The organism is Mycobacterium sp. 852002-51613_SCH5001154, from assembly GCF_001667425.1.
In the GTDB taxonomy this organism is placed as follows: domain Bacteria; phylum Actinomycetota; class Actinomycetes; order Mycobacteriales; family Mycobacteriaceae; genus Mycobacterium.
Map to the genome: position 1 here is coordinate 57672 of NZ_LZII01000085.1, position 57671 is coordinate 115342.

A 57671-nucleotide genomic window follows, 5' to 3' on the forward strand; every position below is an offset into this window, starting at 1 on the left:
GCTGCGCAGCGCATCGACGGCGTGCACGATCTGCTTGGACTCCTCGGGGATGTCCATGACGCCCACGGGGAACATCAGGCCCGCGTTCTGGCCGTAGTCGACATGCCACGGCTTGCCGCGGTAGGCCGACACCAGAATGTCGACGGGCTCGGGGTCCTCCAGCGGCTCCAGCCACGGCCGGCGCGGCGACCGGTGCGGGACGTCGTGCATCGACTCGCGCAGGACGTCGACGATCTTCTTCCGCTTGAATCCGTCATCGTGGTAGAGGAATTCGTCGGGTTCGGTGTCTGCGGCGGCAGCCGCTTCCAGGGCCGCGGCGTCGGATTCCTCGAGCGGTTGGAACTGCCAGTTGTACAGCCGCGGCTTCGTCAGGGTCATGTCGACGGTGGTCGCGACCTCCTTGCCCTTGGGCACTACGAAGGGAGCCGACAGATAAAAGCAGCGGAACGGTTCGAGATCTCGCGGCCCCACCTTCAGCAGGGCGAAGCCGTTCTCTTTCGACGGCAGGTGGTAGGCGGCGTCCGATCCGATCACCTCGCGGCTGTCGTCGCCGGACTCAGCGCGCAACGCGATCCGGAACGCGATGTTGGACTTGACCTTCTGCAGCGACGACAGGTCCAGCCGCTGCCCGCCCAACATGAAGAAGACGTTGGCGCCACGGCCTTCCTGGCCGATGTGGATGATCAGGTTGATCCACTTCTCGTGATTGGCAAAGAGTTCCAGGTATTCGTCGACGATGACGAGCAGGACCGGCACCGGCGGCAAGTCCCGTCCGGCCAGCCGGATCTCTTCGTAGTCGTTGGCGTCGCGGGCGCCCACCGAGGTGAACAGTTCGTAGCGTTGCTTGATCTCGCCGTCGATGACCCGGCGCATCCGTTCGGCCAGGTGCCGCTCGTCCTTGCCGAGGTTCGACAGGGCGGCCACCACATGCGGGAGGCCCAGGATGTCCTGGGCCGCCGACTCGAACTTCATGTCGACGAAGATGACGTTGAACGTCTCCGGCGAGTGCGTCAGCGCGATGCCGTAGACCAACGACAGGAAGAACTCCGACTTTCCCGACCCGCTGGTGCCGATGACGACCGAGTGAAATCCGAAGCCGCCGAAGTCTTTCGCGCGGATGATGATGTTCTGCAGCTCGCCGGTGGGTTTCGCACCGACGGGGATCTCACACCACCTCTCGTCACCGCGGCCACGCCGCTCGGCCCACAACCGGTCGACGTCCAATTGGCGGGGATCGACGATGCCCAGCGCCCGCAGCAACTCGGTGGCACCGCCGGTCGAATCGGCGATCTCGCTACGCGTGGTCGGCGACCAGCGCGCCATCGCCCGCGCATACCGGTAGGCGCGGTGGATCGACAACTGGTCGGCGTGGGCGAAGAACTTGTCGCGCACCCGAAGCAGGGGTGCCGGGCGGCCGTCTTCGCCGTCCGCGTCGTAGCCGTTCCGGCCGAATTTGACTTCGCCGTTGACGGGTGCGGCGTGCCGCTCGCCCATCTCGAAGACCTGGTCCTGCGCGAAGCCCACGCCGGTGCCGACTCGGGATGCGATGCGCAGCAGGGTGATTCCGGCCTTGCCGACCTGCCCGACCACGCTCTCCCACGCGTCGGGGCTACCGGTGTTGTCGTCGACGATCACCAGGTGTGGTCCCAGATCCACCGTGTCGCCGCCGGTTTCAAGCGCCGATCCCATCGCGCTCGGGCTGGCCGCCGCGGGGGGCGTCCAGGCGCCACGCTTTCCCTTCATATGGAGTTCGGCGCCGAGGGTCTCCTCCAGCTCCTCGGGCGTGGTGAACACCAGGCGCCGCCAGCCGCACGCATCGAACAGCTCGTCATGCAGATTGTGCGGAAGCCACACCATCCACGACCACACCTCGGGACTGCGGGTGACCACCATCAATTTCAGGTCGCGCGGGTTGTGGAACACCGCCAGCGAGCACAACACCGAACGCATCAGCGAGCGCAGCCGGTCCAGGTCGTCGCCGACAAAGCTGAAGCCCGGCGCCGACCTCAGGTTGACCACCTTGGCGATGTCGCGAATCTTGCGCTGCTCCAAGATGAAATCGCGCAGTGCCTGTCCGGTGACGGGTTCGAGCTCCTCATCGGAGGCGATGTCGGGCCACGTCACCGACAACACCGAGTCGGGCGCGTGCTGCACCCCGGTGCCCAACCGCACCTCCAGGAAATCCACGTCGCCGCGGCCGCGTTCCCACATCCGCGGCCCGCCGATGATGGCCCCGAGCCCGCGCGGATCGGAGTGCAACGCGTTCTGCCATTCCCGCTGCGCGCACACCGCGGTCTGGATCTCGTCGCGGTTCGTGTCGAGGTCGCGCAAGTAGCGGCGGCGGCCCTTTTCCATTTCGCCCCAGGTGATCTTGCGCGCGCGTCCGAAGCGGCCGGAAAACGCCAGCATGCTGAACGCGCCGATACCCATTAGAGGGAAGAACCCGGTGGAGAGACTGCGGACGCCCGACACATAGAGCATGACAATGGTGCCGATGAGCGCCACGATCAGCGCCGGCACCCCGATCATCACCCAGATGTTGCGTGGCTCGCGCTCCGGCAAGGCGATCGGCGCATTCGGTGCTACCCGAACGGGTTTCGGCGGCTCGATCTTTTCCCGGTTGATGGGAAACGCTTTCTTGGACATCCCCTAGCCTCCCGCCTTCGCTGATGTCGTCACCACGGCCGCCTTGCCCAGCGCCGGCACCGTGTCACGCGCCACGAGCGCCGCTTCCCGCGACAACGCCGGGCCCGCAGCGAAAGTGCGCAGCAACGGCCACGGCGCCTGCACCGCCGAGGCCGGATCGAGCCCGAGCGCGCGCATCGTGTCGTCGTTGGCGGCGATGCCGAACCGCACGCCGTTGTCCGACACCCAGAACAACGACTCGCGGGAATCCGACGTGATGACCCCGCTGGTCGAGGTGACGAAGTTGGCCGCGCCCGGCAGCACCAGCACCTGGTTGGCGACCACCGATGCAGGGTCGCGGTCGTCGCGCACCAGATGCACGATCCGATCGTCCAGGTACGAGTACACCGGAAGGCCCCGCCCGTTATAGATGACGACGCGGGCCTGCGGATCCGTGGAGCCCTTCTCCCAGCCGACGCAGGTGGTCGGATTCGCCGCCGTGTCAACGAAATTCAGCCGCTTCGTCGGGTAGTAGTCCACGGCCAGCGAGTTCACCTGGGGGATGTTCACCAACACGTCGGGGGTCACCACGCGGGGTGCCGTCGACCCGTACGAGTTCGCGCTGCGGAGCAGATCGGCGACGAAGCTCGTGATCTTTTGCACCCCGTCGGGCAGGAGCACGTAGAACTGCTTGCCACCACCGGCGGTTTGGGCCTGTAACACCGCGCCCACCTGCGAGCCCGAGACCCATGTCGACGGCGCGCCTGCCTGCGGCACGTCCGGGACGCGCAGCGGCTCGGTTGCGGGGAGTCCGTCGTAGAGTGCGCGCGAAATCTCTACCGGCGACGTCACTCCGGGGTCCAGGCCCAGGCTGAGGGTGATTGCCCTACTGGCCGGATCGACCTGCGAGCGTTTGCCGCCCCAGATCACATACGTATTGCCCTCGAACGTCACGAGGACTCCCGCATCGTCGGCCAGCGGGGTCGCGCGGCCGCCGCCGTCGAGCGTGCCCGCGATTGACGTGACGACCGGCTTCTCCCCGCTGCGCGGGCGCCCGGCCGTATCGCACACGGCCCAGGCCGAAATCGCGCCACGATTCACCGGCATCGCCGCCGGCGCGCCCGGGATACCGATGAGCGGCCCGGTCGGATACTTCGCGATCTCGCTGCGCTTCACCCATGTCGGTGGGTTCGCCGTTCCGGTGGCCAGGCGGGCGGACGTCAGGTTCAGGGCGGGATAAAGCCGGCCGTCGATGCGAGCGTAGAGCGCACCGGAGTCGCGGTCGCCGATGATTGCCGATTCACCCACTGCGCCAGTCGGTTTCAGGACGTTCAGCAGCATCATCCAACCGGCGCCGATCGCCACCAACAAGATCGACAACACCAGCGCGGCGGTCTGCTTGCGGTCGTCATGCTTCATCCGCACCGAGAACCGGGTGGTCGCCGCGCGCAGCCGTCGGTTGTAGAACAGGTGACCCGAATTCTGGTCGCGGTTCGACAAACTCAGCGGCATGGTCAATACCCCTTAGGTGATCGGCGCGGATCGGCCTGCTGAATCCGATCGGCCAAATTCGACGCGTCCGCGGCGACGTGATAGCGGCCCATCGCGTAGTTGATGAACGCGCACGCCTGCGCCACCAGATTGTGGATGTCGCGTGACGTGCCCGGCTGGTGGTAGGCCGCGAAGGTGGGCCCGATGAATTGCCAGGCGCCTTTGCTCGGGGTGCCGCGCGCCGCGTTGGAGTCCCAGTCGTTGACGGCGTTGGCGTTGTAGTTGGATTCGCGGCGTGCCACCAGATCCATGCCGCGCTCCCAGCGGGCACGCGCGGCCGGGTCGTGAATGCCCTTGATATCCAGGGCTTTGCGAATCGCCGCCAGGACCGCCGCCCGCCCGCTGCCCTGGTCGCCTCGCATCGCCGCCCGCCTTTGCCGGTAGCGCAACCGCCTTATTCGATGCGCCAGGAGCCGTGCGCGCCGGCGCGAGTTCAGGATGTGCCGGTGCTGGGTGCGCAGCCTCGCCGCCATCCGGGCCATCGCCTCGCGACGCGCCATCGGGGTGTCGGCCGGCGTGGCGTCGGCCTTCGCGTCTTCCAAGACCGCCCGGGTCGCCGTCCTTGCCTGCGTGTGGTCGTCCCGCGCGGTCGCGAGGATCTGTGCCAGCTCACGGTCGGTGTCCGCGGAGCGGCGGGCTTCGTCCAGCGAGCGCCTCGAGCGTGTGGCCGCCGCGCTGGGCAGGCCAGCGGTTATGACCTCGGGCTGTTCGGGGGTGCTGACGCTGGGGGCGGCGATGGTGTGGGCGTCGAACAGCGCATGCCCGCGAGACAATGCCGTCACCGCCTGCATCAGCGGATCAGTCAACGACTGCCCCACCCTGATCCCCTTTTTCCCACACCCTCTGGCCGCGAAAAATCCGTACTCAATAGCATGCACGAATAAGCAGATCCGCTGTCAATATCGAGTGACCCTACTGCCGTGCGTATGGCCGGACCACTCACCTTGAGCTGGAGCGGGGATGGCTTGCGGTGCCCTTATTCCTTTGCCTCGTCCTCGGTCGGCATGATCACGATCCGTCGGTTCGGCCGGTTGGTCACGACCGTGGGTTTGTCCTCGCCGGGTTTGGGCCCGGGCGGGCTCGGCGGCATCGTGAGGCGGCCCTTGACGGGCTGGCCGTTGGGGACGCCCGGCGCCGAGATGCGCTTCTCCGGCGGCTTCTCTTTGCTGCCCTCACCGTGGGCGCCCATCGCGCCAGGCGGCATCATTCCCATACCGCCCATACCGGTCTGGCCCCCCACGGTCGGCGCGCCGCTAACCGGCGGGGCCATGGCGGCCTTGGCCGCCCCGGCGGGAGTCGTCGGCGGGGACGATGTCGGCACGGGTGGCGGACCCAGCGAGCTGGCCGGGGTGGTGCCACCGCCGCCGCCGAGGCCCCCGCCGCCGCCGCCCAAGCCGCCGCCGGCTCCGGCTCCCGCGCCTGGGCCGACGCTGTCGACAAGATGAGCGTCGCTCGCGAGCCCGGCTCCGTGGGCACCTTGAACCGCGCTCATCAGCGGCTGGATGGCGCTCTGGCCGGCCTGCATCGCTTGCTGCGGTAGCTGCGTGAGCGGCTGCATGATGCCGCCGACCGCGCCGCCGAGCGCACCCGTGATGCTTTGCAGCATCTGCTGCATCATCTGCGGGGCTTGCTGACCGATGTTCTGCATCTGCTGCTGTGATTCAGCTTCGTTCGCAGGGAATTTCGCCGCCGCGTCGGCGGCGTGGGCTCGGCGGTCCGCGTCCGCGGCCGCGGCGTCAGCTGCGTCTTTCGGCACCCCGGCGTTGCCGGCGGTTTCAACGATTCCCCGCCACCCGTCGGTCGGGCTGGTTCCACCGGATGACAGGGGAAACGGCATCGGCGTTGGCGCTTCAGGCATGCCGACTAACCCTCCCACTACGGCTGGAGCATTTTTGACGGTGCCATCGCCCCCGGTCATGCCTCTCACCTCCGCCCCGTTTAGAACCGCCTGGTGCCAACTGCCGCACCTGATTGGCTATCGCACCATTTTGGCACATTGCGCTCGGATCGGTATTCACGTCGCGGGCCGCATGCCCCTCACGCCCTATGCGCCAGCCTGATGGCTGATTACCTCGAACCACGCCATGTGGTAATTCGCGAGGTATTCGTGCCCGTCGATCAGAGCCTCAATTGCCGCAAGCAGCATCCAATCCCCGACGGCGGCCGCGGCATAATCCGGGTACGCCGTAAGCACCGAATTCTGAATCTCGACCAAGCAGTTGCGCAGGAGTTCGGTTTCCTTTTCAAGTACGCCGGTCTTCCGTACGGCCGGCGCGGCAATAGCCTGCGCAATTCGCGGCAGGCCATCACGACGACGCACGGCTTCCACCAGGGCCGGTCCGAGTTCGTCTACCCGCGGGGCGGCTGATCGGGCCAGTCGATCACCGCTCAGCGTGGGAGCCTCGGGATCTGATTCAGCCACGTAGGTGTTGTGCTCGTGAGCGGCGGCGACAACGACGGCCCCCAACAAGTCCACCACGGTCGCATCGCGGCGGCGCGCGGCCGGCTCGAGCAGGGTGACGTGGGCGGGCAGCCGGACGTGAGGCGGGATCCACCCGCCGGCGAGGTCGGTCACCAACAGGCTGGTGGTGCCGTCGTCACGCAGTCCGGCCGCCCACGAAAGTCGCGGCTCCTGGCGGGCCACCGCATCGACGATCCGCTGCAGCCGCTGCTGCTCGGCCGCTCGGCTGGATACCGCGCCGGCGGTCGCGCCGGTTGCCGCGGACATTGCTGACGCGCCGACCATGCCCGACGAGCTCGCGCCCGCCTGCCCGGCGGCGGCTCCCGAAGCGGAGCGTTCCACCGGTGAAACCACCGGTCCGCCCGCGGACGGGGATGAGGCCGGGGACGGTGCGACCGGCGCGCCCGAGACGGGTCCCGTCGGGGTTGTCGGCGTTGCAGTGGGGGCCGCGACTGATGGGCGCAGGTCGGAGCCATAAGCGGGCAATGGTCCAGCCGGGACACTGGGGCCGCCAGCTACCGGCGCTGCCGATCCCGACCAAGATCCGCCCGTCATTACTGGAGCTACCGGGGTGGCTCCCCCGGTGGTCGGCGGTGCGGGAGCGGCTGGCGGGGGCGCGTCGACAGGAGTGCCCGCCGGAATGAAAGCCCCGGCGCTGGGTGCGGTCGGGGCCACCGGCGGCGGCGTCCCTGCCGGTGGCCCCGCCTGTGGGTTACCCGCTCCAGATTCCATCGCGTTGATTGCACCCGACGAAATCCCTTGCGCACCTGCCCCGGCCGGCTGCCCCGTCGCCATGCCGGAAGCGAACGATTGCGCCAGGTTTGGCGGCGCTCCTTGCCCAAAGCCCGCTGCTGGAACGGAACCGCCTGCGGATACGCCCGACATCCCAGAAGCCATTGATCCACCGCCACCCGGCAACGAAACACCAGTCGAAGCAGCCGGCGGTCCAATCGACGACGGCCCGCCGGCGAATCCGCCAGATCCAAGTGGTGGTGGTCCGTGGGCGATCGCACCCGGTCCTCCCCCCGGGGTACTCCCCGTACCGCTGAACCCTCCAGCGGCGAGCGGGGCCGGTTGCGGCTCATGGCTGCTTGCGGCGGATACGTTCGATGGACCCATGCCACGACCGCCGGAACTGAGTCGTCCGCCTGTCAAGTCGCCCTGGCTGATCGGCCGCGGTGGTAAGGCATTACCCGTATCGAAGCCATTTTGACGCGCCCACGTTCGGGCGTCACCACCAAAGCCCTCAGCATCGAGAATCTTCTGGGTTGCAGTCATAAGTTTGTCGCCCGCCATCATGCTCGCGTTCGCGGCATCGCCGTTGCAGCGCAACTGAACGGCCTGCACCTCCGCGACTTGCTCTGGCAGCGGCTTGTTTGACGCCAGAATTTGATCTATCTCGCTATTGCCTGTATTCGCTATGTCTGACAGTCGACTTCGTAGATAGTCAATCGCGTCAGCCCCCAAATTGAAGGCTCCCGCCTTCGCCTGGTACTTCTCGGCAAGATCCAAATGAAACTTTTCACCATCTTGGTATCTAGATATGAGGTCGTCCGCCGTGTGGCCCTGGTTATGTGCCGCTATTGTCATCCATTGACCGCGCAGGTCTTGCGAAAACAACTGCTGCTCCGCGCATGCTTGGCTCCAATGCTGAGCGGCACCGCGCAGAGTCGCTGACGGCATCGGCCACCACGGTCCAATCAACGCCGGTGTCCACTTACCAGGCGGAAGGTCAACCGCCACTGCATACCTTGTTCATAGCGGCATCTTTCGCAATTGCATCGTTAAGTGCCGCCTGATAATCAGCTTCAGTCGCAACTCCGGCGCTGCCCTTCGCTGTTAGGGTTCCGTACGCCATCGCAAGAGCATGCGCCGCATCCCGGTGCTTGGTGTCTAGAACAGGATTAGCCGCCGCCATCTCAAGCAGCAGGGCGCCATTGGTTGTTGCGAGGCGTGCTAGCGCTTTATCTGTTCCCGCCGTGTCGACCTGGGCCGCCTGAGCCGCCAGTTTGTAAACGTTACATAGTTGCTGTTGAGCGGTGGCAACTTCCGTAGGGCCAGGTGTCGGTGCTGTCGCGGCTGCCGACGGACTCGTAGCGGTCGGTCGCGCAAGGGCCACTGTTAGGGCTGCGATAGCTATAGCAGCTGTCAACGCCACGGCGATCGCCAGCCAGGGGCGCGGCTGGGACGCCGGTCTGCCCAAATAGTTCGGCGGCCAATTCGCAATGGGCGGCTGGGCGGCCGGACCCTCACCGGGCCCCCAAGTCTGGTTCCCCACGATCACCCTCCTGGAAGTCCACGGACCCTGGTTTGCGGTCCCCCATTATCCGTCTTCCGCCCCGCCCATAGTGGAGCAAAGGAACCGCGGAGTGTGCAATTCACCGCAACGCGCCCGTTCCGTTGCCTTTCAAGGCTTGTATGACACATGCCGGGTGCGACACAAACCCACAGCGTCCCATCAGCCTCGGGCGTTACTGCATTCGTCAATGGCTCGGTGTGCCGACAAGCGTAGTCATCGCCAAGCCGTAACGGGGTTATACAGTGCTCGATGAAGCCAACCTCGTCGCTCAATGAGACAGTCGGACGTCGAACCTCAGAAGGTCAGCCGCCGCAGACTTTTTTCATCGCGCCATCGGCGGCATCGACTTGGGACACCGCCGACTGCCATGCCGGATCGTTGCTGCCGTTCACCACGCTGCCAACAGCAGTCAGATCACGGTACGTACGAGCGAGGGTTAAGGCGGCGGAGCGGTCATCCGGCTTGAGAGCGGGAACTGCCGCTGCCGCTTCGAGCATTATTGCTCCGTTCGCCGTGGCAATGCGGGCAAGCGCTGTCCCCCCGCCGTTAGATTCAATCTGCACCGCCCGCGCGGCGCGCGAATACGCGTCGCACAGTTGTCGCTGAGCGGCAGCGGTGTCAGCAGCGGAGTAGGTAGGCGCCGCCGAAGCCGTTGACGACGGTCCCGAGGCCGTTGGCCTTGTGAGGGCCACAACAAGCGCAGCTATGGCTGCGATAAGGGCGATCGCAGCCAGGGCAATCCCTGGCCATGAGCGTGAGCGTTGTGGAGGCTGAGTCGAATACGGCGGTGGCCACTGAACGGGTTGCCCCCCAGGTAATCCCCTCCCAAAGTTAGGAGTGAGGTCCTCTGCCATATGCCCTCCCAACAGCCCGTCGGCACGCTCGCGACTAAGTTTCGCGCTGCTAGTGCGTCTCCACCTCGATCTTGAACAGTCGCACGGCTTCGCTCACACTCGCCAGAGCCGCGTAAGCGTCAACTGCATCGTTGGCCCCCGAGCTCCTGCATCTTCAAGCGCATGGTCCAACCGGGTCTCGGAAGCTGGTTGACGCATTCCTGTGCATATGGTGCTCGGTTTTGGCTGTGCCGCAGAACGTCTGCAATTGAACGTGCTCGAAGTCTGAGTAGCGCGCCCACCGGCAGATCACCCGCCACCGCAAACGCTCTTCATCGCAGTGTCCTTAGCGTTGACATCGTCGGCCGCCGATCGCCAGGCAGGGTCGTCGCGCTGTACCAAACTTGCTAAGACCTGCGCGTTGCTATACGCCTCAGCCAGGGCAAGTGCGGCAGCTCGGTCGCCGGGCGGGAGCGCCGGAGCAGAGTTCACCGCATGTTCAAGGGTCACTGCACCATTAACCGTGGCAATGCCGGCATAAGCCGGGTTGTCGCCATTGGTATCGATTTGGACGGCACGCGCGGCCACGTTGTAGATGTCGCATAGCTTCCGGTGCGCGGCAGCCGACTCCGCCGCTGTATACGTCGGTGCCGCAGACGTGGTCGGTGAGCCAGGGGCCGAGTCATTGGTAGACCGTGTAGCCGCCACAACTAGGGCAACAGCGCCCAGCAGAACGGCGATCGATGCCAGTGCAATCGCCGGCCATGTCCGTGGACGCTTCGAGGGCGCAGGTGGATAGGGCGGCTGCCACTGACTCGGCGGCGGGGCATTTGGCGGTTCCCCACCAAAGTTTGGAGGCAGATCCCCCATGCAGCCCTCCTCAAAATCGCCTCAGCCCGTAGCACCATTCTGTTGAATCATCCACGGGCATTGATCGACACCACACCGGAAGGACCGCTTCAAAACGATCCCGGTGTTGGAACACTGCTCTTCCGCACCGGGAGCCGATCCAGTCTGGTGATCAGACCCGCGACGATGAGCCGTTGGCCCCCGGCCGCAATGCCTGCATTTCGCTGGCGTTGTTCTCGTCCATGCTGGTGAACCCCTTGGCCGCGTGATGAGCCTTCGAACCCACATCGGTCAGCGTCCGCTGGTGGCCCTGCAGGGTCTGCACGTGCTGCGTATGCGCGGCGGTGATCGCCGAATGGAACGAATCGGCCGCGGCGAAGTCGCCGAACATCCCCGACCCCAGCGGTCCCCGCGCGAGCTGATCCGCTCCCTCTTGCGCGTGCCCGCCCGCACGATGCGAATCGTTGCCTCCGGAGTGCAATAGCGCTGGGTCGACGAACATTGCCACCCCTTTCAATCGATCGCCGCGGATACCCGCGCCGCTATTGACCAGGCTAAATAGCCCAGCGGCAGTGGTCAATTCACCCTTGCCGCTGCCGCCCTCACAGCGTGCTAGCGCCGTCGGCGAGGCCGTCACCGTCCGAATCGCTCAGCCGCACATTCCACTTACCATCGCCATCGGTATCGACGTAGCCGGTGACACCGTCCGCATCGGCGCACAGCACCCGGTCGGCCAGTCCGTCGCCGTCGATATCGAAGAGCTGATCGTCGGCGCGGCCCTGGCCGTCGAAGTCCACTAGCGGTCCGCCGGTGTGCTCGACGCCGTCAAGCCCGAACCACCGAAGCTGGCGTCCGTGGTCCGTGGGTATCCCCCACGTCCCGGACCCGTCGTCGGTGAAGTACGCCTCGGGAGTGCCGTCGTTGTCGAGGTCGAGCGCCGCGTGATCGGCGACGCCATCGCCATCGAGGTCCGCGAGCGCGTCGTCGTGCAATCCATCGCCGTCGAAGTCCAGCCCGAAAGCGTCGAGCCGGCCGTCGCCGTCGAGGTCAAGGTCGAGGTCGCGGTGCCAGATATCCGCCGTGCCGTCGTCGCCACTTAAGCAGTAGTCCACGAAACATGGGACGCGAGATCACCGTTACGGGTTCCCGCGCGATTGCCACCAGCTCAGCAGTTCCGCGGTCGCCTCTTCGGTCGTCAACGGCCCGCGCTCCAGGCGCAGCTCTTTGAGGAAGCGCCATGCCTCGCCGACCTGCGGGCCGGCGGGAATGTCGAGCAGCTTCATGATCTGGTTGCCGTCCAGGTCCGGGCGGACGCGGGCCAGATCCTCTTGGGCGGCCAGCTCGGCGATCCGCGCCTCCAGCCGGTCATAGCTGGCCTGCAGCCGCGCGGCCCGGCGCTTGTTACGCGTCGTGCAGTCGGCGCGCACCAGCTTGTGCAGTCGCGGCAGCAGCGGCCCGGCATCGGTGACGTAGCGGCGCACCGCGGAATCGGTCCACTTCCCCTCGCCGTAGCCGTGGAACCGCAGGTGCAGATACACCAGCTGGGAGACGTCGTCGACCATCTGTTTGGAATACTTCAACGCCCGCAATCGCTTTCGGGCCATCTTGGCGCCGACGACTTCGTGGTGGTGGAAACTCACGCCGCCGTTGGCTTCGTGCCGCCTGGTGGCCGGCTTGCCGATGTCGTGGAGCAGCGCGGCCCAGCGCAGCACCAGATCCGGCCCGTCATCCTCGAGGGCGATCGCCTGCCGCAGCACCGTCAGCGAATGCTGGTAGACGTCCTTGTGCTGATGGTGTTCGTCGATGGCCATCTGCATCCCGCCGACCTCGGGCAGCACCACCCCACCCATGCCGGACTGCACCAGCAGGTCGATGCCGGAGACGGGGTCGTCGCCGAGAAGCAACTTGTCCAGCTCGGCGGCCACCCGCTCGGCGCTGATCCGGGCCAGCTCGGGAGCCATCTCCTCGATCGCCTCGCGCACCCGCGGGGCGACGGCGAAGCCGAGCTGCGAGACGAACCGCGCCGCGCGCAGCATCCGCAGCGGATCGTCGCCGAACGACACCGACGGAGCCGCCGGGGTGTCCAGCACCCGCTCGCGCAGCGCCGCCAAACCGCCGAGGGGATCGAGGAATTCACCCGGCCCGTCGGGCGTGATGCGCACGGCCATCGCGTTTGCCGTGAAATCGCGGCGCACCAAATCGTCTTCGAGGCGTTCGCCATACTGCACCGCAGGTTTCCGCGAGACCTGGTCGTAGGCGTCGGCGCGGAACGTGGTGATTTCCAAGCGATGCTCGCCCTTGCCCACACCCACGGTGCCGAAATCGATGCCGGTGTCCCACAAGTTATCGGCCCACCGCCGCAAGATCTCTTGGATCTGCTCCGGGCGGGCGTCGGTGGTGAAGTCCAAGTCGGGACTGAGCCTGCCCAGCACGGCATCTCGCACCGAGCCGCCGACGAGGTACAACTCGTGCCCCGCCGCGTCGAACGCCGAGCCCAGCTCGCGCAACATGGGCGCCTGTTGATTCAGGGCGACCGCGGCGGCGGCAAGCAGCTCGACATCGGCTTCGGACACGTTCGATCAGCGTAGTCGGCCGGGGCCGAAAAGCCCGTGTGAGGAGGCTCGCACGGGCTCGCGCCATCACCGGCACGCGCCCAAGGTGAATTGACCGGCCGACGTGCGGTAGTAGCGTCACGCGCCACGGGAAGGATCCGAAAGCAGCAAATATGCCGAGTTCTGAGCCAATGAATTTCTTCGACGCCCGCGCTTGGCGCACGGCGACATGGTCGGCACCCTTTGTCGTTCAACTGATACTGGCAATGTTGCTCGTCGCGATGTGGCTGCTGGGTAAGTGGCCGTTCGACACACGTGGTGCGTATGCCGGTGAGCGCGCATGGATGCTGACTTCCACCGCCCTGACGACGTTGGTGTCGCTACTTATCGGCGCCGCGTTCCTGAGGTCGACGTCACCACGTAATCGTGGTCTTGGCATCAGCATCTTGAGCTGTTCGGCCGTCGTGCTCGCTGGCGGAACGGCTTTCGCTTATCTTGTCCTGCGCTGAAAGGCCACCGATGACCGACCGACCTCTAGTCAATCGCTATGGGGCCCTGACTTTCGCAGTAGCGATAGCCCACGTCTTCGCGGTGGATTTCGTCACCTGGCTCTTTGTTTTGCCCATGTGGCCCTTGGTGATTGTCGTTCTGCCGGTGACGCTGGCATACATCGGCGTCAGCGCCCTCATCGCGCGGACATCGGGCAGATGCGGTCAGATCGGCCGCGGAATGATGATCGGCAGCCTGTCGGGGCCACTCTCGCTGGTGATCTTCATTCCCGCTTTTGTTATCGCCGCGGCAATCGGCCCGATCTGACCAGACATACTCGGACCTGAGGCATCGCGCGCCCCGCTAGCGGCGAGTATGTCCTGGGAGCGGATGGCGTGCCAGCTACTATCGCTTGGGTGTCGGACGGCGAACAAGGCAAGCCACGCAGGCGCCGGGGGCGGCGGCGCGGTCGTGGCGCTGCGAGTTCTACCGAGAACCAGACGAACGGCCAAGCCCCCGCCGACTCGACGCCGACGAAATCGCGCCGATCCCGTTCGCCTCGCCGCGGACCGGACCGGCTGCGGACCGTGCACGAAACCTCCGCCGGAGGACTGGTCATCGACGGGCTCGACGGGCCCCGGGACTCTCAGGTCGCGGCACTCATCGGCCGCATCGATCGCCGGGGACGAATGCTTTGGTCGTTGCCCAAGGGGCACATCGAACTCGGTGAGACCGCAGAGCAGACCGCTATAAGGGAAGTCGCCGAAGAGACCGGCATCCGCGGCAGCGTGCTGGCCGCGCTCGGACGCATCGACTACTGGTTCGTCACCGACGGCCGCCGGGTCCACAAGACCGTGCACCACTATTTGATGCGCTTCTCCGGCGGCGAGCTGTCCGACGAGGACCTCGAGGTGGCCGAGGTGGCCTGGGTGCCGATGCACGAGCTGCCGTCGAAGCTGGCCTACGCCGACGAACGTCGACTGGCCCGAGTGGCCCACGAGCTGATCGACAAGCTCCAAAACCACGGCCCCGCCGCCCTGCCGCCGCTCCCACCGACCTCTCCCCGACGCCGCCCGCAGACGCACTCGCGCACCCGGCATGCCGACAAGCCGGCGACCAGCCGGAAGAACGGCCACGGGCCAGGGCCGTGACGGCGCCCCGACTCTGCTTGTTACGCCTCGCGGCGGTGATCGGCATCGTGGCCGGGTTCGCGATGCTCACCGCGCCCGTCATGCCGCGCGCGGGCGCAGGCGAGCCGGGCGTGACACCGTTCGTCCGCGTCCGCATCGACCAGGTCACCCCGGATGTGGTCACCACGTCCAGCCAACCCGTCGTCACCGTCAGCGGCATGGTGACCAACATCGGCGACCGCCCCGTCCGCGACGTCATGGTCCGCCTCGAACACGCCGGGGCGGTCACCGCGTCCACGGGATTGCGGACCACCTTGGACGGCGAGACCGACGGGTATCAGCCGGCCGCCGATTTCCTGACGGTCGCTCCAGAACTGCAACGCGGCCAAGAAGCCGGCTTCACGCTGTCGGCGCCGCTGCGCTCGTTGACTAAACAGTCCCTGGGTGTCGAGAAGCCCGGCATCTACCCGGTCCTGGTCAACGTCAATGGCACACCCGATTACGGCGCCCCCGCCAGGCTCGACAACGCGCGCTTCCTGTTGCCGGTGGTCGGTGTACCCCCTGACCAGGGCAGTGATCTGGGCTCCGCCGTCGCGCCCGACACCTCCAAACCCGTGTGGATCACCATGTTGTGGCCATTGGCCGACCGGCCCCGGCTGGCCCCCGGCGTGCCCGGCGGCACCATTCCCGTGCGCCTGGTCGACGACGACCTGGCCACCTCTCTGGCCAGCGGCGGCCGGCTCGACATCTTGCTGTCCGCGGCCGAAGTAGCCACCAGCCACGACGTCGACCCGGACGGCGCGGTCGGCCGGGCGTTGTGTTTGGCCGTCGACCCCGACCTGCTCGTCACCGTCAACGCGATGACCGCCGGCTATGTGGTGACCGATCCGCCCGAGGGCCCCGGTCAGCTTCCGGGCACTCTGACCCACCCGGGTGCCGGACAGGCCGCAGCGACCGAATGGCTCAACCGGCTGCGTGCCCTGGCCCGCCGCACCTGTGTCGCGCCGTTCCCCTACGCGCAGGCCGACCTGGACGCCCTGCAACGCGTCAACGACCGCGGGCTGAGCGCCGCGGCGACCACTGACGTCAACAGCATCGTCGACCGCATCCTGGACGTGCCGTCCGTGCGCGGCGCCACTCTGCTGCCCGATGGCCCGCTGACCAACCGCGCGGTCAACCTGCTCGGCGCCAACGAAGCCACCGTCGCCGTTGCCGCCGCCGACCTGTCCGCCTCCGATGCGCAGGGATCCTCCGATGCCACCGTCGACACCGCACCGCGGCGGCTGTCCCCGCAAGTGGTGGTCGCGCCGTTCGACCCGGCGGTTGGGGCCGCGCTGGCCGGGGCGGGAAACTCTCCCGCCGCCCCAACCTACCTGGACTCGTCGCTGACGGTCCGGCTCGCGCATGACTCGGCGACCGCACGCCGCCAGGACGCATTGGGCTCCATGTTCTGGCACGCCTTGCGCCACGATGACGCGCCCCGCACCCAGATCCTGGTCCCGCCGGCGACGTGGAATTTGCAGGCCGACGACGCCCACGTGATCTTGACCGCGCTCACCACCACCATCCGGTCCGGTCTCGCGGTACCGCGGCCGCTGCCGGCGGTGGTTGCCGAGGCCAACCAGGCTGGACAAGCCGGTACGGAGCAGTCCGAGCCGGCCGGGGCATACACCTCCGTGCGCGGCCGATTCGGCGACGACGTGACCGCCGCCGTGGCCGGCCAGGTCGGCCGGCTGTGGGGTCTGACGTCGGCGCTGAGCACCGACGAGCGCACCGGGCTGACCGGCATCCAGTACACCGCGCCGCTGCGCGAAGACATGCTGCGCGCGCTCAGCCAGTCCGAACCGCCCGACACCCGCAACGGAATGGCCCAGCAGCGTTTGGCCGTCGTCGGCAAGACGATCAACGACCTGTTCGGCGCGGTCACGATCGTCAACCCTGGCGGTTCCTACACCCTGGCCACCGAGCACAGCCCCCTACCGCTCGCGCTGCACAACGGCCTGGCCGTCCCCATCCGGGTGCGGCTGCAGGTCGACGCCCCACCGGGGATGACAGTCACCGACGTTGGCCAGATCGAATTGCCGCCCGGATACCTGCCGCTGCGGGTGCCGATCGAAGTGAACTTCACCCAGCGGGTCGCCATCGACGTGACGCTGCGAACCCCGGAGGGCTTGCGGCTGGGTGAGCCGGTTCGCCTGTCGGTGCATTCCAACGCCTACGGCAAGGTGCTGTTCGCCATCACCATGACCGCTGCCGCCGTGCTGATGTTGCTGGCCGGCCGGCGCCTGTGGCACCGCTTCCGCGGCCAACCCGACCGCGCCGACCTGGACCGGCCGGACCCGCCCGGAGCCAGATCCGCGCACGCGGACGACCACACCGACGATCGGGTCGAGCAAGAGCATCGAGTATGAAACCCGCCCACCGGCAGGCCGCACCGCAACATCCCCGCCCGGCACAGCCGCCGCGGCGCCCCCGAAGCACGGGCTCGCCACCGACGGGTCCGCTGCCGCCCGTCCCAGCGGGGATCGATCGTCGGCGACCCGAACTTTCCGACGCCGCGCTGGTATCGCGGTCATGGGCGATGGCGTTCGCCACGCTGGTCAGCCGGCTGACCGGCTTCGCCCGGGTCGTGCTCCTGGCGGCCATCTTGGGCGCCGCGCTATCCAGCGCGTTCTCGGTGGCCAATCAGCTGCCGAACCTGGTGGCGGCGCTGGTGCTCGAGGCGACCTTCACCGCCATTTTCGTGCCGGTGCTGGCTCGCGCCGAGCAGAGCGACCCCGACGGCGGAGCCGCGTTCGTGCGGCGCCTGGTCACATTGACAACCGCGCTGCTGGTCCTGGCGACCGTGCTGTCGGTGCTTGCCGCTCCGCTGCTGGTGCGGCTGATGCTCGGCCGCACCCCGCAGGTCAACGAGCCGCTGACCACCGCGTTCGCCTACCTCTTGCTCCCCCAGGTGCTCGCCTACGGCCTGACGTCGGTGTTCATGGCGATCCTCAACACCCGCAACGTGTTCGGGCCGACGGCGTGGGCGCCGGTGGTCAACAACGTCGTCGCGCTCGCGACCTTGGCGGTGTACGCGGCGGTGCCGGGCGAACTGTCGGTCGACCCCGTGCGGATGGGCAACACCAAGCTGTTGGTCCTCGGCATCGGTACCACGCTGGGCGTCTTCGCGCAGACCGCGGTGCTGCTGGCGGCGCTGCGGCGCCAGCGGGTCGACCTGCGCCCCCTATGGGGAGTCGACGAGCGCCTCAAGCGATTCGGCACGATGGCCGCCGCGATGGTGCTCTACGTGCTGATCAGCCAGCTCGGCCTGGTGGTCGGCAACCAGATCGCCAGCACGGCGGCCGCCTCGGGGCCCGCGATTTACAACTACACCTGGCTGGTCCTGATGCTGCCGTTCGGCATGATCGGCGTGACCGTGCTGACCGTGGTGATGCCGCGGCTGAGCCGCAACGCCGCCGCCGACGACACCAAGGCCGTGCTCGCCGACCTGTCGCTGGCCACCCGCCTGACGTTGATCACGCTGATCCCGATCGTCGCGTTCATGACGGTCGGCGGTCCAGCGATCGGCAGCGCGCTGTTCGCCTACGGCCACTTCGGCGGAGTCGACGCCGGATACCTGGGCGCCGCGATCGCCCTGTCGGCGTTCACGCTGATCCCCTACGGGCTGGTGCTGCTGCAGCTGCGCGTCTTCTACGCGCGCGAACAGCCCTGGACGCCGATCGTCATCATTCTTGTCATCACGGCGGTCAAGATCGTCGGATCCGTGCTGGCGCCGCACCTCACCGGCGACCCCAAGCTAGTAGCCGGTTATCTGGGGCTGGCGAACGGGATCGGTTTTCTTGCCGGCGCGGTCATCGGTTACCTCCTGCTGCGGCGCACCCTGCTGCCGGCGGGCGGCCACCTGATCGGCAGAGGTGAGCTGCGCACCATCCTGGTCACGCTCACCGCCTCGATGCTGGCCGGTCTGGTGGCCCATGTGGCCGACCGGTTGGCGGGACTGGACCGGCTGACCGCGCACGGCGGCGGCGCGGGTTCCTTGCTGCGCCTGCTCATCCTGGCCGTCATCATGCTGCCGATCATGGCGACGGTGATGCTCCGCGCGCGTGTCCCGGAGGCGCAGGCCGCACTGGACGCCGTCAGACGCCGCTTCGGGGGCCATGCTGTGCTGTCCCGCAAATCGATGACCCCGGATAGATCGTCCGGCCGGTCCCCGGTCACGTACCCTGAGCAGAGGAATTCGTCCCCGCCTGGGGTAAATGTGGTCCAGGAGCCGATCCGGCGCAGACCTCCGGAGCGGGCAATCCCAGCCCGGCTAGCGAAAGGACCGGAGGTGACCGACCGCCCTGTCGAGAGTGCCGCGTCGGGTGCCGAGCTGCCACGACCGGTTGCCGACGACTTCCAACCCGACATCCCCGCCGACCCCGCCGACCGCCCGTCCGAGCCGGCGGCGCCGCGCCCGTCCGACCAGCGCAACGGCGACGTTGCGCCCGAGTCGCGCGGCGGTCCGGCCCCGTTTGATGCGCCCCGCGACCGCGGCGGGGACCCGGCAGGTGACGACGTCCATTTGGTTCCCGGCGCGCGCATCGCCGGCGGCCGGTATCGCCTGCTGGTCTTCCACGGCGGCGCGCCACCCCTGCAGTTCTGGCAGGCGCTCGACACCGCGCTGGACCGCCAGGTGGCGCTGACCTTCGTCGACCCTGACGGGGCGTTGCCCGACGAGGTGCTGCAGGAAATCCTGTCCCGCACCCTGCGGCTCAGCCGCATCGACAAGCCCGGCATCGCCCGGGTGCTCGATGTGGTCCATACCGGCCACGGCGGCCTGGTCGTCTCGGAGTGGGTGCGGGGCGGTTCGCTGCAGGAGGTGGCCGACACCGCGCCGTCGCCCGTCGGTGCCGTCCGAGCCATGCAATCGTTGGCGGCGGCCGCGGACGCGGCCCACCGCGCCGGTGTCGCGTTATCGATCGACCACCCGAGCCGGGTGCGCGTCAGCATCGAGGGCGACGTCGTGCTGGCGTACCCGGCGACCATGCCCGAGGCCAACCCGCAGGGCGACATCCGCGGCATCGGCGCAGCGCTGTATGCCCTGCTGGTCAATCGGTGGCCACTCGCGGAGTCCACCGTGCGCAGTGGGCTCGCCCCGGCCGAACGCGATTCGACGGGCCAGCCGGTGGAGCCGATGGTTGTCGACCGTGGCATCCCCTTCCAGATTTCGGCCGTCGCGGTCCGCGCGGTTCAGGAAGATGGCGGGATACGCAGCGCGTCAACGCTTTTGAACCTGCTGCAACAAGCGACTGCGGTGGCCGACCGGACCGAGGTGCTGGGTCCGATCGACGATTCGCCGGCGCCCGCCACCGCGCGTGCGGCCGCGGGACAGGACGACGCGGCGCTGGCGCGCCGCCGCCGCAACGTCTTGATCGGCGTGGGCGCGGGCCTTGTCGTCATCGTGGTGGCGCTGTTGGTCCTGGCGTCGGTGGTGAGCAAGATCTTCGGCAACGTCGGCGGCGGCCTCAACAAGGACGAACTCGGGCTGAACGGCCCCTCCTCCTCCACCTCGTCGTCGGCCCCCAGCTCCGCGGCCGCCGGCAGCGTCGTCAAGCCGACCAAAGCGACGGTCTACTCCCCCGACGGCGATGCCGACAACGCGGGCACGGCCGGGCAGGCGATCGACGGTGATCCCTCGACCGCCTGGGCGACCGAGGTCTACACCGACGCGGTTCCGTTCCCCAGCTTCAAGCAGGGTGAAGGCCTGATGCTGCAGCTGCCCAGCGCCACCGTCATCGGGCAGGTCACCATCGACACGCCGAGCAGCGGGACCAAGGTCGAGATTCGGTCGTCGGCCACGGCCTCCCCAGCGTCGCTGAACGACACCACCGTGCTGGCGCCCGCCTTCACGCTCAAGCCGGGTCACAACGTCATCCCGGTCCGGGCGGGTTCGGCGACGTCGAATCTGCTGGTGTGGATCTCGACGCTGGGAACCACCAACGGCAAGAGCCAGGCCGGCTTCTTCGAGATCACGGTCCAGGCCGCTTCCTGACCGCGCTCACAGCGCCCCCGCCGTGGTGAAGTGCCGCCCCGCAGCCGATTGGTTAGTGTCCGGCCGTGGGTTCCCGGGGAGACATCCAGCGCGAACGCAGTGATGCCGAGCTGCTGGCAGCCCACGTCGCCGGCGACCGGCACGCCTTCGGCGAGTTGTTCCTGCGCCACCAGCGACAGCTGCATCGGCTGGCCCGCCTCACCACGCGCACAGCCGAGGACGCCGAGGACGCGTTGCAGGACGCCATGCTCTCGGCGCACCGCGGCGCCGGCGCGTTTCGGCATGACGCCGCGGTCGGCAGTTGGCTGCACCGCATCGTCGTCAACGCCTGCCTGGACCGGCTGCGGCGCACCAAGTCCCACCCGACGATCCCGCTCGAAGACGTCTACCCGGTGCCCGATCGCACGGCCCAGGTCGAGACCGCGATGCTGGTGCAGCGCGCGCTGATGCGGCTTCCCGTCGAGCAGCGGGCCGCGGTGGTCGCCGTCGACATGCAGGGGTACTCGGTGGCCGACACCGCGGCGTTACTGGGCATCGCCGAGGGCACCGTCAAGAGCCGGTGCGCCCGGGCGCGGATGCGCCTCGCCGAGCTTCTCGGCTATCTCAAAGCCGCGCCCGACCTGGGCCCACCCATGGCCGTCAGGCGGCGCATGACGGACACTGGGGCGGATGAGTGAAGCCGATGACGAAGCCGACGAGCCGCCCCTGACGGTCGAGCTTCTCGCCGACCTGCAAGCCGGCCTGCTGGACGACGAAGCCGCGGCCCGCGTGCGGCAACGGGTCCGGGATGACCCGCAGGCCGAGCAGGTTCTGCGCGCCCTCAACCGGGCACGCTGTGACGTCGCCACGCTGGGAGCCGGCCCGGCACCCGACGTCCCGCCCGAGGTCACCACCCGGATCTCGGCGGCGCTGGCCTCGGCTGAGACAGACCAGCCGGTCGCGCACTCGGCCCGGCCCCGGATCCGGCCCGCGCGGGTGGTCGCCGTAGTAGTGGGGGTGGGCGCGCTGCTCGCGGCGGTCGGCGTGGGCACCGCGGCTCTGGTCACCGCTCCGGAGCCTGCCCCCAGCACCCCGGTCACCGCCGAGCACATCACCGTGTCGACCCCGCCGATGGTGGTGCCGCTGTCGCAGGACGAACTACTCGGCCTGCTCAACCAGAGCCCGGATTACGGCCCCCTCGGTGACCCGGCGCGGCGCGCTTCCTGCCTCACCGGCCTCGGCTATCCGGCGTCCACGCAGGTGCTGGGGGCGCGCCGCGTCGAGATCAACGCCCGCCCCGGGGTCGTCCTGGTGGTGGCGGGCGACACTCCCCACAGCCTGGCGGTCTACGCCGTCGCGCTGAACTGCAGCGCCGCCGACACCGGCTTGTTGGCCAACACCGAAATCCCCCGCCCCTAGTGTGGTGACATGGGTGGTCCGACACCCGGGAACAGCCGTGCCTACGCTGGCGTTTGTACGAATCCAGGGACGATCGTTTGAAAGGGTTCTATGACCGCCGACACTGTGCACGACGTCATCATCGTTGGTTCGGGTCCTGCTGGGTACACCGCGGCGTTGTACACGGCGCGGGCGCAGCTGGCGCCGGTGGTGTTCGAAGGGACGTCGTTTGGTGGCGCGTTGATGACCACCACCGAGGTGGAGAATTTCCCGGGTTTTCGTGACGGCATCACAGGTCCCGAGTTGATGGACCAGATGCGTGAACAGGCCCTGCGTTTCGGAGCCGACCTGCGGATGGAAGACGTCGAATCGGTTTCGCTGAACGGCCCGGTCAAGTCGGTGACGACCGCCGAGGGCGAGACCGTCCGCGCCCGGGCGGTCATCTTGGCCATGGGCGCGGCGGCGCGGTATCTGGGGGTGCCCGGTGAGCAGGAGCTGCTGGGCCGCGGGGTGAGTTCGTGCGCGACCTGTGACGGGTTCTTCTTCAGAGACCAAGACATCGCGGTCATCGGTGGCGGGGACTCGGCGATGGAGGAGGCCACGTTCTTGACCCGGTTCGCGCGCAGCGTCACCCTGGTGCACCGCCGCGACGAATTCCGCGCCTCGCGCATCATGCTCGAACGCGCCCGGGCCAACGACAAGATCACCTTCGCGACCAACAAGGCCGTGCTGGGCGTCGAAGGCGATCAGACGGTCACGGGTTTGCGGGTGCGCGACACCCTCACCGGGGAGGAATCCACTCTGCCCGTGACGGGTGTGTTCGTGGCGATCGGTCACGACCCGCGCTCGGAGTTGGTGCGCGATGTTCTCGACACCGACCCCGAGGGCTACGTGCTGGTTCAGGGCCGCACCACGGCCACCTCGATCGAGGGGGTGTTCGCCGCCGGGGACCTGGTGGATCGCACGTACCGCCAGGCGATTACCGCCGCCGGCAGCGGCTGCTCAGCGGCCATCGACGCCGAGCGCTGGCTGGCCGACCATGTCGAATCAAGCTCTGCCGCTCAAAGCGACGCCACCGAATTTCCGGGCAGTACCGAGATGATTGGAGCACCTCAATGACCGCCGAAAAAGCCGGGGCCACAATCGAAGTCTCTGACGCATCGTTCTCCACGGAGGTGTTGTCCAGCAATAAGCCTGTGCTGGTTGATTTTTGGGCGACGTGGTGCGGGCCGTGCAAGATGGTCGCGCCGGTGCTTGAGGAAATCGCGAGCGAGCGCGCCGAGCAGCTCACCATCGCCAAGCTCGATGTGGATGCCAATCCGGAGACCGCGCGCGACTTCCAAGTCGTCTCCATCCCCACCATGATTCTGTTCAAAGACGGCCAGCCGGTGAAGCGGATCGTGGGCGCCAAAGGCAAGGCAGCGCTGCTGCGGGAGCTCTCGGACGCGGTTCCCAACCTCAGCTGATCGCGATTTAAGTTCGCCGCACCACGCCCCGGCGTTCAGCCTGGGGTTTTCCCGAATATGCGAAGCATCTGCGACAATTGCTGTTAGCTGTTGCTCAGATGCGAGCCTGTCAGTGTGTCCCGGAGGGCCTTTGGTATGTCGAGTCCGCGCCGTGAATACGGCGATGCGCTGCGCTGTGGTGACCGCAGCGCAGCTGTGACCGAGATCCGGGCTACGTTGGCAGCGCTAGGGCTGCTGGACGGCGCCGAAGATGATCTCACCACCGGCCGGCATGTGCCCCCCGAGCTGTTCGATATCGAACTCGACCAGGCGGTACGCGCTTTCCAGCAGCACCGCGGCCTGCTGGTGGACGGCATCGTCGGCGAGGCCACCTATAGGGCGCTGAAAGAGGCGTCCTACCGGCTCGGCGCGCGCACGCTGTACCACCAATTCGGTGCCCCGCTCTACGGTGACGACGTCGCCACCCTGCAGGCTCGCCTCCAGGACCTCGGTTTCTACACCGGCCTGGTCGATGGCCACTTCGGGTTGCAGACGCACAACGCGTTGATGTCTTACCAGCGTGAGTACGGGCTCGCCGCCGACGGCATCTGTGGTCCAGAGACATTGCGCTCCTTGTACTTTCTGAGCTCCCGCGTCACGGGCGGCTCACCGCACGCAATTCGCGAGGAGGAGCTGGTCCGCCGATCCGGACCCAAGCTGTCGGGCAAGCGGATCATCATCGATCCGGGCCGCGGCGGCACGGATCACGGCGAGCTCATGCAGGGTCCGTCGGGACCGGTCAGCGAAGCGGATGTGTTGTGGGACTTGGCAAGCCGCCTCGAGGGGCGGATGACCGCCATCGGCATGGAAACCTTCTTGTCACGGCCGGTCAACCGCAGTCCGTCCGACGCCGAACGCGCTGCCACGGCCAACAACGTCGGGGCGGACCTGATGATCAGCCTGCGCTGTGAAAGCCAGCCCAGCCCCGCGGCCAACGGTGTGGCTTCCTTTCATTTCGGAAACTCGCACGGCTCGGTGTCCACGATCGGGCGCAATCTCGCCGACTTCATTCAACGAGAAGTTGTGGCCCGCACCGGGTTACGGGATTGCCGAACCCATGGCCGCACATGGGATCTGCTGCGCCTGACCCGGATGCCCACGGTGCAGGTGGACGTCGGCTACATCACCAATCCACAGGATCGCGCAATGCTGATCTCGACGCAGACCCGCGACGCCATCGCCGAAGGTATCCTCGCCGCGGTCAAGCGGCTCTACCTCCTGGGCAAGAATGACCGGCCCACCGGCACATTCACCTTCGCCGAACTGCTGGCCCACGAACTGTCCGTGGAACGCACCAGCCGGCTCGGCGGCTCCTAGCCGATTTCGGCGCCCTGCAACGCATTTCCTGACGCAGACCCGGCCCCCACCGGCTCTTGCAGTTGTGCGGCTTCCAGCAGGCGCTCCAGTGCCGCCTCGACTTCGGCCTTCCACCCGAGACCCTTGTCCAGCTCGAGGCGCAGCCGCGGAAAGTACGGGTGTGGCGCCACCACGACGAAACCCGCGTCCTGCAGAAACTCCGCATCGATGACGCAGTGGTCCACCGAGCAGTCACCGACGGCCTCCAGCACCGGCCGCACATCAGGCCCCACCGCCAGCGGGTCCTGCAGCTCCGACGCCGCCGGCGTGCGGCCGAAGGCTTCCAGCGCCCGCACTCCGCGTCGAACCAGTTCGTCGATCACCCGGGCAAGCAGCCCGTGCAGCACATCGTCGGCGGCCTGCCCGGGCTCGGTACCCATCGAAGTCAGCAGCACCGCGTCCGCTGAGACCGGCGCGGTGGGAAACCGCTGTGCCCGCGGCACCGCCCGCGGCGGCGCGTAGAACACGTAGCCCAGGCACGGCGGTTCGCTTTGGCTCCGGTCGTCGACGGCGGCCGTCGCGACCTGACCGCACGACCCCCACTCCAGCATGACCATCGACAGCCAGGCTTCCTTCTCGAATTCCGGATCGGCGAGGTGGTCCTGATTACCGAGGGTCGCCGGGTCGACCTCCCAATACACGCAGCGACGCGCATGCTTGGGAAGCTGTTCGAAGGCCTCGAGGCGCAGCGGGGTGATTCGAGCGGACACTAGCCTCCTGGCTCCTGTGCGGTACTGCAGCCAATGGCACCGGCAACCCCTCCAGGATAAGAGAGGAGGTCGCAATCCGGCCAGCTTTGTCGTCGAGGCGCCGATCACGGCGCCGGAACGCTCGATGCGTTACCGTCCAGACCGGTTCGTTATCGAAAATCGTTGAAACTCATGCGGTTTCGTAACACGGCGGGGGCTGTTGCCTATCCGTAACCGCTCCGGTGTCACAGTGACGTAATTACAGGGTATGGCGGGTCAGGCCTTGGCGGTGGTCATCATGTCGATGATTCGTTGCAGATCGTCCACGGAGCCGAATTCCACGACGATCTTCCCTTTGCGTTTGCCCAGGCTGACCGTCACCCGGGTATCGAAGGCGTTCGACAGCCGATCGGCGACTTCCTGGAGGCCCGGCATCTGGATCGGCTTCCGCCGCTGGGGAGACGGCGCGCTCGCGCCGCTCCGATTTGCGAGCGTCACCGCCTCCTCGGTCGCCCGCACCGACAACCCCTCCGCGACGATCCGGCTGGCCAGTTCCTCCTGCGCCTCGGGCCCGGCCTCCAGCGATAGCAGAGCGCGGGCGTGGCCGGCCGACAGCACGCCCGCGGCCACCCGCCGTTGCACCGGAATCGGCAGCTTGAGCAACCGGATCATGTTGGTGATCAGTGGCCGCGAACGGCCGATGCGCGAGGCGAGTTCATCGTGGGTGACGCCGAATTCGTCGAGCAGCTGCTGGTATGCCGCCGCCTCTTCCAAGGGGTTTAGCTGCACCCGGTGGATGTTCTCCAGAAGGGCGTCGCGGAGCAGATTGTCATCGCCCGTCTCGCGCACGATGGTGGGGATGGTGGCGAGCCCGGCCTCTTGCGCGGCCCGCCAGCGCCGCTCCCCCATCACGATCTGATACCGCGGGCCCGTCTTGGCTCCGGGCACCGCCCGCACCACGATGGGCTGCAGCAGACCGAACTCGCGGATGGAGTGCACCAGCTCGGAGAGCGCCTCGTCGTCGAACACCTGCCGCGGCTGACGTGGATTGGGTTCGATGTCGGCGGGTGCGATTTCGCGATACACCGCGCCCGCTGGCGCCAGCTCCGGGCCCGGACCGCCGATCAGCACGTCCGCCGCCGCGTCCCCCATCCGCGGACCGAGGGTCGCGGGGCCGGAGTCACCTTCGGCGGGACCGGTCGGGATCAGCGAAGCCAGGCCGCGGCCGAGGCCGCCCTTCTTGCGTAACGGCTGCGTCATGGTCGTCCCTTCACGGATGGTGGTCAATCGCGTTCGGCGAGTTCACGGCTCGCGTCGAGATAGCTCATCGCCCCGCGCGAACCGGGGTCGTAGTCGATGATGGTCATGCTGTAACCGGGCGCCTCCGAGACTTTGACGCTGCGCGGGATCACCGTGCGCAGCACCTTGGTGCCGAAGTACCGGCGCACCTCTTCGGCGACCTGGTCGGCGAGCTTGGTGCGCCCGTCGTACATGGTGAGCACCACGGTGCTCACGTCGAGCCGCGGGTTGAGGTGGGCCTTCACCATCTCGATGTTGCGCATCAGCTGCGACACACCCTCGAGCGCGTAGTACTCGCACTGGATCGGGATCATCACCTCCGGCGCTGCGACGAGCGCGTTGATGGTCAGCAGTCCCAATGATGGCGGGCAGTCGATGAAGACGTAGTCGAAGTCGAGGTCGTCCAGTTGCGCCAGGGCAGTCCGCAGCCGGTTCTCGCGCGCCACCATGCTGACCAATTCGATCTCGGCGCCCGCCAGGTCGATGGTGGCGGGGACGCAGAAGAGTCGATCGTTATGCGGGCTGCGTCGCAGCGCGTCCTTGACGTCGACCTCACCGATGAGCACCTCGTACGACGAGGGCGTGCCCGATTGCCGGTCGGTGATACCGAGCGCGGTGCTTGCGTTGCCCTGTGGGTCGAGGTCGATGACCAACGTCTTGAGCCCCTGCAGCGCGAGCGCCGCAGCGAGGTTCACCGCCGTGGTGGTCTTGCCGACACCACCTTTCTGGTTGGCAACGGTCAGGACGCGGCGGTGACCCGGCCGGCGCAGCGGCGGATACGTTGTGTGCAGGACCCGCATCGCCCGCTCGGCGGCGGCGCCGATCGGCGTATCGAATTCGTCCGCTGTTTCACGTGAAACATTCGCCGCGGGATCCCCGACAGCCTCCGGCGCTACGGCCGCCTCGGGTGCCTGGACGTGCGCGGCGCTTGGCGATTCTCCCGGATTATTCATCGGTTTCCGGCCTTCCCCGTCCGTGCCGGCTGATGGCGCGGCTGCGTTCCGCGTCGGGCTATCACTACGGTTGCGGGGGGACGCAAATAGGTCGCGCCACATGTCACCACCCTGGCATCAAGAGCGCCCGATGCTGCCATCACACGCCGGTACTGTTCAACTTCGTCGCGTCCGCGCTCGCCCTTGATCGCGAGCATCCGACCGCCCGGCCGCAGCAACGGCATGCTCCACTTCGCCAGCTTGTCCAACGACGCAACCGCTCGTGACACCGCCGCATCCCTTTCCCCGAACTGGTGGCGTACCCACAGTTCCTCGGCACGGCCGCGGACCACTTCGACGGCTAACCCTAGTTGGTCGACGACCTCGCTGAGAAATTCGCTACGGCGCAACAGCGGCTCGAGCAGCACCACGTCCAGATCCGGACGTGCGAGCGCCAGCGGGATTCCGGGCAATCCCGCGCCGCTGCCGATGTCGATGACCCGCTCCCCCGGCTCGAGCAACTCCGCGACCGCGGCGCTGTTGAGGACATGGCGTTCCCAGATGCGCTCCACTTCGCGCGGGCCGAGCAGCCCCCGTTCCACTCCGGCGCCGGCCAGCACCTCCGCGTACCGCCGCGCCAAATCGAGCCGCGCACCGAAGATCGACGCCGCGACGTCCGGCTCCGGCGGGGCGAGTTGGTCCCCGTCGGGTTCGACCGGGCCGACATGTTTCACGTGAAACATCCTCTGCTTTGCCTGGCGCGGAATCGGGGCGCACCGCCGGAACTACACGGCTGTAACTCGGCTAGTCGTGCAGGACGACAACTCTCCGTGCGGGCTCCACGCCCTCGCTCTCGCTGTGCACGCCCGGCACCGCCGCGACGGCATCGTGGACGATCTTGCGCTCGAACGGCGTCATGGGCGCGAGCTCTTCACGTTCGCCGGATTCCAGCACGCGCCGCGCCACCTTGTCGCCCAGGGCCGCCAACTCCTCGCGGCGCCGCCGGCGCCAACTGGCGATGTCGAGCATCAACCGGCTACGGACGCCCGTCTTCTGGTGCACGGCCAGCCGGGTGAGCTCCTGCAGCGCGTCGAGCACCTCGCCGCCGCGGCCCACCAACTTGTTCAAGTCGTCACTACCGTCGATGCTCACGATCGCCCGGTTGCCTTCGACGTCCAGATCGATGTCCCCGTCGAAGTCCAACAGGTCCAACAACTCTTCCAAGTAGTCGCCGGCTATCTCGCCCTCGGCGACCAATCGCTCCTCCTGGTCGTCGAAGTCCTCGGCGCCCTCCTCGGCCGGCCGCTCGGCTTCGAGTTCGGTATCCACGTCCCGTTCGTCGGTGGTGGTGTCTGCGTCGGTCATGTCTTTCTCTCCCTCATCCACGGGTCCCTGCCAATGGGTCGCCCTGCCAGGGCAGCCCGGTATGGCGATGTCTCCCTTGTCAGCGTTTGCGTTTCTTGGGTCGTGCGCCCGGTCGCGGAGTGCGGTTGGGCGTGCCACCGTTTTGTCCACTCGGATTCGGATTGTCCGCCTCGGGCTTCGCCGATGGGACTTCGCCGGCGGCGGCCTCGGAGTCCGCCTCCCCCTCGGCGGCCGTCGACGACCCGTTGCCCACCGGCTGTCCCGGCTTCGGGTTGCGCTTCGGTTTCACCCCGGGCGCCGGCGCGTTGGCCGCCCGGCGCTCCAGCGCTTCTTGCTTCTTGGCCTCGTCCTCTTTTTCGATCATGCTGAACACGTAGTGCTGCTGACCGAATGTCCAGATGTTGTTCGCGAACCAGTACAGGATGATCGCGAGCGGCAGGAACGGACCGCCGACGACCACGCCGAGCGGAAACACATACAGCGCAAGCTTGTTCATCATCGCCGTCTGCGGATTGGCTGCGGCTTCTGCGCTCTGCCGCGCCACCGATGCCCGGCTGTTGAAGTAGGTCGCGATGCCGGCCAGGATCATCACCGGGGCGCCGACCGCGATGACCGCCGGCCGGCTGAAGAAGGTGAACGCGTCCAGCCCCGTCCGCTGCGTCATGAACGCGCCGATCGGTGCGCCGAACAAGTTGGCATCCAGGAAGTGCCCGACATCCGTCGGAGTGAAGACATAGTTTCCGGTGAGGCGGTTCTGCACCACCGACAGGTGCGGCTGACCGAAGCCCCCGGTGGTCCGGTTGAACGACCGCAACACGTGATACAGGCCAATGAACACCGGGATCTGCGCGAGCATCGGCAAGCACCCGAGGATGGGGTTGAACCCGTGCTCGCGTTGCAGCTTCTGCATCTCCAGCGCCATCCGCTGGCGGTCTTTCCCGTACTTCTTCTGCAGCGCCTTGATCTGCGGTTGCAGTTCCTGCATCTGACGGGTGGTGCGGATCTGCCGCACGAAGGGCTTGTACAGCAGCGCTCTCAGGGTGAACACCAGGAACATCACCGACAGCGCCCACGCGAAGAAGTTCGACGGTCCCAGCATCGAGGCGAACAGCTTGTACCAAGCCCACATGATCCACGACACCGGGTAGTAGACGAAGTCGAGGCTAAAGAAATCAAACAAGAGTTCCACTCTCCCCTCGCGCCGCCGGGCGGGCCCAAGCGTCGCTGGCATCTTCGAAGTTCACGTGACATCCCGAGCGCTCCGGGATCGGATCCCATCCGCCCCGATGCCATGGTCCGCACTTGGCAAGCCTGACCACAGCCAACCAACTCCCCCGCATCAAGCCGTACTCGGTCAGCGCGTCGACCGCATACTGGCTGCACGTCGGCACGAAGCGACATGTCGCCGGCCGCAGCGGCGAAACCATGTGCCGGTACAGCTGGATCAGAGAAATCAGGCCCCGCACGGTCGCCGCGCCCAACGGATGGATGGCGCCGCGTGCCGGCGCGGTCACTCTTGCCGTCCCGCCGACTCGAGCGCCCGCCGCAAACCTCGGCGCAACTCCTGTGCCAATCGCTCCGACGACGCGGTCCGACTGCCGGGCAACGCCCGGATCACCAACTGATCGGAATCTTCGAGCTGCCCCAAGATGGATCGCGCCACATGTCGCAGCCGCCGCGACACCCGATGGCGTTCCACGGCCGAGCCCACCGACTTGCCGACAATCAATCCGACCCGCGGAGCCGTCGCGACATCGTGATCGCTCGCCCGCCGGATGTGGACCACGATGTCGGGTTGCCAGGCGCGGACGCCCTGCTTCACCGTCGCGTCAAACTCCGTTGACCGCCTCATGCGGTTGCGTGCGGAAAGCACCGCCGAAAAACCCGACGTTGCGATCAGGCAGATAGCGCGCGGCGCCCCTTACGGCGCCGGCTCGACACAATCGAGCGTCCGGCGCGGGTTCGCATGCGCAACCGGAAGCCATGCACGCGGGCTCGGCGCCGGTTGTTCGGCTGGAAGGTCCGCTTGCCCTTGGCCACGACGTTCTCCTCGTTGTGTCTCGCATTTCCAGCCGGCCGGCCAGACGTCTCGCTCAGGTTCGTCTGCGGGTCGGTCGGAGGTAATCTTGCTGCTGGCCGGCGCGGTCCCCAGGCAGACCTGGGTCGCAGCCGCATCGCCGACTTTCGGGCGACTGTTTGAGGGTACTGACCACGCTTCGCCTGGTCAAACCTGGCCTGCCCCAACGCAGCCCCCGGTCGCGAGTCGCACCGGGCCCAAGGAACCCTAAACAACCCGATTGGAATGCAGCAGAACGGTTGGCAGCCGCACGGAAAACTGTTAGCTTCTGCCAGTGTCGTTTTAGACTGCAACGGCGCTCCACAACGAAGCGAGGATGGTGGGTCGACTAGCTGCCTAGACAGCCGTCAACGGTTTTCTTCCAGCACGGAGATCGCGAGCCGTCGCCGGTAGGTGCGGGTTCGCATACGCTCATCCTGTCCACACCTGTGTATAACTATGTGGACAGTCGCTTTGTTCACCAAGCGTGGTTGTAGCTTGACCCGGGATGCTCGAGAACCAGGGGGATGCGTCGTTGACCGATGACCCCGGTTCAGGGTTCACGACCGTGTGGAACGCGGTTGTTTCCGAACTCAACGGCGAATCCACCCCCGACGGGGTAGTCGCTAACCGCACCACGCTCATCACTCCCCTGACACCACAGCAACGGGCCTGGCTGAACCTGGTGCAGCCGTTGACCATCGTCGAGGGATTCGCGCTGCTGTCGGTGCCGAGCAGTTTCGTCCAGAACGAGATCGAACGTCATCTGCGCGCCCCCATCACCGACGCCCTCAGCCGCCGGCTCGGACAGCAGATCCAGCTCGGGGTGCGCATCGCGCCGCCCGATGACGACGCCGACGATGTTGTGATTCCGCAGGGTGAATCATTTCCCCAAACCGAAGCGCCGTTCGCGGAAGAGGACGCGATCGACGCCGACGAGGCAGACGAGAACGGCGACGGGGCCGAGGGTGCGCCGCAGAGTTGGCCGAACTACTTCACCGAGCGTCCGCACCACGCCGATCCGGCGGTAGCCGGCGGTACGAGCCTGAACCGCCGCTACACCTTCGACACCTTCGTCATCGGAGCCTCCAATCGCTTCGCGCACGCCGCGGCTCTGGCGATCGCCGAGGCACCGGCGCGCGCTTACAACCCGCTCTTCATTTGGGGCGAATCCGGTCTGGGTAAGACGCACCTGCTGCACGCCGCCGGCAACTACGCCCAACGGCTGTTTCCCGGGATGCGGGTCAAGTACGTGTCCACCGAGGAATTCACCAACGACTTCATCAACTCGCTGCGCGACGACCGCAAGGTGGCATTCAAGCGCAGCTACCGCGACGTCGACGTGCTGCTCGTCGATGACATCCAGTTCATCGAGGGCAAGGAAGGTATCCAGGAAGAGTTCTTCCATACCTTCAACACCCTGCACAACGCCAACAAGCAGATCGTCATCTCCTCGGACCGCCCACCCAAACAACTCGCCACCCTCGAAGACCGCTTACGCACCCGGTTCGAGTGGGGCTTGATCACCGACGTCCAGCCGCCCGAACTCGAGACCCGCATCGCGATCTTGCGTAAGAAGGCACAGATGGAGCGGCTCGCGGTCCCCGACGACGTCCTTGAGCTCATCGCCAGCAGCATCGAACGCAACATCCGCGAACTCGAGGGCGCCCTCATCCGCGTTACCGCGTTCGCGTCGTTGAACAAGACGCCGATCGATAAGGCACTGGCCGAGATCGTGCTGCGCGACCTCATCGCCGATGCCAGCACGATGCAGATCAGCGCGGCGACGATCATGGCGGCCACGGCCGAATACTTCGACACCACCGTGGAAGAACTACGCGGCCCAGGCAAGACCCGCGCGCTGGCGCAGTCACGCCAGATCGCGATGTACCTGTGCCGCGAGCTGACCGACCTGTCGCTGCCCAAGATCGGCCAGGCATTCGGTCGTGACCACACCACGGTGATGTACGCGCAGCGCAAGATCTTGTCCGAGATGGCCGAGCGGCGTGAGGTCTTCGATCACGTCAAAGAGCTCACCACTCGCATCCGGCAACGCTCCAAGCGCTGACGCCGGGCCGCTCTGCGCCCTGAGACCGCGGAATTAATTCCAAAAAACTTCTCGCACGTCTGTCACACCCGCCACACGCGGAAGTTGTGCGCAGGACTGTGCACAACGCAATCAAACACCCGTGTACTAAGAGGCGCCGCGTGCACAGGCGTCCTTCCTCCCCAGCGGCCCAACACTCGACACACAGTCGTCCACGCGGTGATCCACAGCCCGATCCGCCGCCCTAGCTGCATCAAGCCGCCGCTGTCCCCAATCTGCACAGGCCTTATTACTAGTACTGAGATCTCTTCGTCGTTTCTTCTTTGAAATACAGCGTTGGGGACGAGCGATCGAATCCCTGTCGAGGATCCGTCGGTAACCCGGCTTGTCGGGCTTCGCGATTAGCTTTCAAGATGGCCGCGGACGATCTACGGTTGTTCTTCGACTGCCGTTGCGGTCGCCGGTGGCATGACATGTCGGTGGCGTCCGTCGCGGAGCCCCAAGCTAGCGGGGAGAGGCTAGCCACTGACTTTTAAACGCTCGGCAGGTGAAGGGACGCTATGGACGCGGCGACGACAAGAGCTGGCCTCAGCGACTTGAAGTTTCGTTTGGTGCGGGAGTCCTTCGCCGACGCGGTGTCGTGGGTGGCGAAGAACCTGCCGACCCGGCCGGCGGTGCCGGTGCTGTCGGGAGTGTTGTTATCGGGCTCCGATGAGGGCTTGACCATCTCCGGATTCGACTACGAAGTTTCCGCAGAAGCGCAGGTTGCAGCGGAAATCGCTTCTCCCGGAAGCGTTTTGGTGTCCGGCCGATTGTTGTCAGACATCACTCGGGCGTTGCCGAACAAGCCTGTCGACTTTTACGTCGACGGTAATCGCGTCGCGCTGAACTGCGGCAGCGCGCGATTCTCGCTGCCGACCATGGCGGTCGAGGATTACCCGACGCTGCCGGGCTTGCCGGAAGAGACCGGGACGCTGCCCGCTGAGCTCTTCGCGGAGGCGATCAGTCAGGTGGCCATTGCGGCCGGCCGCGACGACACGCTGCCGATGCTGACCGGGATCCGGGTCGAGATTTCAGGTAACACGGTGGTTTTGGCGGCCACCGATCGGTTCCGGCTGGCGGTGCGCGAGCTGACCTGGTCCGCGTCGTCGCCCGACATCGAAGCCGCCGTCCTGGTACCGGCGAAAACGTTGGCCGAGGCGGCAAGGGCCGGCGCGGACGGTTCCGAGGTGCGTTTGTCGCTGGGCGCAGGCAGCGGGGTCGGCAAAGACGGTCTGCTGGGCATCAGCGGGAACGGCAAGCGCAGTACTACGCGGCTGCTCGATGCGGAGTTCCCGAAGTTCCGCCAGCTGTTGCCGGCCGAGCACACGGCGGTGGCCACCATCAACGTGGCCGAGTTGACCGAGGCGATCAAGCTGGTTGCGTTGGTGGCCGATCGGGGCGCCCAGGTGCGGATGGAATTCTCGGAAGGCTCGCTGCGGCTGTCCGCGGGCGCCGACGATGTCGGCCGGGCCGAGGAGGATCTTGCGGTCGATTTCGTCGGCGAGCCGTTGACGATTGCGTTCAACCCGACGTATCTCACCGATGGTCTCGCGGCCGTTCATTCGGAGCGGGTCTCGTTCGGTTTCACGACGCCGGGTAAGCCGGCGTTGCTGCGGCCGGCTTCGGCCGACGACAGTCCGCCCGCCGGCAACGGGCCCTTCGGGGCGTTCCCGACGGATTATGTCTACCTGTTGATGCCAGTTCGGTTGCCCGGATAGGTGTACGTCCGGCATTTGGGACTGCGTGATTTCCGGTCCTGGGCGCACGCCGACCTCGAACTGGAGCCGGGCCGGACGGTGTTCATCGGGTCCAATGGCTTCGGTAAGACGAATCTCATTGAGGCACTTTGGTTTTCGACAACATTGGGTTCACATCGCGTGGGCACCGATACACCGCTGATCCGGGCGGGTGCCGACCGAGCGGTGGTGTCGACAATCGTGGTCAACGAGGGCAGGGAATGCGCGATCGACCTGGAGATCGCGGCAGGGCGGGCCAACAAGGCGCGGTTGAATCGGTCACCGGTGCGCAGCACGCGCGAGGTGATCGGAGTTTTGCGCGCTGTGCTTTTTGCTCCCGAAGACTTGGCTTTGGTGCGTGGGGATCCCGCGGAGCGGCGCCGCTACCTGGATGACCTGGCGACGGTGCGACGGCCGGCGGTGGCGGCGGTGCGCGCGGATTACGAGAAGGCGCTGCGCCAGCGCACCGCATTGCTGAAGTCCGCTGGCGGAATCCGGCACCGGGGTGACCGCGGCGCCCTGGACACCCTCGACGTGTGGGACAGCCGGTTGGCGGAGCACGGCGCGGAGTTGATGGCAGCGCGCATCGACCTGGTCAACCAGTTGGCGCCGGAGGTGGAGAAGGCTTATCAGTTGCTGGCCCCGGCGTCGCGGCCGGCGGCGATCGCGTATCGCACCAGCCTCGGCGCACACGCGGCGGCGGGCGGCGGCGGTAGCGACCGCGAGTTTCTGGAGGCGGCCCTGTTGGCCGCGTTGGCCGAACGCCGTGATGCGGAGTTGGATCGCGGGATGTGTCTGGTGGGGCCGCATCGCGACGATCTGGAGCTCTGGCTGGGTGATCAACCGGCGAAAGGCTTTGCCAGTCATGGGGAATCGTGGTCTTTCGCGGTGGCGCTGCGGTTGGCGTCATACGAATTGCTGCGAGCCGACGGGAGTGAACCGGTGTTGCTGCTCGACGACGTGTTCGCCGAACTCGACGCGGCCCGCCGCCGAGCATTGGCGACGGTGGCGGAATCGGCGGAGCAGGTACTGGTGACCGCCGCGGTGCTGGAAGACATTCCGGCGGACTGGGACGCCACGCAGGTGTACATCGACTTGCGCGACGACGACCTCGGTCGGGTTTCGGCGGTGCGGTCATGACCGACAGCGACGAACCAAATTCCGGCGACGCACCACCCGGCCCGCTGCGGGGTATCGACTTGGTCAGGCGCACCCTCGAAGAAGCCCGCGCCGCGGCGCGCGCGCAAGGCAAGGACGCCGGGCGGGGACGGTCGACACCGCCGGTGAACCGACGGGTCGCGGGGCAGCGACGAAGCTGGTCTGGCCCCGGACCCGATGTTCGGGATCCCCAACCGCTGGGCAGGGTGGCGCGCGACTTGGCTAAGAAGCGCGGTTGGTCGACGCAGGTCGCCGAGGGCACTGTGCTGGGCAACTGGTCGTCGGTGGTGGGCCACCAGATCGCCGACCATGCCACGCCGACGGCGTTGAATGACGGCGTGCTCAGCGTGACCGCCGAATCCACGGCGTGGGCCACCCAGCTGCGGATGATTCAGTCGCAGCTGTTGGCCAAGATCGCCGCGGCGGTCGGCAACGGGGTCGTGACGTCACTGAAGATCACCGGCCCCGCCGCGCCGTCGTGGCGCAAGGGGCCCCGCCACATCGCCGGGAGAGGTCCGCGCGACACCTACGGGTAGCGCCTCGACCGGCGCCGACGATCCCCACACACCGCTTTATCAACAGGGCGCTCAAAGCCGCTAGGACGACGTTAACTGCCTTGACGCACGTCGGGACGCGGCGGGAATAGAGAAATCGTCCGCACGGCGCGGTTAGCTGGGTAGAAACGCGCCCAGAGAATCGGTGCGGACGGCCCATCACGGTAGACTGGCGGCATGCGACTGATGCGGTGACTGGAACCGCCCGCATGAAACCCCAAGGAGAGCATTCCGACCGTGGCTGCCCAGAAGAAGAAGGCGCAAGACGAATACGGCGCTTCAGCGATCACCGTGCTCGAAGGGCTGGAGGCCGTCCGCAAACGCCCCGGCATGTACATCGGGTCCACCGGTGAGCGCGGGCTGCACCACCTCATCTGGGAGGTGGTCGACAACTCGGTCGACGAGGCGATGGCCGGTTACGCGAGCAAGGTCGACGTGCGGCTGCTCGACGACGGCAGCGTGGAGGTGGTCGACGACGGGCGCGGCATTCCGGTGGCCATGCACGCCACCGGGGCCCCCACTGTTGACGTGGTGATGACCCAGCTGCACGCCGGCGGCAAGTTCGGTGGCGAGAACAGTGGCTACACCGTCAGCGGTGGGCTGCACGGCGTCGGCGTCTCGGTGGTCAACGCGCTGTCCACCCGCCTGGAAGTCAGCATCAAACGCGACGGGCACGAGTGGTTCCAGTACTACGACCGGGCCGTGCCAGGCACCCTCAAGCAAGGCGAGGCCACCAAGAAGACCGGCACCACCATCAGGTTCTGGGCCGATCCCGAGATCTTCGAGACCACGCAGTACGACTTCGAGACCGTGGCGCGGCGCCTCCAGGAGATGGCCTTCCTCAACAAGGGTCTCACGATCAATCTCACCGACGAACGAGTAGAGCAGGACGAGGTCGTCGACGAAGTGGTCAGCGACACCGCCGAGGCGCCCAAGTCCGCGGAGGAGAAGGCGGCGGAATCGACTGCGCCGCACAAGGTCAAGCACCGCACGTTCCACTACCCGGGTGGGCTGGTCGACTTCGTCAAGCACATCAACCGCACCAAAAGCCCGATCCAGCAGAGCGTGATCGACTTCGACGGAAAAGGCCCCGGCCACGAAGTCGAAATCGCCATGCAGTGGAACGGCGGCTACTCGGAGTCGGTGCACACCTTCGCCAACACCATCAACACCCACGAGGGCGGAACCCACGAAGAAGGATTCCGGAGCGCCTTGACCTCGGTGGTGAACAAATACGCGAAAGACAAGAAGCTGCTCAAGGAAAAGGACCCCAACCTCACCGGCGACGACATCCGGGAAGGCTTAGCGGCGGTCATCTCGGTCAAGGTGGCCGAGCCCCAGTTCGAGGGCCAGACCAAGACGAAACTGGGCAACACCGAGGTCAAGTCGTTCGTGCAGAGGGTGTGCAACGAGCAGCTGACGCACTGGTTCGAGGCCAACCCCTCGGAGGCCAAAACCGTTGTGAACAAGGCGGTGTCGTCGGCGCAGGCGCGTATCGCGGCACGTAAGGCACGAGAGCTGGTGCGCCGCAAGAGCGCCACCGACCTCGGCGGACTGCCCGGCAAGCTCGCCGACTGCCGCTCCACCGATCCGCGCAAGTCGGAACTTTATGTGGTGGAGGGTGATTCGGCCGGCGGCTCGGCGAAGAGCGGTCGCGACTCGATGTTCCAGGCGATCCTTCCGTTGCGCGGCAAGATCATCAACGTCGAAAAGGCACGCATCGACCGGGTGCTGAAGAACACCGAAGTCCAGGCGATCATCACCGCGCTGGGTACCGGGATTCACGACGAGTTCGACCTCACCAAGCTGCGCTACCACAAGATCGTGCTGATGGCCGACGCCGACGTGGACGGCCAGCACATCTCGACCCTGCTGCTGACGCTGCTGTTCCGGTTCATGCGGCCGCTCATCGAGAACGGGCACGTGTTCCTGGCGCAGCCGCCGCTCTACAAGTTGAAGTGGCAGCGCACCGATCCCGAGTTCGCCTACTCCGACCGTGAGCGCGATGGCCTGCTGGAGGCGGGACTGAAGTCCGGCAAGAAGATCAACAAAGAGGACGGCATCCAGCGGTACAAGGGTCTCGGTGAAATGGACGCGAAGGAGTTGTGGGAAACCACAATGGACCCGTCGGTGCGGGTGTTGCGCCAAGTCACCCTCGACGACGCCGCGGCGGCCGACGAGCTGTTCTCGATCCTGATGGGCGAAGACGTCGACGCGCGCCGCAGCTTTATCACCCGCAACGCCAAAGACGTTCGCTTCCTGGATGTCTGACCTTCCTAGCTGCCGAGTCAGGCACGCCAACCCACAAAGGGGAATAGATGACTGACACCACGCTGCCACCCGGCGACGAGGCGGGCGACCGCATCGAACCGGTCGACATTCAGCAGGAGATGCAGCGCAGCTACATCGATTACGCGATGAGCGTGATCGTGGGGCGCGCCCTGCCGGAGGTACGCGACGGTCTCAAGCCGGTTCACCGCCGCGTGCTGTACGCGATGTACGACTCCGGATTCCGCCCGGACCGCAGCCACGCCAAGTCGGCCCGGTCGGTCGCCGAGACGATGGGGAACTACCACCCCCACGGCGACGCGTCGATCTACGACACTCTGGTCCGGATGGCGCAGCCATGGTCGCTGCGGTACCCACTCGTCGACGGCCAGGGCAACTTCGGCTCACCGGGCAACGACCCGCCGGCGGCGATGCGGTACACCGAGGCGCGGTTGACCCCGCTGGCCATGGAGATGCTGCGCGAAATCGACGAGGAGACAGTCGATTTCATCCCAAACTATGACGGCCGGGTGCAGGAACCGACGGTGCTGCCCAGCCGGTTCCCCAACCTGCTGGCCAACGGCTCCGGCGGCATCGCGGTCGGCATGGCGACCAACATCCCACCGCACAACCTGCGCGAACTCGCCGAGGCCGTGTTCTGGTGCCTGGAGAATCACGAGGCCGACGAGGAAGCCACGCTGGCCGCGGTGATGGAGCGGGTCAAGGGCCCCGACTTCCCCACCTACGGATTGATCGTGGGCAACCAGGGGATCTCCGACGCCTACAAGACCGGCCGCGGCTCCATCAGGATGCGCGGAGTCGTGGAAGTGGAAGAAGATTCGCGCGGCCGAACTTCGCTGGTGATCACCGAGTTGCCGTATCAGGTCAACCACGACAACTTCATCACCTCGATCGCCGAGCAGGTGCGCGACGGCCGACTCGCGGGCATCGCCAACATCGAAGACCAGAGCAGCGATCGGGTGGGGCTGCGCATCGTCGTCGAGATCAAGCGCGACGCGGTGGCCAAGGTGGTGCTGAACAACCTCTACAAGCACACCCAGCTGCAGACCAGCTTCGGCGCCAACATGTTGTCCATCGTCGACGGGGTTCCGCGCACCCTGCGGCTCGACCAGATGATCCGCCATTACGTCGCGCACCAGCTCGACGTCATCGTCCGCCGCACCACCTATCGGCTGCGCAAAGCCAACGAACGCGCCCACATCCTGCGCGGTCTGGTCAAGGCACTCGACGCGCTGGACGAGGTCATCGCCCTAATCCGGGCGTCGGAGACGGTCGACATCGCCCGGGCCGGGCTGATCGAGTTGCTGGACATCGACGAGATCCAGGCCCAGGCGATCCTGGACATGCAGCTGCGTCGCCTGGCCGCCCTGGAGCGCCAGCGCATCGTCGACGACCTGGCCAAGATCGAGGCCGAGATCGCCGACCTGGAAGACATTTTGGCCAAGCCGGAGCGCCAGCGCGGCATCGTGCGCGACGAGCTCGCCGAGATCGTCGAGAAGCACGGCGACGACCGCCGCACCCGGATCGTCGCGGCCGACGGCGAGGTCAGCGACGAGGACCTGATCGCCCGCGAGGACGTCGTCGTCACCATCACCGAGACCGGTTACGCCAAACGCACCAAGACCGACCTGTACCGCAGCCAGAAACGCGGCGGCAAGGGCGTCCAGGGCGCCGGCCTCAAGCAAGACGACATCGTCAAGCACTTCTTCGTCAGCTCGACGCACGACTGGATCCTGTTCTTCACCACGCAGGGCCGGGTCTATCGCGCCAAGGCCTACGAACTGCCCGAGGCGTCCCGAATTGCCCGCGGCCAGCACGTCGCCAACCTGCTGGCCTTCCAGCCCGAGGAGCGCATCGCCCAGGTCATTCAGATCCGTGGCTACGAGGACGCCCCATACCTGGTGCTGGCCACCCGCAACGGCCTGGTGAAGAAGACCAAGCTGACCAACTTCGACTCCAACCGGTCCGGTGGAATCGTGGCGATCAACCTGCGCGACAACGACGAGTTGGTCGGCGCGGTGCTGTGCTCGTCGGAGGACGACCTGCTGCTGGTTTCGGCCAACGGCCAGTCCATCCGGTTCTCGGCGACCGACGAGGCGCTGCGGCCGATGGGACGCGCCACCTCCGGCGTGCAGGGCATGCGGTTCAATACGGACGATTACCTGTTGTCGCTCAACGTGGTTCGCGAGGGCACTTACCTGCTGGTGGCGACGTCCGGCGGCTACGCCAAGCGCACCGCGATCGAGGAGTATCCGGTGCAGGGCCGCGGCGGCAAGGGCGTGCTTACGGTGATGTTCGACCGGCGGCGCGGCAAGCTGGTGGGTGCGCTGATCGTCGACGACGACAGCGAGCTGTACGCGATCACCTCCGGGGGCGGCGTGATCCGCACCGACGCACGCCAGGTCCGCAAGGCGGGACGACAGACCAAGGGCGTGCGCCTGATGAACCTGGGCGAGGACAACACGCTGCTGGCGATCGCGCGCAACGCCGAGGAAAACGCGGACGAAGTCGTCGAGGAAGCGGAAGGCGCCGCGGAGTCCGACGGCTAGTCGGTGCCAATCCCGGGGGTCCGAGGAACGGCCGGGCAATTAGACTCGGCCCGACCAGACAAAATGTGACTGCCATCGCCCCCGGGGGCGTGGCAGGAGATCAAAGGAGTCGGGGTGAGCTCACCGAACGAGCCGGGCGCCCCCAAAAAGGGCGATGGCCTCAATGGGGACGGCTCGGCCGAGCGCGCCGGCGTACACCGCGCGACGCCGCCCGCCCAGCCCGGCCGCGCTCCGGACGCCGGGGAGTCGCCACCGTGGCAGCGTGGTGGGCCCAGGCCCCCGCAAGCGCCGCAGCGCCAAGGTGAGCCCCCGACCGAGGCGCGGCCGTCGGGCCCGCCCACCGGCGTCGAGGCCCGACTGAACCGGTTCATCTCCGGCACCGCGGCGCCGGGCGCCGGCGCGCCCCCGCCGCCGAAGAACCCGCCGCACGAGGCCGACGCCCCGTCGGGCCGCGGCGACGGGCCGCCGGCGGAGGCATACGCCAGCGAATTGCCGGACCTGTCCGGCCCGACGCCGCGCGGCCCGCAGCGCAAGACGCCGCCCGACCGCACGCCGGAGGCGGCGAGCCCCTCCGGGTCGGGCCGTTCGTCGGCCGCCGAAAGCCGGGAGGGCCGCGAAGGCCGTGAAAGCCACACCCAGGTGACCCGGCGACCGCGCGGCCCGGTACGGGCCAGCATGCAGATCCGCCGGATCGATCCGTGGAGCACGCTCAAGGTCTCCCTGCTGCTCTCGGTTGCACTCTTCTTCGTCTGGATGATCGCCGTCGCGTTCCTCTACCTGGTGCTCGGCGGCATGGGGGTGTGGTCGAAGCTGAACAGCAACGTCGGCGACCTGCTGAACAACACCAGCGGCAGCACCGGCGAGCTCGTCTCCAGCGGCACCATCTTCGGCGGCGCCGTGTTGATCGGCTTGGTGAACATCGTGTTGTTGACCGCGATGGCCACCATCGCCGCCTTCGTCTACAACCTGACCACCGATCTGATCGGCGGTATCGAAGTGACGCTGGCGGACCGCGACTAGCGTTTTGGGGGTGGGGCGACGATTGCGGTAATCTCGTCGCTCGGCCGTACCCGTGTACGGGCCTATAGCTCAGGCGGTTAGAGCGCTTCGCTGATAACGAAGAGGTCGGAGGTTCGAGTCCTCCTAGGCCCACAACCATGTGCCCGTCAAGACGTTGCGTAAGACTCGCCCTGCCAATCACACTGATCGCTGTGGTGGCGGCGGTGGTGGTGCGCTCCCGACGCGGGGTCGAGGTCTGGCACGTGGCGGTGGACGACGCAACAGGTCAGCCACCCGATCCCGTCGAGGGGCCTTAGCTCAGTTGGTAGAGCACCGCCTTTGCAAGGCGGGTGTCAGGGGTTCGATTCCCCTAGGCTCCACAGATCGTGGGCGGACCGACATGCGTCCGCCGCCAGGAAAGGCCAACGGAAACCGTTGACGTAACTCGCGGGCCAGTTCAATTCAGGCGGGGTTTTGCGTCCCGGATCGATAGCGATCCCGCTAATGTGTAAGCACTGATCGTGTGCCTAATAAAGTCGCATCCGCCGAAAGGCGGTTGACCTGCGAGGAAACCCCGTCAAACCCCACACCCTGAATATCGACGCCGCAGTAGGCAGCCCGACAACCCAACAGGTCGCTATCCAGCGATAAGGCAGCCGACAGCGCGACTCCGCCTTTGCTGTGAGGAGGAAACGGCTTTGTTCGGGTCAATATCAAGGGTGCGTGCGCGGGGCGGGCTGTGTCTTCCCACCCGATAGCCACGCCTGTCGCGGTCATCGGGATGGCGTGCCGCCTGCCCGGAGGCATCGAATCTCCAGAACAGTTTTGGGAGGCGTTGCTGCGCGGCGACGACCTTGTCACCGAAATCCCACCGGACCGGTGGGACGCCGACGAGTTCTACGATCCCCAACCCGGTGTGCCCGGTCGGTCCGTCTGCAAATGGGGCGCGTTCCTCGATGACGTGGCCGGCTTCGACCCGGAGTTCTTCGGCATCACCGACAACGAGGCGACCGCGATGGACCCGCAGCACCGACTGCTGCTGGAAACCTCGTGGGAGGCCATGGAGCACGGCGGTCTGACCCGCAAGACGCTGGCCGGCTCGCGCACCGGCGTCTTCATGGGACTGATGCACGACGACTACCAATTCGTGCACGCCGAGGCCGACGCCCTGGAGGGCCCGTACGGCTACATGGGCAATAGCTTCGCCATGGGTTCCGGGCGCGTTGCGTACACGATGGGGCTGCGCGGTCCCGCGATGACAGTGGATACCGCCTGCTCGTCCGGCCTTGCAGCGGTGCATATCGCGTGTCGCAGCTTGCACGACGGCGAAAGCGACATGGCACTCGCGGGCGGCGCCTCGGTGTCGTTCGAGCCGCGCAAATCATGCTCGGGTTCTGCCATCGGAATGCTTTCTGCGACGGGGCACTGCCGGGCGTTCGATATCGCCGCCGACGGGTTCGTGGCCGGCGAGGGCTGCGTCGTGCTGTTGCTCAAGCGGCTGCCGGACGCCTTGCGCGCCGGTGACCGAATCTTGGCGGTACTCCGCGGCACCGCCGCCAACCAGGACGGCCACACGGTGAACATCGTGACGCCGTCACGGGCCGCGCAGGTCGAGGCCTATCGGGCGGCGTTGTCGGCGGCGGATGTGGACGCCCGCACCGTCGGACTGGTGGAAGCACACGGTCCCGGCACCCCCGTGGGGGATCCCGTCGAATACGCCAGCTTGGCGGAGGTGTACGGCGTCGACGGGCCGTGCGCCCTCGCGTCGGTCAAGACGAACTTCGGGCACACCCAATCGGCGGCCGGAGCGCTCGGGCTGATGAAGGCCGTGCTGGCGCTGCAGCACGGCGTGATCCCGCGCAACCTGCACTTCACGCGCCTGCCCGACCAGATGGCCGAGATCAAGACCAACCTTTTTGTGCCGCAGGCTAATACACCGTGGCCCAGCAACGGTCAGCGCGGACCACGTCGAGCGGCGGTCTCGTCGTACGGGTTCTCGGGAACCAATGTGCACGCCATCGTCGAGCAGGCGCCCCTGACGCCCGCACCGGGCGATGCCCCGCCCATCCCCGTGATCGACGGCGCGCTGCTTTTCCCGCTGTCCGCCACATCGCCCGACGGGCTGCGGCAAACCGCGAGGAGGCTCGCGGACTGGGTCGACAAACACGCGCCGGAGCTTGCGGCATCGGACGTGGCGTACACGCTCGCGCGGCGGAGGGCGCATCGGACGGTGCGCACGGCGGTCATCGCCGGCACCCTCGGCGAGCTGACCGAAGGTCTGCGCGGGGTCGCCGCCGGCGAGTTCCCGTATCAGCCGGCGGTCGGGCAGGACGACCGGGGTCCGGTCTGGCTGTTCTCCGGCCAGGGCTCGCAGTGGGCGTCGATGGGCGCCGAGCTGCTCGCGACCGAGCCGGTGTTCGCGGCGACGGTCGCCACGGTGGAGCCGCTGATCGCCCGGGAATCGGGATTCTCCGTCACCCAAGCGATTTCGGTGCCCGCAACGGTTACCGGGATCGATCGCATCCAGCCCGCGCTGTTCACGATGCAGGTCGCGCTGGCGGCCACGATGAGGGCCTACGGCGTGCGGCCGGGGGCCGTGATCGGCCACTCGATGGGTGAGGTCGCGGCCGCGGTTGTGGCGGGGGCGTTGGTGCTGGAGGACGGCGTACGCGTGATCTGCCGCCGCTCGCGGCTGATGGCGACGATCGCCGGCTCCGGTGCGATGGCGTCGGTGGAACTGCCGGCCGAGCAGGTGCTCCTGGAACTCATGGCTCGCGGCGTCGACGACGTCGTGCTGGCAGTGGTGGCCTCGCCGCAGTCCACGGTGGTCGGCGGCGCCGCGCAGGCCGTGCGAGATCTGGTCGCCGGGTGGGAGCAGCGCGACGTGGCGGCGCGCGAAATCGCCGTCGACGTGGCCTCGCACTCCCCCCAGGTTGATCCGATCCTCGACGAACTGTCCGACGTCCTGGCAGGGCTCGACCCCAGGACACCCGACGTGCCCTTCTACTCCTCGACCGCCTTCGACCCGCGCGAGCAGCCAGTGTGTGACGCCTGGTACTGGTCGGACAATCTGCGCCACATGGTGCGTTTCGCCGCCGCTGTGCAGGCGGCGTTGGAGGACGGCTACCGGGTATTCGCGGAGTTGGCCCCACATCCGCTACTCACCCATGCGGTCGAACAGACTGCGGGCAGCCTCGGTATGCCGCTGGCCGCCCTCGCTGCCATGCGCCGCGAGCAGGAGCCTCGGCACGGGCTGCGCGGCTTGCTGGCGGATCTGCACAGTGCGGGCGCGGCCGTCGACTTCTCGGTCCTCTACCCCGAGGGGCGGCTGGTGGACGTTCCGCTCCCGTCCTGGAGCCGCCGCCCACTGCTGCTGAATCGCGGCGGTCAGGATTCGCGGGCACGAGGCGCCTGGACCGTTCCGGTGCATCCACTAATGGGGCCGCACGTGCGATTACCCGAGGAACCCGAGCGCCACGTCTGGCAAGGCGAGGTCGGAACCGCGACGCAGCCGTGGCTGGGCGACCACCGCATACACAACGTCGCGGTTCTCCCGGGGGCGGCGTACTGCGAGATGGCATTGGCCGCGGCGCGCACGATCTTCGGCGAAAAGTCGGAGGTCCGCGATATCACTTTCGAGGCGACGCTGCTCTTGGACGCCGAGACTCCGGTCTCCGCGGACGCGTCGGTGAACGCGCCCGGCATCGCCGATTTCGTGGTGCAGAGCTTTCAGGAGCGCAAGCCGGTCCGGCGGGCGACGGGGGTGCTGCGGGCGCGAGGACGGGAGGACCGTCCAGCCGCCTACGACATTGCGGCCCTGCTCGCGACCCACTCGTGCCGGCTGGATGGCGCCGTATTACGGCAGCAGTTCGACGACCATGGTTTGCAGTATGGCGCGGCCTTCGCCGGACTGGCCACGGCCTACACCGCGGGCGAGGGCGGCGGGACGGTGCTGGCGGAGGTCGCGCTGCCCGGCGCCATCCGCTCGCAACACAGCGCCTACGGCATCCACCCCGCCTTACTTGATGCCTGCTTTCAATCGGTTGCGGCGCACCCCGCGGCCCGGGTTGCGGGTAGCGCCGGTCTGCTGCTGCCGCTTGGCGTACGCGGTGTTCGGCTCTACGCCCCTACCCGCGGCGCGCGCTACTGCTACACGAAGGTCTCCACGGCCGACGGGGCCGGCCTCGAGGCCGACCTCGACGTGCTTGACGAACACGGGACAGTGCTGCTGGCCGTGAGCGGACTGCAAGTCAGCACAGGGGCCGCCGAGGGCGCCCATCGCGATCGCGTGCTGAACGAGCGACTCCTGACCATCGAGTGGACACCGCGAGCGCTGCCCGACGTGGAGCACGTCAGCCGGGAATCATGCTTGCTGATCAGCACTTCCGCCACCGCGGACGTGACGGCGACCAGCCTGGCCGATGCGTTGAAATCCGGGGGAACCGACTGCATCACCATGACCTGGCCGCAGCACTGCGATCACCGGGCCAACTCGGAATCGCTGGGTGCGCATCTTGGTGCCCGCGGGGTCGGCGGGGTGGTCATCCTCACCGGCCCGAAAAACGGCAACCCCGAGGAGGAGTGCGCTGGCCGTGGCGGGGACTATGTGCGGCATCTGGTGCGAATTGCCCGGCAGATCACGGAGATCGACCGCGAGCCGCCGCGTCTGTACGTCGTAACGCGCAACGCCCAGGCCGTCGTGCCTGGGGACGTGAACAACCTGGAGCAGGCCGGGCTCCGTGGCCTGGTGCGAGCCATCAACACTGAATATCCACACCTGCGCGCGAGCCAGATCGACATGGACGAAGACACGGACGCCGAGCAACTGGCCAGACAACTGTTGGGGCCTTCGGACGAGGACGAGACGGCTTGGCGGAACGGCCAGTGGCACACCGCGCGCGTGACTCCTGGGCCGCTGCGGCCTGAGGACCGGAGAACCGCCGTGGCGGATCACCCCCACGACGGGATGCGCATGCAGATCCGGACGCCTGGCGATCTGGAAACGCTGGAACTGGCCGCTTTTCAACGAGTTCCGCCGGGTCGGGGGGAGATCGAGGTTGCGGTCACCGCATCGAGCGTCAACTTCTCCGACATCCTGATCGCCGCCGGCCAGCACCCCGGTGACGATGGGGATGCACGACAGTTGGGCAGGGACTTCGCCGGAGTCGTCACCGCGGTTGGTCCCGAAGTCTCCACCCATCGGGTGGGTGATCTTGTCGGCGGTTTCTCTGCAACCGGTTGCTGGGCAACGTTTGTCACCTGTGACGCCCGGCTGGCCGCGACGCTGCCACCGGGTCTCACCGCTGACCAGGCGGCTGCGGTGACCACTCCGCACGCCGTGGCCTGGCACGCGTTACACGATCAGGCCAGGATCGCCACCGGTGACCGGGTGTTGATCCATTCCGCAGCCGGCAGCGTGGGACGCGCGGCGATCGCGATCGCCCACGCCGCGGGAGCCGAAGTCTTCGCCACGGCCGGCAGTGAGCAGCGGCGTGAGCTGTTGCGCAACATGGGGATCCAGCATGTCTATGACTCCCGTCGCATCGAGTTCACGGAGCAGATCCGCCGCGACACCGGCGGATATGGTGTCGACATCGTGCTCAACTCGCTGTCGGGGGCCGCGCAACGCGCGGGCCTCGAGGCGTTGGCCGCCGGTGGCCGATTTGTGGAAATCGGCAAGCAGGACGTTTGTGCGAACACCCGACTGGAGCTTTTCCCATTCCATCGCAACCTCACCTTCCACTACGTCGATCTGACGTTGATGTCGCAGAGCCACCCGGAGCGGGTGGGCGGATTGCTTAGCACGGTGTATCGCCTTGTCGCAGAGCATGAGCTGCCGTTGCCGGACATCACTCACTACGCGCTCGGAGATGCCACCGCGGCTCTACGCGTGAAAAGCGAGGCGGAGCACACGGGCAGGGTTCTACTCGATATGCCCAAGACCGGTCACACCAACGTCGTGGTACCGCCCGGTCAGAGCCCGACTTTCCGCAACGACGGCTCATACATCATCACCGGCGGCCTGGGCGGGATCGGGCTCTTCCTTGCCGAAAAGATGGCCGCGGCCGGCTGTGGCCGCATCGTGTTGAGCTCGCGATCGCAACCGAATGCCAGGGCGTTGGAGACGATCGAACTCATCCGCGCGATGGGCACCGACATCGAGGTGGACTGCGGCGACATCGCCGAAGCCGGCACGGCGACGCGCTTGGTGGCGACGGCGACTGCCACCGGCCTGCCGTTGCGGGGGGTGTTGCACGCCGCCGCGGTATTCGAGAACGCGATGCTCGCCACCACGAGCGACGAGCTGATCGACCGCAACTGGGCTCCGAAGGTATTCGGGGCGTGGAACTTACACCGGGCGACGGCCGCTCTCGCCCTGGACTGGTTCTGCTTGTTCTCCTCGGCGGTAGGTCTGGTGGGCTCGCCCGGACAATCGGCGTACGCCGCCGCGAACAGCTGGCTGGACGCGTTCGCGCGGTGGCGCCGAGCCCGCGGCCTTCCCGCCACCGCGATCGGGTGGGCGCTATGGGCCGAGGTCGGCCGCGCCGCCGAGCTCAGGTCCGCGACCGGCGAAGACGTGGCCCCCGGGCAGGACGGCGAAGGCACCGCGATCGCGCACTGGCGCGACACGGCTTTCACCGCCGACGAGGGCGCCTACGCGTTTCAAGCACTCCTGCGCCACGACCGCGCGTACGCCGGGTATGCAAAGCTGACGGGCACCCCGTGGTTCGCCGCCTACGCGCAACGCAGCAGGTTCGCTGAATTGTTCCGCTCCAGGGGCCAAAGCTCGACGGACGCAAGCGAATTGCTGGGCGAGTTGAAGGCCCTGTCGCCGGAAGACCGGCCCGTTCGGCTCCGCCGCATGGTCTCCGACGCCGTGAGCCTGATTCTGCGGCGCACCATCGACCCGGATCACCCGCTCTCCGAGTATGGCCTCGACTCGATGGGCAACCTTGAGCTGCGCACCCGTATCGAGGCGGAAACAGGGGTGCGCGTCACCACCAACGACATCACCACCATTCGGGGTCTGGCCGGGCTACTGTGTGAAACCCTTTCTGCAACTGCCGACCTCGGTTCCGGCGCAAGCGGACAGAAGGAGGAAGAGTGTTCGTAGGTGCGGGGCCGGCGCGCGGGTTGTTCGTGGGAACGGTTCATGACTGGGTGCCCGAGTCGGGCAGGATCGTGTCCTGGGAAGCCTCACCGTCCTCCCTCGAGAAGGCCCGGCAGGCGCCGATAAGCGATGTGCCGCTGAGCGCCATGCAGGAAGCCCACCTGCGCGGCTTTTCCCGCTACGCGGCCCGCGGGCTCGACTATGCCCGGCTGGTCATCGGGTGCGGCGACGAACCCGGCCGGTGCGACGTCCGTGCCATGAGCTACGTCATCAATGCACACCTGCGCCGACACAAGACGTATCACAGTTGGTTCGCATACCAAGACGCGGAATGCATTGTGCGGCATACCATCGATGATCCCGCCGATATCGAGTTCGTTCCGACCCGGCGTGACACGATGACACCGACCGAGTGGCGTCAGTTCGTGCTGTCCACCCCCGACCCGGTGCAATGGGACTGCTTCAGGTTCGGCATCATCCAGCGCGCGGACCACTTCACCTTCTTCGCGATCGTCGATCACGTGCACTGTGACCCGACGATCATCTCGGGGTTGTACACGGAAATCTTGATGAACTACCGCATCCTGATCACTGGGGGCGCGCTCGGTTCGTCACCGCCGCCCGCCAGTCACGACGATTTCTGCATGCGAGAGAAGCAACACCTGGCCAGCCTGGCGGCGTCTTCCCCCGAGGTGCAGAGGTGGATCGAATTCGCCGAACGGAACGGCGGAACGCTACCGGATTTCCCCCTGCCGCTCGGCGACTTGTCGGTGCCTTCCGGTGGCGACCTCGTCGTCCAGCGGCTGATGGGTCAGGAAGAGACCGCCGCATTCGAATCACTCTGCATCCGAGCGGCCGCGCGCATCAGCGGGGGCCTGTTCGCCTGTGTGGCTCTCGCGCAATACGAGTTGACCGGCGCGACGACGTATTACGGGCTCGCGCCGATCGACAAACGCAGGACCCTCGCGGAATTCTCGACCATGGGATGGTTCACCGGCGTGGTTCCGTTCACCGTCCCCGTCGACCCGGCATCTTTTGCAGAGACCGCGCGCGCCGCGCAGGCGTCCTTCGACTCGAATCTGGATCTCGCGAATGTGTCGTTCAACGACGTGCTGAAGTTGGCGCCCTGGCTCAGGGAGTGGGGACCGAATTGCACCATGGTCAATTACATGGATGCCGGCCTGCCGCCCTTTTCCGCCACGGTCGCTTCCCAGATGAAGAACGCGAACATCAAAATCTATTGCGATCCAAGGGATCCGGCTCACTTGTATATTTCGGTGATCCGGCTCTTCGACGAGGTGTCGATATGGGTGAATTTCCCGAACAATCCGGTGGCGAGGGACTCCGTGACCCGATTCCTGAACGCGCTGACAGCGGTATTCAAGCGCGTCTTGGAGGGCCGCGGTCCGAGTGCGGCTAGGACCGAGGTCACGGATCTTGCCTACGCGGACGACGATTGACGGGCCGGTTGCGTCGATGAAAGTTGTCTTGGCGGCCCACGGAACCCGCGGCGATGTCGAGCCCTGCGCCGCTGTCGGCCTTGAGCTGATGCGGCGAGGGCACGAAGTACGCGTGGCGGCGCCGCCCAACCTGATTGGCTTTGTGGAGTCGGCCGGGCTTGTTGCGGTCGGGTACGGGCCGGATTCGCAGGAGCAGGTCAAGGCGCTCGCGGATTTCCACCACCACGCCTTCAAGCCGCAAAACCCGATCAACTTGGTCCGCGCGGGCAAGGAGCTTTTCATCGAGGGTTGGGCGCAGATGAGTTCGACGCTGACTTCGGTAGCGGACGGGGCCGACGTACTGGTAACCGGCCAGACGTACCACGGGGTCGTCGCCAATGTGGCGGAGTACTACGACATTCCAGTGGCTGCGCTCCACCACATGCCGATCTGCGTCAATGGCCAGCTGGCTCTTCCGTCGATACCATCGCCGGCTCCCCTGGTCCGCGCTACGTTGAGGACGGCGTGGTGGCTGTACGGGCTTATCACCCAGGAGGTCGATGACGCGCAACGCCGTCAACTGGGCCTACCGCGGGCAACGGCCCCCGCGGCGAAACGGATGGCGCAACGCGGATCGCTCGAAATCCAGGCCTACGACGGAGCGTGTTTTCCGGGCCTGTCGAAGGAATGGAACGGCCGCCGGCCGTTCGTCGGCGCGCTCACGATGGAATTACCGACGCATGACGACGGTGAGGTGGCTTCGTGGGCTACCGCGGGAACGCCCCCCATCTACTTCGGGTTTGGCAGCACACCGGTCCGGTCGCCCGCCGACGCGATCGCCATGATCGCCGCGGCCTGCGCGGACCTCGGCGAACGGGCCTTGGTGTACTCGGGCGCGACCAGCCCACACTGCACGCCGCATTCCGACCGAATACGACTGGTGGGCCCGCTGAATTACACCGTCACCCTTCCGCTCTGCCGCGCGATTGTTCACCACGGTGGCGGGGGCACCACGGCCGCCGGTCTGCGAGCCGGAATTCCCATGCTGATCCTCTGGGACGTGGCCGAGCAGCCGCTGTGGGCCGCGCAGGTCACCCGGATGCGAGTTGGCCGATCCCAGCGCCTGGTGAGCACCACCGTGGAATCGCTCGTGAGACACCTCCGTGAAATCCTTGCGCCGCAATACACGGCCCGGGCTCGCGATTTCGCCGGTCGCATGACCAAGCCTGCCGAAAGCATCAGCGCGGCAGCCGATCTCGTGGAGGCGGTCGCCCGCGGGGAGCGTGTTCGATGATGTGGGGAACGGTGCTGCCGATCGCTCTTTGGCTGTCGCTCGACCCGACGCGTCTGGTCGTCGGCGGAATCTTGATGTCACGCCCCCGGCCCCGACACAACCTCCTTGCCTACTGGTGGGGCGGCATGACAGCGGGCCTGGGCCCGGCCGTCGGCGCCTTCGTACTTCTGCGGAATTCCCCACCGACGGTTATGGAAGATGCGAAGACTACGGTCATGCGCTTCACGGGCGCCTACTTCCAGATCGCGGTCGGCGTGCTTGCGCTGGCGATCGCGACAGGAGTGTGGGCGTACCGCGGCGCCCCGTCGTCCTCAGGCCAGCAATTGCCCCGACCGACCGCGGCCGCCCGGCTCACGGCGCGCATCCGGCGCGCGTTGCAGGGCGGAAATCCGTGGGTGGCGTTCGGGATCGGACTGATGACGACCGTGCCACTCGCCGATTATCTCGTGGTCCTCATCATCATCGCCTCCTCGAGAGCAGCCATCGGCGCTCAACTCGGCGCAGTCGTGATATTCATCGTCGTGGTGCTCGCTCTCGTCGAGGTCCCCCTCGTCAGTTATCTTGTCGCACCGGCGCAGACGCAGCAGGCGATGGTCCAGCTGCAAAGGTGGTTCGCCACTCACCGTCGACGGCTTCTGATAGCGGCACCCGCTCTCGCTGGGATCATGCTGTTGGCCGCGGGTGTCAGCAGCCTCTGAACCGCCAGCGTCGTTCATTTCGAACCGGGCAGCCTCCGGCGGGGAGCTTCGGTGCGCCCAGCGTAGGTCCACCCAGCCGTCGGCCGGGCGTAGCCGCTAACCAGGGAGGGCGCTCTCCGGCCCAGCCGGTCCACGTGCGCCTGGATGAGCTCGAACGGGTAGTCGGTGTGTCGCTCGATGACATCGCGCAGGTTCGCTATGGACGCGTGCCACGGCATGTCGTATCGCGCCAGGTTGGTCTTGAGGAAAGGAAACCGGAAGTCCTTGATGAGTCCGTCCCAAAAGTGCAGGGTCCCGTTATTGCGGCCGGAGCGTTTATTCGCCCACGGATGGGCTGATGAGCGGCCATAGGCGAGTTCGATGGCGGCGGCGGAAACGAACGGGTCGAGGCTGAGGCCCGCCTTGCGAGCCCGCGCAGATATGCCGATCTCGTAGCGCCAGATGACCGTCTGTTTGTGGACCACGTATTGGAAGCCGTTCCAGAAATCCTCGAGAAACGGACGTGTGTGCGGATTGAGATCCCAAGCCAGAAAGAAAGATTGGAGATGGGGAACCAACTGGGTGTTCTCGACCGCGCCGTACATGTCGGCACCGTGAAACGAGCTCAACATGTTTTCGAGGGAAAAGAGCGGACCGAACACGCTGTCATTGGCGACCAGAAACCGGTCGAACTGATCGAGCGACCACCCGCGGTGCGTGAGAACGCACCACGCGAGGTGCCACGATCCGAAATCGTAAGAGAGTGTGCGGCGGGTGTAGATGCCGGCACACAGAGAGCGGATGGAAGCCACGGACTCCGGTGTGAGAGTGGGCGAGCCGGAGACGAAGACAATGGTCGCGCCCTGCTCCCGCAACGCCTTCAGGTAATAGGCGACGTACGGGTCGACGACGCCCTGGGGATCGAAGTGGGCAAACAACGCAAGCGTACGGCGGCCGGGCGGCGGATGCGGCGGAAGCTCTAGGTGGGTTTCGCACAGGAATCGGAAGGCGTTGCCGCCCAGCCGATAACGCGCCGCGGCTGACGCGCGCTCTGCTTCGGTGCGAAGCGTATCCGAAATCTTCATCGCGACCCCGTGGCCTCCGGTGAGTGCTCAGTCGACGTGAAGCGGCCAGCCGCCAGCGCTAGGCATCCAACCGCGCGAACTGATTCTGTTGATAGCGCTCGACGCAGGCCGCTCTTCGGACCTTGCCGCTGGTGGTGATGGGGATCGAACCGGGCGCTACCACAACGAGATCGGCAATGCTCAGTCCGTGCACGGTGGATATCGCGGAAGTGACTTTGCGCTTGACGGCATCGAAACCCGCTTCGCTGGCGCCGGCGCGATTCTTGAACTCGATGATCGCGACGACTTTTTCGGTGCCCTCGGCCGGAACCGAGATTGCTGCGCACCGCCCCGGCGCGATGCTCTGGATCGTTGCCTCGAGGTCGTCGGGAGAGTGGTTGCGGCCGTAGACGATCAATAGATCCTTGATACGGCCGATGATGAACAGTTCGCCGTCGGCGATGAACCCCATATCTCCGGTCCGCAGCCAGGGCCCCTCGGGAGTGCCGGCCGTCGCATCGACAAGCGTTGCGCCGAATGTCTCTTCAGACTCTGGTCGTTTCTGCCAGTAGCCGGACGCGACGTTGTGCCCATGCACCCAGATTTCACCGGTCGTTCCCGCCGGACATTCGATACGTGTCTCCGGATTGACGATGCGCACCATCGGTGAGCGTGGCGCGCCGTAACTGACCAGTGCGGTACCGCCCCCGCTCGCACACCGCTTCGCGAGGCCAGCGGTCAATTCTTCGGAGTCGAAGTGCACGACTTGTGGTGGTTGACCCGCTTCGCGGGTCGCGACGTACAGCGTTGCCTCCGCCATTCCATACGAGGGCCGCAACACCCGCTCCGGGAGGTTGAAGGAGGCGAAGCGCTCGGTGAAGCGTCGCAGCGTCGCGGGCTGGACTCGCTCGCTGCCGTTGAGGATGCTCAGCACGTTTCCCAGATCGAGGCCGGCCAGGTCGTCGTCCGAGGTCTTTCTTGCGGCCAATTCGAAGGCGAAATTAGGCCCCGCCGATAGTGCGTGACTGTTGCAGGCCAGCAACTGCATCCACCGGGCCGGCCGCTGCAGGAACGCCACCGGAGTCGTGAGCACGGTGTGGAACCCCGTCAGCACCGGAAAGATGATTCCGAGATGCAACCCCATGTCGTGGTAGAAGGGCAGCCACGACACCACAGTGGTGTCCGGTGGGGCCACGCCGCCGTGGTCGCCGAAGAAGGCGGCATTGATCTGCCCGAAATTGGCCATGATGTTCCTGTCGGAGACCATCACTCCGGCGGGGGTGCGCGTCGACCCGGACGTGTATTGCAAATAGATGGTGTCGATTGAGCTGTCGACCCGCGCGCGCGGCGCGTTCGTCGAGCCCGGGGCCGGCGAATCAACCGCGACGATCGACGGAACGGAGTCCCCGGCCCCCGCCTCGACATACCGGGCGACGTCGTCCGCGATCGACGATGTCGTGAGGAGGACGGAGGGCGAGGTGTCTTTCAGTACCGCACCGACACGTTCGTCGCTGGCCCCACCGAGTGGAACCGCAATCAGCCCAGCCTGTAATGCGGCAAGGAAGGCGGCGATGTAGTCCAGCCCGTGCGGCGCCAGTATCACTGCGCGCTCCCCCGGCCGCCCGTGAATCCCCAACTGCGGTGCGAGGTTAAGCACTCGCCGGTACAGCTGCGACCATGTCACGCTTTCGGCGATTCCGTTGCGATCCCGCTCGTAATCCATGAACGTGAACGCCGTCCGGTTGGGCTGCAGGCTGGCGCGTTCGCGCAGCAGTGTCGGAATGGGACACTTAAGCATGGGCGTCAGGCTACCCCGGCCATTATCACCGCGTCGGTTTTGCGCCGGACACGATGGGCGGCTGCAACGTACGCCGATAGAGAACGTGATCAGCCGGCTGAACTCCGCGCCAATCTTGGTGGCGCTATTGGATTTGCGCTTCAAATACGGCTATCGGTTTCTCAGCCGCCTCCTCACGAGGGACGACGTCTTATTCCTCAATTACGGATATGAGGAGGATCCGCCGCTGGCCCTGTCGCTGGCGGCGGACGACGAGCGCGATCGGTTTCCCATCCAGCTCTATCACCGCACGGCGACCCAGGTGGATCTCGCCGGCAAGGATGTGCTGGAAGTCAGTTGCGGCCACGGCGGTGGTGCCTCGTATCTGGTGCGAACGCTGCACCCCGCCTCTTACACGGGGTTGGATCTCAATACGGTCGGAATAGACTTCTGCCGAAAGAGGCACGATCTGCCCGGCCTGCAGTTCGTGCAGGGTAACGCGGAAAGCCTGCCCTTCCCCGACGCGTCCTTCGACGCGGTGATCAACGTCGAAGCCGCGATTAATTACCGCAACGTCCGCCGGTTCTTCGCTGAAGTGGAACGCGTGCTGCGGCCGGGCGGGCATTTCCTGTACGCGGATATCCGCTATGCCGACGAAATCGCCACCTGGGAAGCGGACCTGGCCGGCATCTCCCTGCGCCGGATCTCAGAGACGGCGATCAACGCACAGGTCATGCGCGGGTTGGAGCAAAATCGCCTGTTCGACCAAATCACTCGGCGTCTGCCCAACATCGGATTCCTACGTGGCATCGCCGAGGACTATGCAGGGGGGCGCGGTTCGTTGATCTACCGGCGCCTGGAAAACGGCGAGGCTTCCTACCGGTTGTTCAGCTTCGCCAAGAATTGATCCGCCTCGTCTCGAGACTTCATGCCGGCGTCACGCCGTGTGAAGCCAATACTCCCTCGCCCGGTGCACAACGGCCTATTCTTTGAACAGCAAACGCGGGGGCCGGGATTGGCGGAGGTCGGATGGCGGCCGTAGCAACGTGCCAGGCATGCGGCACCGAGCTTTTCGAGAATGCGCGGTTCTGTCACGGATGCGGCTCACCAGTTGCCCAACCCACGGCCCACGCGGAGTACAAGCAGGTGTCGGTGCTGTTCGCCGACGTTGTGCATTCCATGGACATAGCCGCGGCCGTCGGCGCGGAGCGGCTGCGCGAAATCATGGCCGAACTGGTCGACCGCTGCACCGACGTGGTGCACCGCTACGGGGGCACGGTGGACAAGTTCACCGGCGACGGGATCATGGCGGTGTTCGGCGCGCCCGTAGCAATGGAGGACCACGCGGTTCGCGCCTGCCTGACGGCCTTGGGAGTTCAGGAGGAGATCAAGCGGCTCGCGAGCGACGTCCGACAGCGCGACCGTGTGGACCTGCAGTTGCGGGTAGGCCTGAACTCCGGCCAGGTAATAGCGGGCGAAATCGGTTCCGGGCCGTTCCGCTACACCGCGATCGGTGAGCAAGTCGGGATG

44 protein-coding genes and 2 tRNA genes (2 of these 46 cut by a window edge) are annotated in these 57671 nt (G+C 66.7%); 25 read left to right on the forward strand and 21 right to left on the reverse strand.

From position 1 onward, the window contains the following. The 10 genes from eccCa to A5750_RS24335 form a co-directional block, all read right to left on the reverse strand. Positions 1–2646: the 5' portion of a type VII secretion protein EccCa gene (eccCa, locus tag A5750_RS24295; RefSeq protein ID WP_066951169.1), read on the reverse strand. The gene continues 1557 nt to the left of window position 1, outside the view; only the first 2646 of its 4203 coding nucleotides appear in the window; the start codon lies at positions 2644–2646; its stop codon lies beyond the left edge, outside the window. A 3-nt stretch (positions 2647–2649) separates the two neighbouring features. Beyond that, positions 2650–4137: a type VII secretion protein EccB gene (eccB, locus tag A5750_RS24300; RefSeq protein WP_066951165.1), complete on the reverse strand. Its 1488-nt coding sequence runs from the start codon at positions 4135–4137 to the stop codon at positions 2650–2652. Positions 4138–4139: 2 nt separating this feature from the next. Next, positions 4140–4967 (reverse strand): transglycosylase, encoded by an 828-nt coding sequence (locus A5750_RS24305; RefSeq protein WP_066951160.1) that lies wholly within the window; start codon positions 4965–4967, stop codon positions 4140–4142. Between the two features lie 185 nt (positions 4968–5152). Beyond that, positions 5153–5959 carry a hypothetical protein gene (locus A5750_RS24310; protein WP_066951381.1) on the reverse strand — a complete coding sequence of 269 codons (807 nt, stop codon included), beginning with the start codon at positions 5957–5959 and terminating at the stop codon, positions 5153–5155. Between the two features lie 261 nt (positions 5960–6220). Beyond that, positions 6221–6979: a DUF5631 domain-containing protein gene (locus A5750_RS26690; protein ID WP_369828603.1), complete on the reverse strand. Its 759-nt coding sequence runs from the start codon at positions 6977–6979 to the stop codon at positions 6221–6223. Positions 6980–9238: 2259 nt separating this feature from the next. Next, positions 9239–9433, reverse strand: a complete 195-nt coding sequence (locus A5750_RS26485; protein WP_231989297.1) for a hypothetical protein — start codon at positions 9431–9433, stop codon at positions 9239–9241. A gap of 645 nt (positions 9434–10078) precedes the next feature. Next, the gene (locus A5750_RS25635; RefSeq protein WP_082959199.1) at positions 10079–10639 is read right to left on the reverse strand and encodes a hypothetical protein; all 561 of its coding nucleotides are present in this window, start codon (positions 10637–10639) and stop codon (positions 10079–10081) included. Between the two features lie 151 nt (positions 10640–10790). Further along, positions 10791–11120, reverse strand: a complete 330-nt coding sequence (locus A5750_RS24325; RefSeq protein WP_066951153.1) for a DUF2563 family protein — start codon at positions 11118–11120, stop codon at positions 10791–10793. Between the two features lie 100 nt (positions 11121–11220). Then, positions 11221–11730 carry a pullulanase gene (locus A5750_RS24330; RefSeq protein WP_067266353.1) on the reverse strand — a complete coding sequence of 170 codons (510 nt, stop codon included), beginning with the start codon at positions 11728–11730 and terminating at the stop codon, positions 11221–11223. A gap of 24 nt (positions 11731–11754) precedes the next feature. Then, on the reverse strand, positions 11755–13191 hold the full coding sequence (locus A5750_RS24335) for a CCA tRNA nucleotidyltransferase (protein WP_066951146.1): 1437 nt from the start codon (positions 13189–13191) through the stop codon (positions 11755–11757). Positions 13192–13436: 245 nt separating this feature from the next. Between A5750_RS24335 and A5750_RS24340 the strand changes: the two genes are divergently transcribed. The 10 genes from A5750_RS24340 to A5750_RS24385 all read left to right on the forward strand — a co-directional run bounded on the left by A5750_RS24340 (position 13437) and on the right by A5750_RS24385 (position 25025). Next, positions 13437–13679, forward strand: a complete 243-nt coding sequence (locus A5750_RS24340; RefSeq protein ID WP_067266529.1) for a hypothetical protein — start codon at positions 13437–13439, stop codon at positions 13677–13679. A 115-nt stretch (positions 13680–13794) separates the two neighbouring features. After that, positions 13795–13986, forward strand: a complete 192-nt coding sequence (locus A5750_RS26695; RefSeq protein WP_082959206.1) for a hypothetical protein — start codon at positions 13795–13797, stop codon at positions 13984–13986. 89 nt (positions 13987–14075) lie between these two features. Then, complete coding sequence (locus A5750_RS24350; protein WP_066951137.1) at positions 14076–14810, forward strand: NUDIX hydrolase; 735 nt, start codon at positions 14076–14078, stop codon at positions 14808–14810. Then, entirely contained in the window at positions 14807–17200 is a 2394-nt protein-coding gene (locus tag A5750_RS24355) for a hypothetical protein (RefSeq protein WP_067266360.1), read from the forward strand. Before A5750_RS24350 ends, A5750_RS24355 begins: the two co-directional genes overlap by 4 nt. Next, a complete protein-coding gene (locus tag A5750_RS24360; protein WP_067266362.1) occupies positions 17197–20826 on the forward strand; it encodes a murein biosynthesis integral membrane protein MurJ in 3630 nt (1209 codons plus the stop codon). The genes A5750_RS24355 and A5750_RS24360 overlap by 4 nt, the downstream gene beginning before the upstream one ends. Before the next feature lie 65 nt (positions 20827–20891). Beyond that, complete coding sequence (gene sigM / locus A5750_RS24365) at positions 20892–21503, forward strand: RNA polymerase sigma factor SigM (protein WP_066951126.1); 612 nt, start codon at positions 20892–20894, stop codon at positions 21501–21503. Then, positions 21496–22224 (forward strand): hypothetical protein, encoded by a 729-nt coding sequence (locus A5750_RS24370; RefSeq protein ID WP_067266365.1) that lies wholly within the window; start codon positions 21496–21498, stop codon positions 22222–22224. The genes sigM and A5750_RS24370 overlap by 8 nt, the downstream gene beginning before the upstream one ends. A gap of 90 nt (positions 22225–22314) precedes the next feature. Further along, a complete protein-coding gene (gene trxB, locus A5750_RS24375) occupies positions 22315–23322 on the forward strand; it encodes a thioredoxin-disulfide reductase (protein WP_067266369.1) in 1008 nt (335 codons plus the stop codon). Further along, positions 23319–23669, forward strand: coding sequence for a thioredoxin (trxA, locus tag A5750_RS24380; RefSeq protein ID WP_066951113.1), 351 nt, complete (start codon positions 23319–23321; stop codon positions 23667–23669). Before trxB ends, trxA begins: the two co-directional genes overlap by 4 nt. 135 nt (positions 23670–23804) lie before the next feature. Next, complete coding sequence (locus A5750_RS24385; RefSeq protein ID WP_066951108.1) at positions 23805–25025, forward strand: N-acetylmuramoyl-L-alanine amidase; 1221 nt, start codon at positions 23805–23807, stop codon at positions 25023–25025. On the opposite strand, the gene A5750_RS24390 is transcribed toward A5750_RS24385, so the two are convergent. The 9 genes from A5750_RS24390 to rpmH all read right to left on the reverse strand — a co-directional run bounded on the left by A5750_RS24390 (position 25022) and on the right by rpmH (position 31389). Further along, a complete protein-coding gene (locus A5750_RS24390) occupies positions 25022–25774 on the reverse strand; it encodes an acetyltransferase (RefSeq protein ID WP_066951104.1) in 753 nt (250 codons plus the stop codon). The two genes, A5750_RS24385 and A5750_RS24390, sit on opposite strands and share 4 nt — an antisense overlap. Before the next feature lie 255 nt (positions 25775–26029). Next, complete coding sequence (locus tag A5750_RS24395; RefSeq protein ID WP_066951100.1) at positions 26030–27013, reverse strand: ParB/RepB/Spo0J family partition protein; 984 nt, start codon at positions 27011–27013, stop codon at positions 26030–26032. A 23-nt stretch (positions 27014–27036) separates the two neighbouring features. Continuing rightward, positions 27037–28005 (reverse strand): ParA family protein, encoded by a 969-nt coding sequence (locus tag A5750_RS24400; protein WP_082948193.1) that lies wholly within the window; start codon positions 28003–28005, stop codon positions 27037–27039. Then, positions 28002–28727, reverse strand: a complete 726-nt coding sequence (gene rsmG, locus A5750_RS24405) for a 16S rRNA (guanine(527)-N(7))-methyltransferase RsmG (RefSeq protein ID WP_067266371.1) — start codon at positions 28725–28727, stop codon at positions 28002–28004. Before rsmG ends, A5750_RS24400 begins: the two co-directional genes overlap by 4 nt. A gap of 61 nt (positions 28728–28788) precedes the next feature. Then, positions 28789–29349 carry a R3H domain-containing nucleic acid-binding protein gene (locus A5750_RS24410; RefSeq protein WP_066951085.1) on the reverse strand — a complete coding sequence of 187 codons (561 nt, stop codon included), beginning with the start codon at positions 29347–29349 and terminating at the stop codon, positions 28789–28791. 79 nt (positions 29350–29428) lie between these two features. Then, a complete protein-coding gene (yidC, locus tag A5750_RS24415; protein WP_156659367.1) occupies positions 29429–30538 on the reverse strand; it encodes a membrane protein insertase YidC in 1110 nt (369 codons plus the stop codon). Beyond that, complete coding sequence (yidD, locus tag A5750_RS25645; protein ID WP_082948194.1) at positions 30522–30863, reverse strand: membrane protein insertion efficiency factor YidD; 342 nt, start codon at positions 30861–30863, stop codon at positions 30522–30524. Before yidD ends, yidC begins: the two co-directional genes overlap by 17 nt. After that, positions 30860–31222, reverse strand: coding sequence for a ribonuclease P protein component (gene rnpA, locus A5750_RS24420; protein ID WP_066951077.1), 363 nt, complete (start codon positions 31220–31222; stop codon positions 30860–30862). Before rnpA ends, yidD begins: the two co-directional genes overlap by 4 nt. 23 nt (positions 31223–31245) lie before the next feature. Further along, on the reverse strand, positions 31246–31389 hold the full coding sequence (gene rpmH, locus A5750_RS25650; protein WP_073880743.1) for a 50S ribosomal protein L34: 144 nt from the start codon (positions 31387–31389) through the stop codon (positions 31246–31248). 551 nt (positions 31390–31940) lie between these two features. On the opposite strand from rpmH, the gene dnaA reads away from it, so the two are divergent. From dnaA to A5750_RS24485, 13 genes are all read left to right on the forward strand, one after another. Then, positions 31941–33473, forward strand: coding sequence for a chromosomal replication initiator protein DnaA (gene dnaA, locus A5750_RS24425; protein ID WP_066951372.1), 1533 nt, complete (start codon positions 31941–31943; stop codon positions 33471–33473). Positions 33474–34012: 539 nt separating this feature from the next. Beyond that, positions 34013–35212 carry a DNA polymerase III subunit beta gene (gene dnaN / locus A5750_RS24430; protein WP_066951072.1) on the forward strand — a complete coding sequence of 400 codons (1200 nt, stop codon included), beginning with the start codon at positions 34013–34015 and terminating at the stop codon, positions 35210–35212. After that, positions 35213–36370, forward strand: a complete 1158-nt coding sequence (gene recF / locus A5750_RS24435; protein ID WP_066951069.1) for a DNA replication/repair protein RecF — start codon at positions 35213–35215, stop codon at positions 36368–36370. Beyond that, positions 36367–36924, forward strand: coding sequence for a DUF721 family protein (locus A5750_RS24440; protein ID WP_066951065.1), 558 nt, complete (start codon positions 36367–36369; stop codon positions 36922–36924). The genes recF and A5750_RS24440 overlap by 4 nt, the downstream gene beginning before the upstream one ends. Positions 36925–37179: 255 nt before the next feature. After that, positions 37180–39213 carry a DNA topoisomerase (ATP-hydrolyzing) subunit B gene (gene gyrB, locus A5750_RS24445; protein ID WP_066951060.1) on the forward strand — a complete coding sequence of 678 codons (2034 nt, stop codon included), beginning with the start codon at positions 37180–37182 and terminating at the stop codon, positions 39211–39213. Between the two features lie 47 nt (positions 39214–39260). Then, positions 39261–41780, forward strand: coding sequence for a DNA gyrase subunit A (gene gyrA / locus A5750_RS24450; RefSeq protein ID WP_067266375.1), 2520 nt, complete (start codon positions 39261–39263; stop codon positions 41778–41780). Between the two features lie 114 nt (positions 41781–41894). Then, positions 41895–42800 (forward strand): DUF3566 domain-containing protein, encoded by a 906-nt coding sequence (locus tag A5750_RS24455; RefSeq protein WP_066951053.1) that lies wholly within the window; start codon positions 41895–41897, stop codon positions 42798–42800. A 58-nt stretch (positions 42801–42858) separates the two neighbouring features. Beyond that, a tRNA-Ile gene (locus tag A5750_RS24460) sits at positions 42859–42932 on the forward strand. 154 nt (positions 42933–43086) lie between these two features. Continuing rightward, a tRNA-Ala gene (locus tag A5750_RS24465) sits at positions 43087–43159 on the forward strand. A 359-nt stretch (positions 43160–43518) separates the two neighbouring features. Further along, positions 43519–49893, forward strand: a complete 6375-nt coding sequence (gene pks2, locus A5750_RS24470; protein WP_304441468.1) for a sulfolipid-1 biosynthesis phthioceranic/hydroxyphthioceranic acid synthase — start codon at positions 43519–43521, stop codon at positions 49891–49893. After that, complete coding sequence (locus tag A5750_RS24475) at positions 49884–51350, forward strand: acyltransferase (protein ID WP_067266380.1); 1467 nt, start codon at positions 49884–49886, stop codon at positions 51348–51350. Before pks2 ends, A5750_RS24475 begins: the two co-directional genes overlap by 10 nt. 16 nt (positions 51351–51366) lie before the next feature. Further along, positions 51367–52623, forward strand: coding sequence for a glycosyltransferase (locus A5750_RS24480; RefSeq protein WP_067266383.1), 1257 nt, complete (start codon positions 51367–51369; stop codon positions 52621–52623). Next, complete coding sequence (locus A5750_RS24485) at positions 52623–53321, forward strand: GAP family protein (protein ID WP_066951036.1); 699 nt, start codon at positions 52623–52625, stop codon at positions 53319–53321. The genes A5750_RS24480 and A5750_RS24485 overlap by 1 nt, the downstream gene beginning before the upstream one ends. Before the next feature lie 14 nt (positions 53322–53335). Here A5750_RS24485 and A5750_RS24490 read toward each other — a convergent pair whose 3' ends face one another. Both A5750_RS24490 and A5750_RS24495 read right to left on the reverse strand, forming a co-directional pair. After that, positions 53336–54385: a rhamnan synthesis F family protein gene (locus tag A5750_RS24490; protein ID WP_067266403.1), complete on the reverse strand. Its 1050-nt coding sequence runs from the start codon at positions 54383–54385 to the stop codon at positions 53336–53338. Between the two features lie 58 nt (positions 54386–54443). Then, positions 54444–56162, reverse strand: coding sequence for an AMP-binding protein (locus tag A5750_RS24495; RefSeq protein ID WP_067266405.1), 1719 nt, complete (start codon positions 56160–56162; stop codon positions 54444–54446). 85 nt (positions 56163–56247) lie between these two features. Here A5750_RS24495 and A5750_RS24500 point away from each other — a divergent pair, with 85 nt between their 5' ends. Beyond that, complete coding sequence (locus tag A5750_RS24500) at positions 56248–57048, forward strand: phthiotriol/phenolphthiotriol dimycocerosates methyltransferase (protein WP_231989299.1); 801 nt, start codon at positions 56248–56250, stop codon at positions 57046–57048. A gap of 122 nt (positions 57049–57170) precedes the next feature. Continuing rightward, on the forward strand, positions 57171–57671 hold the start of the coding sequence (locus A5750_RS24505; RefSeq protein WP_067266408.1) for an adenylate/guanylate cyclase domain-containing protein. It continues 2673 nt past the right edge of the window; only the first 501 of its 3174 coding nucleotides appear in the window; the start codon lies at positions 57171–57173; its stop codon lies off the right edge, out of view.

Bases quoted from the DNA above. Each gene is read 5' to 3' on its own strand.
- eccB (WP_066951165.1), bottom strand. From the start codon at position 4,137: ATGCCGCTGAGTTTGTCGAACCGCGACCAGAATTCGGGTCACCTGTTC.
- A5750_RS24305 (WP_066951160.1), bottom strand. From the start codon at position 4,967: ATGCAGGCGGTGACGGCATTGTCTCGCGGGCATGCGCTGTTCGACGCC.
- A5750_RS26485 (WP_231989297.1), bottom strand. From the start codon at position 9,433: ATGCTCGAAGCGGCAGCGGCAGTTCCCGCTCTCAAGCCGGATGACCGC.
- A5750_RS25635 (WP_082959199.1), bottom strand. From the start codon at position 10,639: ATGGGGGATCTGCCTCCAAACTTTGGTGGGGAACCGCCAAATGCCCCG.
- A5750_RS24325 (WP_066951153.1), bottom strand. From the start codon at position 11,120: ATGTTCGTCGACCCAGCGCTATTGCACTCCGGAGGCAACGATTCGCAT.
- A5750_RS24340 (WP_067266529.1), top strand. From the start codon at position 13,437: ATGTTGCTCGTCGCGATGTGGCTGCTGGGTAAGTGGCCGTTCGACACA.
- A5750_RS26695 (WP_082959206.1), top strand. From the start codon at position 13,795: ATGTGGCCCTTGGTGATTGTCGTTCTGCCGGTGACGCTGGCATACATC.
- A5750_RS24360 (WP_067266362.1), top strand. From the start codon at position 17,197: ATGAAACCCGCCCACCGGCAGGCCGCACCGCAACATCCCCGCCCGGCA.
- A5750_RS24370 (WP_067266365.1), top strand. From the start codon at position 21,496: ATGAGTGAAGCCGATGACGAAGCCGACGAGCCGCCCCTGACGGTCGAG.
- trxB (WP_067266369.1), top strand. From the start codon at position 22,315: ATGACCGCCGACACTGTGCACGACGTCATCATCGTTGGTTCGGGTCCT.
- trxA (WP_066951113.1), top strand. From the start codon at position 23,319: ATGACCGCCGAAAAAGCCGGGGCCACAATCGAAGTCTCTGACGCATCG.
- A5750_RS24385 (WP_066951108.1), top strand. From the start codon at position 23,805: ATGTCGAGTCCGCGCCGTGAATACGGCGATGCGCTGCGCTGTGGTGAC.
- A5750_RS24395 (WP_066951100.1), bottom strand. From the start codon at position 27,013: ATGACGCAGCCGTTACGCAAGAAGGGCGGCCTCGGCCGCGGCCTGGCT.
- A5750_RS24400 (WP_082948193.1), bottom strand. From the start codon at position 28,005: ATGAATAATCCGGGAGAATCGCCAAGCGCCGCGCACGTCCAGGCACCC.
- rsmG (WP_067266371.1), bottom strand. From the start codon at position 28,727: ATGTTTCACGTGAAACATGTCGGCCCGGTCGAACCCGACGGGGACCAA.
- A5750_RS24410 (WP_066951085.1), bottom strand. From the start codon at position 29,349: ATGACCGACGCAGACACCACCACCGACGAACGGGACGTGGATACCGAA.
- dnaN (WP_066951072.1), top strand. From the start codon at position 34,013: ATGGACGCGGCGACGACAAGAGCTGGCCTCAGCGACTTGAAGTTTCGT.
- A5750_RS24440 (WP_066951065.1), top strand. From the start codon at position 36,367: ATGACCGACAGCGACGAACCAAATTCCGGCGACGCACCACCCGGCCCG.
- gyrA (WP_067266375.1), top strand. From the start codon at position 39,261: ATGACTGACACCACGCTGCCACCCGGCGACGAGGCGGGCGACCGCATC.
- A5750_RS24480 (WP_067266383.1), top strand. From the start codon at position 51,367: ATGAAAGTTGTCTTGGCGGCCCACGGAACCCGCGGCGATGTCGAGCCC.
- A5750_RS24485 (WP_066951036.1), top strand. From the start codon at position 52,623: ATGTGGGGAACGGTGCTGCCGATCGCTCTTTGGCTGTCGCTCGACCCG.
- A5750_RS24490 (WP_067266403.1), bottom strand. From the start codon at position 54,385: ATGAAGATTTCGGATACGCTTCGCACCGAAGCAGAGCGCGCGTCAGCC.
- A5750_RS24495 (WP_067266405.1), bottom strand. From the start codon at position 56,162: ATGCTTAAGTGTCCCATTCCGACACTGCTGCGCGAACGCGCCAGCCTG.